Origin of the sequence: Amycolatopsis sp. NPDC051071, assembly GCF_040682875.1 — a bacterium.
Lineage (GTDB): Bacteria > Actinomycetota > Actinomycetes > Mycobacteriales > Pseudonocardiaceae > Amycolatopsis.
Genome location: NZ_JBFBBY010000070.1, coordinates 1 through 40,401, shown reverse-complemented (window position 1 = coordinate 40,401; position 40,401 = coordinate 1). Strand labels below are relative to the sequence as shown.

Genomic DNA, 40,401 nt, shown 5'->3' with positions numbered 1-40,401 from the left:
GCGCCGCCACCTTCGATGAACGTGGCGTAGGCGTCGCCGAACGTGGGATCCGGGGTGCCGTCGGTCGCGGCGAACGCGCAAATTTTGTCCTATGGGGACCCCTTATGACACTCTCTGGACCGCGAAGGCCGTCTACTTGCTGATGGCCTTCTCGGCACGCTTCGCGAGCTTCTCCGCACCCTTCTCCGTCTTGGACGCCGCACGACGGGTGCGCCAGCCGAGCGACGGCTTGCCCGCGGTGTCGGCGGCGGCCAGGAGCAGGCCACCGGCGAGACTGGCGTTCTTGATGAACTGGATCTGCTGCTGCTGACGTTCGGCCGGTTCCTTGATCTCCCAGAACCGGTGCGTGGCGAGCGTGGTCGGGACCAGGCTGCCGAGCAGCAGCAGCGACGCCAGTCGCGGCGCCTTGCCCGCGGCGAGCGCGACACCGGCGCCGACCTTCACGGCCGCGTCGATCCGGACGAGGGTGGCGGGGTCACGCGGCACCGCTTCCGGCACCACGCCCTCCAGCTTGTCGAAGGACTCGGTGAGGAACGGCTCCGCGGCCTTCGCGTGGCCCTGGGTGTCCCTCAGCGCGCCGATCCCGCCGGAGATGAAGATCGCGGCGAGGAGCGGACGTGCGACGCGGCGGAGAATCACGGTCGTTGCCTTTCTTGATCCGAACCCTGGGGAAAGCAAATCTATCCCCAGACTTCCCGTCCGCCAGGCCGCCGAACCGCGCTAACGGAGTATCTTGAAATATTTCTCCTGAGCTAGACAGCGCTAGATTCTGTTAGTGAGCCGGATACGCCCTCGGCAGCTTGAAACCGCGGGCCGCCGTGACCTCCCGCAGCCGGTCCGGGTAGTCGGTGATGATGCCGTCCACCCCGTCGTCGATGAGCTTGTGCATCGTGGCCGGGTCGTCGATCGTCCACGGCACGACCTTGATCCCCGCCCGATGCGCCTCGCCGACCAGCGCCTTCGTCGTGAACGGCCGGTAGCCCGGGTCGCCGACCTTGCCGCCCTGCGGATTGCCGTGCACCGGCGAGAGCGCGCTCGCGCCGAACGACTTCACCGCGCGGACCGGGCTGCCGCCGAAGTCGTCGATGTCGAGCCCACCCAGCCACGGCGACTTGCCCGGAAGGCCGACCTGGAGGAATTCCGGCTGGGTCAGCGCGACCGTCGGGATCCACGGCGCGACCTTGCGCAGCAGCATCAGCGAGCCCCAGTCGAAGCTCTGGACGGTGACGTTGGGTGCGAACCCGGAAAACAGGATCTCGCGCACCACCCGGTGGACGAACTGCTCGCGCGGCGCGGTCTCCCGCGGTGCGGCCGCCTCGACCTTCGTCTCGATGTTGAACTTGATTCCCCACGCGCGATGGTCGCGGGCGAGCTGGAACAACTCGGCGAGCGTCGGCATCTTGGCGCCGGGGGAGAGCGTCTGGCCCGGGAAGTTCGGCTGCCGGATCGACCCGCAGTCGAGCGTGCGGACCTGCGCGAACGTCAGATCCTTCACGTACTTCCCGACGTACGGGTACGCCGGGTCGCCCGGCGTCGCGGGTGCGGTGTCGCGGCACTTCGCCGCTGTCGTCTTACGGTCGTGAGTGATCACCTCACGGCCGTCCTTGGTGATCTGGATGTCGAGTTCGAGCGTCGTGACGCCCAGTTCCATCCCCTTGGCGAACGACGCGAGCGTGCTCTCCACGGTAAGACCGAGCCCGCCGCGGTGAGCCTGGATGTCGAAGGCGCGACGCGGATGCGCGTCGGCGACACCGGCCGTCCCCAGAGTCAGCGCGGCAGCCATGACCAGCGCGAATGTCTTCATCAGTGAACCATGCCACGGCCGGGTGAACTTCGATTGACTTTGACGCAACGTCAACCTCTACCTTCAGGGACATGCCGAACGAGACGGAGTGGTCGATCCAGGACATCGCCCGCTCGGCCGGGACCACGAGCCGCACGCTGCGCCACTACGGCGACATCGGGCTGCTCGAACCAAGCCGCGTGGGGAACAACGGATACCGCTACTACGACCAGGGCGCGCTCGTGCGGCTGCAACGGATCCTGCTGCTTCGCGAACTCGGGCTGAGCCTGCCCGCGATTGCCGAAGTACTCGAAGGGGAGCAGGACACGACAGCGGCGCTTCGCACCCACCTGAAGTGGCTGGAGCAGGAGCGACAGCGGCTCGGACGGCAAATCGAATCGGTCAGGACGACCTTGAAGAAGACAGAGAGAGGTGAACAACTGATGGCAACGGAAGTGTTCGACGGCTTCGACCATACGAAGTACGAGAAGGAGGTCACCGGACGCTGGGGCGCCGACGCCTACAAGCAGGGTGACCGCTGGTGGAAGTCGCTGAGCGCCGAGGACAAGAAGGCGCACCAGCAGGAGCAGGCCGACATCGCGGCCGCGTTCGGCGAGGCCCGCGGAAAGGGCCTGCCCGCCGACGGCGACGAAGCGCAGGCGATCACGCGAAGGCTGTACGAATGGCTTCGGCCGGCCGTGCGGAGCGTGTCGAAAGGCTATTTCGCCGGTCTCGGGCAGCTGTACGTCGACGACCCGCGCTACGGGCAGTACGACGAGAAGCACGGCGCGGGCACCGCGGAGTACATCCGTGACGCGATGGCGGTCTACGCCGAGCGCAACCTGAGTGAGTAAACCGGGGGGCGGGGCTGCAGACCCGTCCCTGACGTCGGGCACAGAACACCCGGCCGCATTTTTCGCGACACGCCTACCCCTCTATGGCGGAATATCGCGATGGCGCTAGAAACGCCGATAGCTTGTGAGAGTGGATCCCATCCGCAACCCCTTCGCGCCGGGCGCCGGTCAACGGCCGCCCGAGCTGGCAGGCCGCATGCGTGAACTCCAGGCCTTCGAGGTCGTCCTCGAACGGGTCGCACGCGGGAGACCGGAACGCAGCCTGATGCTGACCGGCCTGCGCGGCGTGGGGAAGACCGTGCTGCTGGGCGAACTGCGGTCGATGGCGATCAAGCACGGCTGGGGCGCCGGCAAGATCGAAGCCCGCCCCGACACCGAACTCCGGCGGCCGCTTTCGGCCGCATTGCACCGCGCCATCCGCGACCTCGCCGTGCGCCACCGCGCGCCGGACCGCGTGGAGCAGGTGCTCGGCGTGCTCAAGGCGTTCGCGCTGCGTGCCAACAAACCGGACGCGAAGCTCCGCGACCGCTGGCAGCCCGGCATCGACGTCCCCGCCGCACAGGGCCGCGCCGATTCGGGTGACATCGAGATCGACCTGGTCGAGTTGTTCACCGAGGTCGCGGAACTGGCCGCGGACGTCGGCACCGGCGTCGCGCTGTTGATCGACGAGATCCAGGACCTCCTGCCCGAGGACGTCTCCGCGCTGTGCGCCGCCTGCCACGAACTCTCGCAGTCCGGGGCGCCGCTGGTCGTGGTCGGCGCGGGGCTGCCGCACGTGCCCGCCGTTCTTTCGGCGTCGAAGTCGTACTCGGAACGTCTCTTCCGCTACGCGCGTATCGACAGGCTTGAGCGCGAAGACGCCGACCTCGCGGTGATGGCACCCATCGAACGCGAAGACGCGGGCATCGAACCGGAGGCACTGGACGCGTTGTTCGACGCGTCCGGCGGCTACCCGTACTTCATCCAGGCCTACGGCAAGGCAGCCTGGGACGCCGCACCGGCGGATCCGATCACCGTGAAGGACGTCCAGGTCGCCGCTCCGGAGGCCGAATCGGAGCTCGCCGTCGGCTTCTTCGGCTCCCGCTACGAACGCGCGACGCCTGCCGAACGCGAGTACCTGCTCGCGATGGCCGAGCTGACCCAGGGCCGCGACGAACCCGCCGGTACCGCCGATGTGGCCGTCTACCTGGGGCGGAAGCCTTCGTCACTGTCGCCGGCGAGGGACAGCCTGATGAAGAAGGGCCTGGTGTACTCCGCCGAACGTGGGCACATCGCGTTCACCGTCCCGCACTTCGGTCACTACCTGCTCGGCCGGGACTAGCCCTCTCTGGCGCTTTATAGCGTGATCGCTAGGTATCGGTAGAGACTGCTACCGACTGGCTTCGTGGCGCCTTCTCCCGTGAACGCTAGAGAACTCTGGCGTTACCAAGAAGTGACCGGCGACACCAAGTCTCTTCGGATTTCCGGTCCCGTTTCCGATGATTCATCGGCAGGTGTGCCAGGTCACCGGATAATCGTTGGCATCCTCGTGAAAAAAGGTGCATACTAGAGACACAGCCGCCAAGACTCAAGACCCTCAAGGGGATGACTTAAACCGATGAACAACATCGCCGCCAAGCTCCGAGCCCGTCGCGCCGAGGCTCGCACTCGCCGGGCCCTGAACCGGGCGATCGACACCGCGGCCACCGCGACCGTTCGTCAGGAACTCATCGCTATCTCGCAGGCGCACCACACGCATATGCGCTGATTCGTCAACCACCGTTGTAGGTGTCGCCCATTCGAGTGACCTACGACACATAGTACTGGGGATGTAACGCCGCGAAGAGCAGCGTCGATACCCACTACGACCCCGTGATGCTGGCGGACCCCCGACCTGGCAGCATCACGGGGTTTCCATATGTCCGGATCCGGTTAGAACCTTGACTTCGTCAACAAATCTGTTGAACTGGTCAAATGACTGAACCCGCGGCCCGAGTGGCGACCGTCCGGGCCTTCAACCGCCTGTACACCGGCGTGATCGGCATCCTCGACGAAGGACCTGCCGACGCCGAGTACTCCCTGAGCGAAGCCAGGGTCATCTTCGAACTCGCGCAGCAGGACCTGACCCAGGTCACCCACCTGCGCAAACGCCTCGACCTCGACGCCGGTTACGCGAGCAGGCTGCTCGCCAGGCTCGAAGGCCGCGGCCTCCTCACCCGCGAACGCAGCGACGAGGACGCCCGCCGCCAGGTCATCCGGCTCACCGAAACCGGGCGAAAGGCGTTCGCCGTCCTCGACGAACGGTCGGTGGACCGGATCGGCTCACTGCTCGGCCGGTTCGGCGACGACGAGCAGAAGCGGCTGCTCGGCGCGATGGACACGATCACCTCGCTGGTCGGCGAGCGCACACCGGATCGCACGCTGGTCCTGCGTCCACCCCGGCCCGGTGACTTCGGCTGGGTGGTCCACCGCCACGGCACCCTCTACTCCCGCGAGTACGGCTGGGACGAGCGATTCGAAGCCCTCGTCGCCCGCGTCGTCGCGGACTACGTCGACAAACGCGGCGAGCCCCGCCAGGCCGGATGGATCGCCGAACTCGACGGGGAGCGCGTCGGCAGCATCTTCTGCATGCCCGCCGAAGACGGGACGACCGCGAAGCTGCGAATGTTGCTCCTCGAACCGGCCGCACGCGGACACGGCGTCGGGAAACGCCTGGTCACGGAATGCGTCGAGTTCGCCAAGGCCTCCGGTTACCCGGCAATGGAACTCTGGACGGTCTCGCTGCTGGACGCGGCTCGGGCGGTCTACCAGAAGGCAGGTTTCCGGCTGGTGAGCGAGGAGACGATCCCGGGCTTCGGCTACGAACTGACCGGGCAGACCTGGCGGCTGGAGTTTCCGGCCTAGGGCGAGTCCACGGTGGACGGAGCCCGATCTCGGGAAGTCATACCCGGAGTTCACGCGGACAGGGTTATCTGGAGGAGTGAACTGGCTCGCCTACGTCGACGGCTACTGCGAACGTCTCGCCCCCGGACTCTGGGGCGAACCGCTCAACAGTCTCAGCAACCTCGGTTTCCTGGTCGCGGCCATCGCCGTCTGGCGGCAGCCGAAGGGGCGGGTGTCCGGTGCCCTCATCGGACTCGTCTTCCTCGGCAGCACGGCCTTCCACCTGCTCGCCACCCGCTGGTCCGCGGCCGCCGACAGCGGCTTCGTCCTGGTGTTCGTCCTGTACTACGCCGCCGTGTTCCCGCACGTGTTCTTCGGCGCGAGCCGCAAGATCTCGTGGCTCGGCGTGCCGGTGTTCCTCGCGTTCACCGCGATCATCGCGTCGCTCGGCGGCGGCCTGTACCTCTCGGCGTTGATCGGTCTCGTGGTCTTCGCGATCATGCTCAAGGGTGAACATCGCCGCAGGTTCGCCCTCGCCGCGGGAGTCTTCGGGGTGTCCCTCTCCTTCCGAATGGCCGACCACACCGTCTGCGGGAACTTCCCCGCCGGGACGCACTTCGTCTGGCACCTGCTGAACGGTCTCGTCCTCTATCTGACGGCGACCGCGGCGACGAAGAAGGCCGCGTCCCGGCAGGACGCGGCCCCTTCGCTCACCTGAAATCACGGAACGACCTAATGGGCGCCGATGGGGCGCAGATCCTTGTCGTGCTCGTCCGCGTGGTAGTCCTCCGGCAAGGTGTCGTCCGTGCCGTTGAACGCCTTCATCCGCCGCGCGATCACCGTGACGATCACCGCGACCAGCAGGTTCGCCACCAGCGCCACGAACCCGACGTAAATCTGCAGCTGCGAGCCGCTGAACGGGTGCCAGCCGAAGATCGACAGGTTACCCATCGACAGCGCCGAGCCGCCGAAATGCGCTTTGCCGGTCGCCGCGTTCGGGATGTTGTAGAGCATGATCAGGCCCCAGCCGATGCCGATGATCCAGCCCGCGACCAAGCCCCAGCGGTGGAACCACCGCGTGTACAGCGAGATCGCCACCGCGGGCAGCGTCTGCAGGATCAGCACGCCGCCGATGAGCTGCAGGTCGATCGAGAACTGCGGGTCGATGAACAGGATGAACGCCACCGCGCCGAACTTCACGATCAGCGAAGCGAGCTTGGCCTGCTTCGCCTCCTGGCCCGGCGTCGCGTTCTTCTTGATGTACTCCTTGTAGATGTTGCGTGTCCACAGGTTCGCCGCCGCGATCGACATGATCGCCGCGGGTACCAGTGCACCGATGCCGATCGCGGCGAACGCGATCCCGGCGAACCACGACGAGAACTGCGAGTCGAACAGCACCGGGACGACGGTGTTCGTGTCGGGTTTTCCGGTGGCGTTGTTGGTGATCGGCGAGACCGAGGCGCTGATCGCCACGTAGCCGAGCAGCGCCAGCAAGCCGAGGACCAGCGAGTACGCCGGGAGCGCGACCATGTTCCGCTTGATCACGCTGCGGCCGCGTGAAGCGAGCACGCTGGTGAGCGAATGCGGGTACAGGAACAACGCGAGTGCCGAACCGAGCGCCAGCGTGGCGTACTGCAGCTGGTTGTTGGTGGTGAGCAGGATGCCGTCCGCCTTCGACGGCGTCTTGTCGAACTTCGCCTGGGCGGAGTCGAAGATCGCCGACCAGCCGCCGAGCTTCGAGGGCAGGTAGATGATCGCCACGATGATCACGAGGTAGATCAGGATGTCCTTGACGAACGCGATCAGTGCGGGCGCGCGCAGGCCGGACTGGTAGGTGTAGACCGCCAGGATGATGAAGGCGACCAGCAGCGGCAGATGCCCGACGACGCCGGAGCCGTTGATGCCCATGGTCCGCAGCACCGCTTCGAGGCCGACGAGCTGCAGCGCGATGTACGGCATCGTGGCGATGATCCCGGTGATCGCGATCAGCAACGCCAGCGTCGGCGAACCGAACCGGCCGCGGACGAAGTCGGCGGGCGTGACGTAGCCGCGGACACGCGAGACCGACCACATGCGCAGTGCGGGCATCAGAACGATCGGGTAGACGATGATCGTGTACGGCAGCGCGAACATGCCCATCGCGCCGGCACTGAACATCAGCGCGGGCACGGCGACGAACGTGTAAGCCGTGTAGAGGTCACCGCCGAGCAGGAACCAGGTGATCCACGAGCCGAACTTGCGGCCGCCGAGGCCCCATTCGTCCAGGTGGTCGAGGGTGTTGCCGGCCTTCCAGCGCGAAGCGACGAAGCCGAGCACGGTGACCACCGCGAACAGGACCGTGAAGATGATCAGCTCTGGCCACTGGATGTTGCTCACTTGACGTCCCCCTCGTCGAGCTTGTCCACGGACAACCGGTCGGGACGGTCACTGGTCGGCTTGTCCTTGGTCATCACGAAGACGATGCCCGTGCAGAGCACCCCGACGGCGACGAAGGCGAATTGGAACCAGTAGAAGAACGGCATCCCGAACAGCCGGGGGCCGTCCGCATTGAACAAGGACGTGACCAGCACCAGCAACGGGATGACCAGCAGGAGATTCCACGGGCTGAACTGGAAGCCCCGCACCTTCCCGTCTGCCTTACCTGACGCCATCGGACCTCACCTAACGTTCCCGTACCCCGGATGGACCCGATGACCCTAGAACCTCTCCCTCGCCCGGGTCACGCGTGCCGGATATCGATTTGATCGACGCCACCGATACGACGAAGGGCGGTTGCCGTCCCGCTCCCCCACCGGCTATCAATAGCCGCAGGCGCGAACAGGAACCTTCGCGACGCAAGACCAAAGGGGCATCGGATGAAGAAACTCCGCTATGCGGTGGTGATCCCGGCTGTCGCCGGCACCATGCTGGCCGGGTTCACTCCTGCTTTCGCAGGACCGGAGGCGGCCAAACAGCAGCCTCTGAACTCCACCAGCATTCCGGCGAAGTACGCGAGTCAGAAGCTGGACTGGCACAAGTGCACCGCCAGTGAGCTGCCGACCGCGCCGCCTCCGGGGGCCGAGAACATCGAGTGCGCGACCTACCGAGCGCCGCGTAACTGGTACAAGGCGAACGAGGCCATCGATCTGACGATCGCCGTCAGCCGCCTCGCCGCCACCAGCGGCAACGCGACCGCCAGCGTGATCACCAACCCGGGTGGCCCGGGTGCTCCGGGCCGCAACTTCCCGGCCCGTCTGCGTAACCAGACGAAGCTGCGCGCGAACCAGGAGATCATCGGTCTCGACCCGCGCGGCACCGGCAAGAGCACCAACATCACCTGCGGCAACGCGATCGGCACCGGATCGGATCTGGACCCGCGTGACCGCAGCCGGGCGAACCTCAACCTGATCCTGGACGCCACCAAGTACGCGGCGGACTCCTGCCAGGTGAAGTCCGGCGAACTGGGCCCGCTGATCAACACCGCCCAGACCGTCCGCGACATCGACCTGCTGCGTGTCCTCCTCGGCCGCGACAAGATCAACTGGGTCGGCTACTCGGCGGGCACCTGGCTGGGGGCGCACTACGCGCAGCAGTTCCCCACCCGGACCGGCCGGTTCCTGCTCGACTCGTCGACCGAGTTCACCACCACCTGGCAGAACTCGTTCGACACACAGCCGCTCGGGTTCGAGCGCCGCTGGCGTCAGGACTTCCTGCCGTGGCTGGGCAAGTACGACAAGGTCTACGGCTTCGGCAAGAACGGCGAAGCCGCGCGCCAAACCTATGAGAAGGTCCGCTTCGCGCTGACGCAGAACCCGGTCGAGGTGGACGGCGTCCCGGTTTCGGCCAACGCCCTGGACTCGACCATCGCGTCGTACCTCTACTCGAAGCGTAACTTCACGGCGCTGGCCGACTACCTGGTCAACCTGAAGACGCTGACCGAGGGCACCGGCACCCAGCAGCAGAAGGCCACGGCCGCGCAAAAGGTCAAGGCGGAGACCGTGGACGCCGACGGCGTCATCGGCCCGCAGCCGCTGTTCGTCCCGTCCGACGGCGACGCCTACAACGCCAGCTTCTGGTCCATCCCCTGCAACGAGGGCCCGTGGACCGGCAACCGGCAGAGCGTCATCCGCCAGTCGCAGAAGCTGATCGACAAGGATCTGCCGCTGCTCGGCGCGGGCTGGCTGATCCAGCCGTGCATCTTCTGGAAGAACAAGCCGGTCGACCTGCCGAAGCTCGACGGCCGCGGGGTCCCGCCGGTGCTGATCGTCCAGTCGGTGCACGACCCGGCGACCCCGATCGAGGGCGCGACCCGTGCCCACCGCGCGTTCGCCAACTCGCGGATGATCACGGTGACCGGTGAAGGCGACCACGGCATCTACGCCGGCGGCAACGCGGGTGTGGACAAGCTCGTGGAGGACTACCTCGTCGACGGCAAGGTGCCGAACGACCAGAGCGTCCCCGGAATCCCACTTCCGGTGCCCGCGGGCGGCTGAAGCCCCTAGGGATTGTGGCCCCGTCGAGCTCCGGCTCGGCGGGGCCCTTTCTTTGGGCGGTCCACGGACCTGTGCACAGAGTTATCCACAGGCTGGGGGTAACTTTGCGGGCCACAAGTACATGAAGGCCCCCTTCCTTGCGCCTAGGTACCGGAAGGGGGCCTTCATGTACTTGCGACCGGTATTAGTATTGGGTCCATGGTGCGAGTGCCGTTGACGAACGAGGAACGCGAACGTGGCGAGCGGCTGGGGACGGCGCTCCGGGACGCCCGCGCGGCCGCGTCGCGAAGCATGGTCGAGGTCGCCGCGGAGGCCGGGATCTCGGTGGAGACGCTCCGGAAAATCGAGACCGGCCGGATCCCGACACCCGCCTTCTTCACGGTGACGGCCATCGCGGACGCCGTCGGGCTGCCGCTCGACACGCTGCGGGCCGTGGCGGAGAACGGCGCCGTAGAGGTCGCCGAAGCGAGTTAGGCCGCGGCTGCCTCACGCCGATCTCGCGTGCTTGAACACCGAACACGCGTGCTCAGACTTCGCACACGCGTGCCTGAACACCGCACACGCGTGCTTGAACGCCGCACACGCGTGCCTGAAGAGGGAACTCGCGTGCTTGAACTTCGCACACGCGTGCTTGAACACGGAACTCGCGTGTCAGGGGCGCAGGGTGGCGAGGGTGTGCGCCCGGTCGTTCAGGTAGAGGAAGCCGTCGATCGGGAGGTCGAAGCTGTTCAGCAGGCTTTCCAGGGTGGCGTACTCGTCGACGCCGAGCCGCAGGTTCTCGTGCACCGCGTGTGCGACGAGGACGTCGGCCAGTTCCTCCCACTCACCCGACCAGTGCAGGGTCCGGTAGAACGCCAGCACGTCCGGTGCGAGGCGGCCGGCGATCTGGTCGAGCAGCCTGTCGCCGAAGAAGCTGATGCGGCCGGCAGCGAGGTCGGCGACGGTCGGGTTGGCCGGGTCGGCCGCGGTGTCGGGGTTGCGGACCACGCCGGGGCCCGCCACCGGGTAGCCCGTCTTGACGTTTCCGTTGTCCTCGACCAGCACGATCAGATGCACGCCGTACCGTTCGCCCGCGCAGCGCCAGCGGCCGTTGTGCTGTCTGCGGCGGGGTTCGCTCGGATCGTTCGCGACGTCCTTGATGACCGCGATGATCTGCTCGCCGGTCCAGCCCGCGGGAAACTCGCTGGTCGCCCGCCGTCCCTTTCCCGGTGCGTGCCCGCCGCCCACTCGTGCTCCTTTCGTCGCATCGAGGGTAACTCGCGTTCGGAGTATTCGAATGATCCGAACGCGGGAACGGGTGAGCTCAGGCGATCACGGACAGCAGCACCGAACCGGCGACCAGCACGTCGACGCCGCGCAGTGCCTGGATCCCCGCCGCCCCGCCGCTGACGTCGTAGTTCATCGGCGGCCGGGTCGCCGTCCGCAGTGCGGCGACGACGGCGAGCGGGATCGCGAGCCACATCGGCCAGGCCGGGGTCACCCCGAGCGCCAGCGTCACCAGGCCGAGCAGCAAACCCCAGCCGAGGCCGAGTACCCCGATCACCAGGCCGTTGACCAGCCGCAACTCCCAGTCGGACGCCCCGAGCCACCGCCTGCGGCCGGGATTGCGCCACAGTTCGCCGAGCCCGCCGACGAACGGGACGATCGCCGTGTACGCACCCAGCGCGAACAGCGGACCGGCCGGGATGGCCGGAAAAGCCAGATGCGCGACGCCGACCAGGCAAGCGATCACCACGCTCGCGGCCGCGTAACGCAGGCGTCCCACCACTCCCGCCCAGGCAAGCCGCAACGCCGTCGGACGCCGCAGCGAAAGCCACGGCACCGGCTTCGACTCCGGGATCATCAGCATCGGATCCATGAAGACCGCGGCCATCGCCCGCAGGAGCCGCGCGTTCCAGCCGTCCACGAGTTCCTGGCGCCCGACGCCGGACATCGGTTCGCCGCCGAAGGCCACCGCCACCGCGACGACGAATACGGCGGCTGCCAGTACGTCGACCGCGATCGGGCCAAGTCCGGCGGCGGCCACCGACAGACCGGCCAGCGCGAGTACGACCGGACCGGCCGTTTCCCCGCGAATCGCCGTCCGCCGCGCGGTGACCGCGGCCAGGATCGCCCCGGCGGCGGTCAGCGCGGACATCGCGATCCAGACGTCCTTCGAACCGCCGCCGATCGCGGTGACCAGCGCGCCGGTGTAGCCGACCACCAGTACCAGTCCCGCCCACAGCGTCCACATCCGCTTCACGACGACGCGGCGCCTGTCGACGCTGGCGAAGTCCATCCACGTCAGCGTCGCCGGTTCGGCCCAGACGAAACCGCGGCGCAGCAGGCTTCGCCAGAACACCGCGCACAGCACGATCAACAACCCGAAGACCGCCGAGAAGTCCACAACGGACTGTCCAAAAAGGAAATGGCGCAACTTCGGCAGGTTCTCGAAAGCGGTGAACAGCGCACCGAAACCGAACAATGCCAGGAAAGTCTGGTAGTCCCCGTTGAGCAGTCCGCCGAACCTTTGCCGTCCCGGAACGTGCGTGGGGGCCTTCGTCGCTACCACAGCTCTAGGGTCGAGTCGGCCGCTTCGAGCAGCGGGGGATGGTGGGTGGCCACGACGACCGCCGCACCCGCCTTGGTCGAGCGCGCAATCAACGACGTCAGCCATTCCTTCCCGGCGACGTCGAGCGCCCGTTCCGGTTCGTCGAGCAGCAGCACGTCGTGCGGCCGCGCCGTCGCGCCGAGGAGCAGCAGGCGACGGCGCTGCCCGGCGGAGAACTTGCCCGCGGTGACCTTGGCCCGTTCGGAAAGGCCCGCGTCCACCAGCAGGGCGTCGTGATCGCCGAGATCGGCGCCGAACGAGCCCTCCAGCAATTCGAGGTGCTGCAGCGGCGACAATTCGGCGAAGAAATCGGAATCGTCGAACAAGACGGAAACCTTGCGCCGGAAGGAGAAGTCACGCTCGTCGGGTTTGCCGCCCGCGACGACGACGCGGCCACGCTGCGGCGTCTGGGTTCCGTAAAGGCACCTCAGCAGGGTCGATTTCCCGACCCCGTTCGGGCCGACGATGACCGCGCATTCACCCGCTTCGACCTCGAAATCCAGGCCGTCGAACAACCAGTGCTCTCCGGCCTGGACACCGAGTCCACGTACGTCGATCATCGGCCGCGCAACAACTCGATCACCGGCGCGAGCGACTCCATATTGTGCTCCAGTACGGTGAAATAGGTGAAACCGAACCGCTCACGATGGGCGAGCACCTGTTCGGCGATCTGCTCGTGCGTACCGATGAGGGCGGTCGGCAATGCGGCGAGTTGTTCGACGGTGAGCACACCCTTCACCCGCTCACGCAACTCTTCCAGCGCCGCTTGCCGGTCTTCGACCACGCTCACGAAATGCGGCAGAAGGTTCAATTCGGCGTCGCGGCCGTTCAGCTTTTCGCGGACGAAGTTCACCCGTTCTTCGATTCCGTCCGCGTCGGCAGGCACGAGCCCACCGCCGTCGGGAACGGCCGCCGTACCGGTGAAGCCGATGATGTCCGCGTGTTCGGCGGCGAGGGTGAGCAGGCGGTCACCGCGACCGGCGATCAGCAGCGGCGGGCCCGGTTTCTGCACGGTTTCCGGTTTGTGGTTTTCGTCGGCGTAAAGCCGTTTGAGCTCTTTGATGGTGTGTTCGAGGTGATCGACGCGTTTGCCGGCACGGGGGAACTCCATCCCCGCCGCCTCGAACTCGGACTTCACATATCCGGCGCCGAGGCCGAGTTCCAGCCTGCCTTCGGTGAACTGATCCGTGCCCGTGACGTCGCGGGCGAGCAGCACCGGGTTGTAGAAAGCGGAGTTGATGACGAAGGTGTTGAGCCGCACCCGGTTCGTCACCTCGGCGGCGAGCACGAGCGCGGGAAACGGGGGTGCCATCCCCAGATGATCGGCCGCACCGAGAACGTCGTATCCGAGGTCCTCGACTTTGCGGCATTTGTCCACCCAGGCCGCGCGACTGTCCGGAACGATCATGTTGACGCCGAATTTGAACGGCTTGAGGTGCCCTCCAGTGGTCATGCGGCCACGTTACCCAAGAGCGAAACACGAAGGCCTCATCCTCACGAATGACCGTGAGGATGAGGCCTTCGACTCATTCAGGTGATCAGCCGAGACGCTGTTTCAGCGCGTCGAGCTCGTCACGCAGCGACGACGGGACCTTGTCGCCGATCTTCGCGAACCACTCCTCGACCAGCGGCAGTTCCTGGCGCCACTCGTCGGCCGAGACGTCCAGCGCGGCCTGGATGTCGGCCAGCGGCTCCTTGAGGCCGTCGGTGTCGAGGTCCTCGGCGTTCGGCACGAAGCCGACCGGGGTCTCGTTCGCGTTGCCCTTGCCCTCGACGCGGTCGATGACCCACTTCAGGATCCGCGAGTTCTCGCCGAATCCCGGCCACAGGAAGCGGCCGTCGTCGCCACGGCGGAACCAGTTGACGTAGAAGATCTTCGGCAGCTTGTCGGCGTCGGCGTTCTTGCCGAGGTCCAGCCAGTGCTTGAAGTAGTCACCGGCGTGGTAGCCGAGGAACGGCAGCATGGCCATCGGGTCGCGGCGCACGTTGCCGACCGCGCCGGCGGCGGCCGCGGTGGTCTCCGACGACATGGTGGCGCCCATGAACACACCGTGCTGCCAGTCGCGGGCCTCGTTCACCAGCGGAACGGTGGTCTTGCGGCGGCCACCGAACAGGATCGCCGAGATCGGCACGCCCTGCGGGTCGTCCCATTCGGGCGCGAGGATCGGGCACTGCGACATCGGCGTGCAGTAACGCGAGTTCGGGTGCGCGGCCTTCTCTTCCGACTCCGGCGTCCACTCCTGCTTCTTCCAGGAGGTGGCGTGCGCGGGCTTCTCGCCCATGCCCTCCCACCAGACGTCGCCGTCGTCGGTGAGCGCGACGTTCGTGTAGACCGTGTTGCCCTTTTCGATGGTGCGCATCGCGTTGGGGTTGGTGTGCCAGTCGGTGCCCGGCGCGACGCCGAAGAAACCGAACTCGGGGTTCACCGCGTACAGGCGGCCGTCCTTGCCGAACCGCATCCACGCGATGTCGTCACCGAGGGTCTCGGCGCGCCAGCCGGGGATGGTCGGCTGCAGCATGGCGAGGTTGGTCTTGCCGCAGGCGCTCGGGAACGCCGCCGCGACGTAGTGGACCTTGTCCTCCGGCGAGATCAGCTTGAGGATCAGCATGTGCTCGGCCAGCCAGCCCTCGTCGCGGGCGATGACCGAGCCGATGCGCAGCGAGTAGCACTTCTTGCCCAGCAGCGAGTTGCCGCCGTAGCCGGAGCCGTAGCTCCAGATCTCACGGCTCTCGGGGAAATGCGAGATGTACTTGGTGGTGTTGCACGGCCAGGAGACGTCCTTCTGGCCGGGCTCCAGCGGCGCGCCGACGGAGTGCAGTGCCGGGACGAACTCGCGCTCGGCGCCGTCCGCGGTGACGAACTTCTCCAGCGCGGTCGTGCCGGCGCGGGTCATCACACGCATGGAGGCGACGACGTAGGCGAAGTCGGTGATCTCGATGCCGAGCTTGGGGTCCTCGGCTCCGAGGGGGCCCATGCAGAAGGGGATCACGTACATCGTGCGACCGCGCATGCAGCCGCGGTACAGCTCGGTCATCGTGGCCTTCATCTCGGCCGGGTCCATCCAGTTGTTGGTGGGACCCGCGTCCTCTTCGTTCTCCGAACAGATGAAGGTGCGCTCTTCTACCCTGGCGACGTCATTCGGGTCGGAGGCGGCCCAGTACGAGTTGGGCTTGGCGTCGAGCTGCACGAACGTGCCGGCGGAGACCAGTTCGGCGTTGATGCGCGCGGCCTCTTCGTCGGACCCGTCGACCCACACCACGCGGTCCGGGGTGGTCAGCTCGGCGACCTCCCGGACCCAGGACAGTACGCCGCTGTGCGTCGTCGGCGCTTTTTCCAGTCCGGGGATGGCGACTGCGGTCATCTCTACTCCTGACTTCCGACGGCAGAAGCCCACACCGGGAACGACGCTGTTCCGATGCGGGCTCCAGTGCCGGCGACCGAATGGCTTCGCGCACCGGCGGGAAGACCGGTGTGCGGGTTTTGGGATTCTCCGAGAGTAGCCGGATGACCGGCAGGTAACCGAGAGCTGACCTGTCGGTTCTCTCACAAGAACGATAAGGGAATCGATTCAGTATCACCGGAATGGGCCATAGGCAAAAATTCTTTCGGTGATCGACGGCACACGAGCCGGGCCCGCGAGCGCGAAATCGGACACGAGAAAGCCCGGTACGAGGTCTCGTACCGGGCTGTTTTGTGACCAGGATTACACAGAATGGGCTAAAAGAATGGACTAAACCACTCAGCTATTGGTTTAGTCCATTTCAGGGTTTAGTTGGGACTGATCCACTGGCCGGTGGCGGAATCGATCTTCGCCACTCCTTCGAGTGTTTCGGTACCCGCGCCACCCCACGCCGCGTCGCCTGCCGGGTCGCCGACGGCGGCCGGAGCACTCGCGAAAGCCGAGCCGATGTCCTCGTTGACCACGCCGCTGCCGGTCTCGGTCCACTGACCGGGGCCGGTGTGCTCGTAGGTCTTGGAGTTACCCGAAGCGTCCGTCTCGACCGCGATGTCGGCTTTGCCGTCACCGTCTTTGTCGGTGAACGCGATCGTGCGGCCGTCCTCGGTCTGGATGACGGCGGTGTCGGGCGTGCCGTCACCGTCGGTGTCGATCGTCGGCGCGCCGACCTCGACGTCACCGCTGGGCATGTCGGCGTGCATGGTGCCACTGGTGCCCGCGTCACTGCCGCTGTCATCGCTGCCGCCCGCTTCGACCCAGGCTCCGGAGGCCTCGTCGTAGACGGCCTCCTGGACGACCTTGCCGTTCTCGTCGAGCACCGCGTACTGGTCGGCTTCGCCGTCACCGTCGGTGTCGACGAACGCCTGGCCGGTGCCGTCGTCGTGCTGGATGACGGCGGCGTCGTTCACGCCGTCCTTGTCGAGGTCGTAGTTGAGCTCGGCCTGGTACTCCTCGCCGTCAACGTGGACCGTGACCGCGTCCGCGGACGCGCCCGCCTCGGTGTCTGTGCCGCCGCTCTCGTCGACCCACATGGGAAACCCCCTTGAAAACCTGCTGGTGTCGAAGCCTATGACTCACCGTAGGCCCGTTCGGTTCCGGTCCACAACAGGACCACCCGCTGAGCCGTCCGGAGCAGGGCAAGTAGTCCTCTAATTGCGGTGGTTGAACGCGCAACTACCGCAACTAGAGGACTAATTGCGGAGGTCAGGCGTCTCGCAGTGACCGAATGCGGCCGAGGAGCGTCTCGGCGCGGTCGCGGCCGTCGGAGACGTCCTTCAGGCGCTTCGCGACGGACGAGATCTTCTTGGCCCGCTCCTGCGCGCCCATCTTGATCGTCTTGTCGACTTCCTTCAGCTCCGCCTCGATCGCGTCGATGCGGCGGCCGAGTGCCTCGTCGAGCGCCATCGAAAGCTGCTGTTCGGCCTCGATCAGCTGCTCCGCGACGAGCTGGTCCAGTGTGGACCGCGCGTCGGCGATCGCCTCGACCAGCCACTGCTTCATATGCTGCTTGTCGGACGCGTGCTTACGCGTGCGCGCCAACCACCAGCCGGCGCCGAGGCCGATGATGATCGTGGCGGGCAGGATCACCGGGTTCAGGATCGCGACACCCGCCAACGGCAGCGCGGCGACCTTTCCGGCACCGAGACCGCCGGAAACACCCATGAAGATGAGCAGTTTGTCCTCGGCCGTCGGCGGTTTCTTGTCCGGCGGGCGCAGCACGACCGGCGGACCGCCCGCCCTTGCGAACTGGCTGCGGATGATGTCGAGTTCTTCGGCGGAGAAAAGCTCCGAAAGCGCGACGTTGGTGACCTGGTTCAGCCGTTGCGAAAGCAGCATCGAGACACGCTGCGACGACGTCTGCAGCGCGATGTCCACCTGTTGCGGCAGCGCGGCGAGTTCGTCGCGTTTCGCGCCGTCGATCCGCTGGCGGAAATGCGTTTGCGCGTCACGCATCTGCCTGCTGGTCTCGTGCCCGACCTCGACCCGGGTCCGCTGGATCTCGGCACGTAGCTTGAGCTGCCATCCCCGCGTCGACGAGCGCCGTTCGGTGCTCAGGTCGTCGCGGCGCTGGCGCAGTTGTTCCGCCTCGGCCTCGCCGGCGGACAACGCGCGGCTTTCCGCCTGCAGCTTCGCCTTGAGTTCGGCGAGCACGCTCGACAGCGCACGCAGGGTGTTGGCCTCGCCCAGCATCGCCGAGCGGCCGACCAGCAGCTCCTGCAACGCGCCCTGCAACGCGGCGATCCCGGCTTTTTCGCGCAGCATCATGGCCATCTGCTCGTTCGGGGCCTTGGCCGCCGTCTCGAACATGCGCGCGGACACCGGGTGGAACACCGCGTCGGCGAAGCGGGGCGCGTACTCGGCGAGCAGCTGCCGGTCGGCTTCGAGCACCTCACGCCAGCCGCGGAACTGGTCGACCTTGGTCAACGCGAACAACACGGTCTCGACGCGCTCACCCATGTTCTGCAGGAACTGCAGCTCCGGCGAGGTGAACGGCGCGGAGGCGTCCACGACGAACAGCAGCGCGGTGGCACCGGCCGCGGCTTCCTTCGCCAGCTCGCCGTGCGACGAGTCGAGCCCGCCGACACCCGGTGTGTCCACAATGGACACGCGTTCGAGCAGCGGGACCGGTCCGGAGACCTCGACGTAGCGCGGCGGGATCTGGCCAGGCGGCAGCTCGTGCGCGGCCGAGACCCAGTGGATCAGGTCGTTGAGGTTGATCGGCACCGGCGCCAGCTGGCCCGGGTAGCAGGCCTGCGCGGACCACTGCGCGGCGTGCTCGAAGACGAGATACGTCGCCGTGGCGACGTCGGCGTCCACAGGGGACAGTCCCGGCATGGAGAGGAGCGCGTTCACCAGCGAACTCTTACCGCGGTTGGTCTCGCCGACCACCACGACGGACGGCTTCTTCGGCCGCGTCTTCTGGACGCCCTCGACCCATTTCGCGGCCTGCGGGTCGGCTTCGCGGACGACGGTGAGCAGCTGCTCACGCGTGCTCTTCACGACCGCGGGCAGACTGGGTGCGGTCACTGAGCCTTCTTCGCGTAGACGATGACGATCGGTACGCGCAGGACCTGGTCGTGATCGGCGAAGCCGACGACCTCGGTCTCCGCGACTAGTCCTTCGAGTGCCGGGTCCTCGGTCGCGACCGCGCCACCCGCTTCGTGCACGGCGGGGTCGAACCGCTCGCCGTCCGGGCGCAGGGCGCGGACGCCGATCCCGGCGAGACCGTGTTCGAGCCGCTCGACCACGCCGCCGCTGCGGGCGCGATCCAACGCGTACAGGCAGAGCTGGATCAGCGCCTGCCGGTCCGCGAGCGCCTGTTCGAGGTCGGCCGGACCCGTGGTCGTGGACTCCACATCGGTATTCGACGCGGCCTCGACGGCTTCGGTTCCCTCGGACGGCGAAGTCTCGCCATCGGCTTCGGCGATGATCCGCGCGATGCTCACGGCCGAGATCTGGCCGGTCGGCACCTCGTCCGGGTTCTGTTCTTCGACCGCCTTCTTGCGAAGCCAGGCTCCCACCCGCATCGACCCCCGTTAGTGGTGTTCCGGGCCGCCCGATCAGCCCGGAGAGATTCCACCAGTGTCGGATACTTCTCCGCCAGGCGGGGGCGAAATCGGCAGAACGGGACGAAGGAATCTGGTGAGGATCGTCTTCATCACCGCGAGTTCCGCAGCCGGATCGAGATCCGGGTCAAGAATCACCCGGGACAGCGGCGCGTCGATCAACGCGACCAGCCAGCTGGCCGCCGTCCCCGGTTCGATACCGGGGTCGATGCGGCCCGCCTCCACCGCCCGCGTCACGAGACCGATCAGGGCGTCGCGCAGGGCGCGGTCGTTGCCTTGGACGAGTTCGGCCAGTTCGGTGTCGCGGGCACAGTGCGCGGCGACCTCGAGGACGAGCTTGGCCGCGAGGGGGTTCAGAACCTGTTCGGACACGTAGCCGACGACGTGGAGGATGGCCTCCCACGGATCCCCGATCTCCTCCGCCGCCGCGATCAGGGCCGCCGTCTCATCGCCGTCCTGCTCGAAAATGCCGACGAACACCGCACGCTTGTTCGGGAAGTAGTGGAACAGGCTGCCGGTGCTGATCCCCGCCGCGCGGCAGATCTCCGCCGTCGTGGTCTTCTCGAACCCCTTCTCCGCGAAGCACATCGTGGCGGCGTCGAGGATCGCGCGGCGTTTCGCCTCGTGTTTGGCGGGGTCGACTGTCCTCATTTCACCGCCGGCGGTTCGTCGTGCCAGGGGTAGCCGTGGTCACGGAAGGCCTTGGCGACGGCTTGACGATCGACGTCACCCTTCTCCCTTGCCAGTTCCCGGCCGTCCGCGGCGAGCAGGACGAGTTCCTTGCCGTCGAGGAAGACGGCCTGCAGCTTGGCCTCGTAGGCGCGGGTGCGGCCCTTGGCGGTGAGCGTGATCCGGACGGGCGTGACCTTGACGATCAGCCGCTCATGCGCCCAGACCGCGGCGAACAGCAGACCGAGGACGAGCCCGGCGCCGATCCCGCCGACCGCGCCCCAGGGCTGGGGGATGTTCGAGACCAGCTCGAACGGGCCTTTGAACGGGACCCAGCTCAGGGAGACCACCCAGCCGGAGATCGACTGGAGAAACCAGCCGATCGCGGCGCCCACCAGCGGGCAGCCCACCCAAGAAGCCGTGCGCAGCCACTGGGGCTCGTCGACGATCGTTTCCATGCCCTCCATTATTAGACCGAGCGCTCGGTTTATCAATCCGGGGCACGAGCGGGACCACGGCGGCGGGCGCGCGGTGGGGCGGGTTGTCGTGAGTGATTTGGGTCGTTCTAACGAAGGGTGTTTCAGGTACCTACGGCGGGTGAGCCGAGTAGCGGCCGGTCCTTGAAGGACTCCTTGAGGGACCCAGCGTCCCTCAACGTTCCCCTCGCCCGGCACGGACGGCAATCACGAGCCCCAGCAGCACCACCAGTCACCACGGTGGCGCGTGAAGGACCCCTTCCCTCGGCTCAGCCGAAGAAACTCGACCTTCACGCCTTCCCCCAGTACAGGAAGGCCCCCTTCCTTGCGCCTAGGTACACGAAGGGGGCCTTCACGTACCTAGGCAAGGAGACCTTCACCTGACCCACGATCAACCCCGCAGCCAAATCCAGTAGATACCCAAGACACTCTTGGCCCTAACGACCCAAATCACTCACGACAACCCAACCATGCACCCGCCACCGCGTTTCGTCCTCTGCTTGCGGTGCGGGGCGGTGCGCGGTGCGGTGCGCGGGGGGCGTCGGGGCGCGCGGGGGAGGGTCAGGACTGGGGGTCTCGGATCTGCTGCCAGATCAGGAAGTACGCCCGGTGTACGACGTGCGCGACGCGGCTCTGGGCGGGCGTCGCGCCGAAGGACGCGAAGGAGCGCCACCAGCCCGCGCGTTCCAGCGCGTGCGCGGCGAGGTCGGGGCGGGAGGCGCCCGGTTTGCCGAGCTGGGCGCCGATATCGGCGTTGCTGCCGACTCGTAGGACCTCCTCGGACAGGTCTTCCGGCATGTCGACGGCGCCGGATGCGACCAGTGTGAGTGCTTCGAGCAGCCGGAGCTGGTGTGCTTCGGGTTTGGCGAGCAGGACCTCGATCGCGTCGTGGACGCGCTGCCGTTCGGCCGGGTCGCCGGAGGCGTGGGCCAGCGCGGTGACCGACGCCAGCGCGGCGGCCGCCTTGATGCCGTCGGCGCGGGCGGCGAAGACGATGCTCAGCCGCTGGCGGACGGCTTCGAGGCCAGAGGCGTCGAGCAGCTTGCGCCGCATCGAGCCCGCGGTGATCTCCGGGTCCGCGCGGATCGCCTCGACGGCGTACCGGACGCCGAAGAGGTCCAGTTTCTCCAGCAGCCGCAGCCTGGTCCCGGCCGCGACGTCGCAATCCCAGCTGGTGAAGATGTCCGCCGAGATCAGCATCGTTTCGAGGATGTCGTCGTCCATTTCGGACAGCTTGCGCAGCGCCTCCGCGTCGCCGGAGGTGAACCCGCCGGACTCGGCCGACTCCGCGATCAGGCCGATCACCGGCAGCACGTCCGCGACCCGCGGCTTCAGCGTCGCGGCCTGCTTCTCCGAAAGGAGCGTCGCGGCCTTCCACACGTCGCCGCCCGAGCCTTCGACCGACTCGGGCGCGATGGTGTCCGCCTTGTTGAGTACCGCGATCGCGTTGACCGGACCGGCCTCGCGGCTCGCGGTCGCCGCGGTGAACGCGGCCAGCGCCTGCTGGTCGTCGGCTCGTACGCCCTGCGTGACGACGTAAAGGACAGCCTCGGCGCCCGCGACGGCGTTGCGCGAAGTGTCGTCGAGCTCGTCGGAGCCCTCGGAGTCGGCCTCTCCGCCGTCGTCGGGCTTACGGTGCTTCGCCGCGCCCAGGAGCTGCTCGGTCCGCGACACCGACGCGGCGTCGAGCGAGCCGAGCCCGGGGGTGTCGATCACGGTCATGCCCTGCAGGACCGCGTTGGTGAGGTATGCCTCGATATGCGAGACCTGCTCGATGTCGATACCCAGCTCGGCCGGGATCATCCCGTCGGCGGCGAACGGCAGCACCTGCTTGCGGCCGTCGTTGAAGACGATTTCGACGCGGTCGACGGTGCCGTACTGGAATCTGGTCACCAGCCGGGTGCACTCGCCGACGTCGGTCGGCGCGACCCGGCGCCCGATCAGGGCGTTGACCAGGGTGGACTTCCCGGATTTGATCCGGCCGGCGACGGCGACCTGCAGTGGTCCGCCCAGCCTGCGCAGCACTTCGGCGAAGCCGGCGGCGGTCCGCGCGGACACTTGCGGCTGCAGGCGATGACACAGGTTCGCCACCGACATCGACAGCGGGCCGGCGAGCCGCCCCTGTTCCGTCGCTGACGTCACGGCGCCTGCTCCCTCCCAGTCGTCAAGCTTGCCGGGTCGAATCGTGCCATGCCACTCATCCTCGGGTCTCACCGAAGGTGGTACCGGCGACCGACGCGCGACCACCCCGGGCCGACATAGTGTTACCAGGTGCGACGGTTAAGCCTCTGGATGCGTGCTCACCCCATGGCCGGGGACAGTTTCATCGCCGTCGTCCTGCTGATGACCGACCTGCTGTTCTACGTGGCGGCGGTCGAGACGCCGGAAGTCCCGATGCCGCCCTGGTACGTGGTCGTGCCACTGGACATCGCCATGGTCGTGCCGCTGATCTTCCGGCGGAAGGCGACACTGTGGTCGGCGTACCTGCTGCTGGCCATCGGCATCCCGCACGGCGCGCTCGGACTGGGCGCGGCCAGCGGGCTGGCGATCATGATCAGTATTTACTCGGTGCTCGTCTACGTCGGCCGCAAACAAGGGCTGCTGTACCTGCTGGCGGCCGTCATGACCTCGGCGGTCCAGATGTGGGTCGATCCGCCGGAGGACATCTGGGTGCTGGCGATCATCAGCATTTTCTCCGCCGCGCTGTGCTGGACGCTCGGCGAGTTCGCCGGCGCGAGGCGCGCCTACCACGAGGAGGTGGAAGCCAGGTTGCATCTACTTGAGACGGAACGGGACCAGGCGACCAAGATCGCCGTCGGCGAGGAACGCGGACGGATCGCCCGTGAGCTGCACGACGTCGTCGCGCACGCGGTGAGTGTCATGGTCGTGCAGGCCGACGGCGCGTCCTACGCGGTCGACGGGAATCCCGAGATGGCGAAACGGGCCTTGCAGACGATTTCGGAGACCGGCCGCGGTGCGCTCGCCGAACTGCGGCGGTTGCTGGACGTTCTCCGCAGCGACGGCGACGACGAACCGCGCGTGCCGCAGCCGGACGCCAGCGCGCTGACCGACCTCGCGGACCGGATCCGCCAGGCGGGCGTGCCGGTGACGCTGGCGATCGGCTCGGAGGCACTGGCCGGGCTGCCCGCCGGTGTCTCGCTCGGCGTGTACCGGATCGTGCAGGAGTCGCTGACGAACACGCTGAAGCACGCCGGGCAGGGTGCGCAGGCGGAGGTACTGGTGCGCCGGGAGGCCGACGTGATCGACGTCGTGGTTTCCGACGACGGCGCCGGGCACGCCCGGCAGCTGGTACCGGCCGCCACCAAAACGGCCCCACACGCCGCACCGGCCGGGCCGAGGAGACTCTCGGTCCCCGGTGGCAACGGATTGATCGGAATGAGGGAACGGGCCAACGTCTTCGGCGGCACGCTGGAGGTCGGCCCCGCGCCCGGTGGAGGATGGCAAGTGCACGCGAGGCTTCCGGTTAGGTTGGCGACGTGATCCGGGTAGTGGTCGTCGACGACCAGGAATTGATGCGCGTCGGGTTCCGGATGGTACTGGGCGCGCAGGCCGACATCGATGTCGTCGGTGAGGCGGGTGACGGTGCGCAGGCCATCCGTCTCGCCGAGGAACTGCGGCCGGACGTCGTACTGATGGACGTCCGGATGCCGGTGCTGGACGGGGTCGAGGCGACGAAGCGGATTGTCGAGGCCGGGACGGCGCGGGTGCTCGTCATGACGACGTTCGACCTGGACGAGTACGTCTATTCGGCGTTGCAGGGTGGCGCGAGCGGGTTCCTGTTGAAGGACACGCAGCCGGATCACCTGGTGTCGGCGCTGCGGGCGGTCGCTTCCGGCGACGCCGTGGTCTCGCCGTCGGTGACCCGGCGGCTGCTCGACCGGTTCGTCGGCCGCGGCGGGAAGCCGATGCGGGACGCGGCCGAACTCGACGTCCTCACCGAACGGGAGCGGGAGGTGCTCGTGCTGATCGCGAAGGGCCTCTCGAATCTGGAGATCGCCGAGACGCTGTTCCTGTCCGAGGCGACGGTGAAGACCCACGTCGGCCGGATCCTGTCCAAACTGGACCTGCGCGACAGGGTGCAGGCCGTCGTACTCGCCTACGAGACCGGACTGGCCCGGCCAGGAGTCTCCTGAAAACCCCTCGGGAAAGTGCTCATTCGGTGAGCACTTTGGGGTGGATGCTTGTTTCAGAGCCACCCACCGGAGGAGACGAAAATGCTGCGAGGACTCACCACCACCACGTTCTACGCCGACGACATGACCGCCGCGATCAAGTGGTACTCGGACCTCTTCGGCATCGAGCCGTACTTCGTCCGCGACGGTCCCGACGAGAAGCCCGTCTACGTCGAGTTCCGGATCGGCGACTACCAGCACGAGTTCGGGCTGGTCCACGGCGATTACCGGCCGTCGCAGGCCCAGCCCGGCCCCGGCGGTGCGATCGCGAACTGGGCCGTCGACAACGTCGAGGACACCTTCGCGAAGCTGCTCGAAAAGGGCGCGAAGGAGTACGAGCCGATCACCACACGCGGCCCCGGTTTCGTGACCGCGGCGGTGGTCGACCCGTTCGGCAACGTCCTCGGCGTCATGTTCAACCAGCACTACCTGGACGTACTGGCGGGCAAGAAGTAGCCCTCTTTCAACAACCCAGCCTTCAAAAACCCAGCTTTCAATTACTCAGCGGAACGGCGACGGATCCACTGCGGCCACCTCCGGATCCTTGCCCGCGTCCCTGACTTCGGCCATCCACTTGCCGAAGTCGGGGCGCGAGCCGTCGATGTCGGTCAGGCCGTACTCGTTCATCAGCGTCCACGATGCCAGCGTTTTGCCCGCGAACCGCGAGACCTCGGGGTCGGTCGCCAGCTTCGCCACGCCCCGCCCGAGCAGCGTCGGGGTCTCCGAGATGGCGAAGTCGACCGGCGCTGTCCCGCCCACCGCGTCCCGCCAGGTCTCCTCGGTGACCTTGAACAGTTCCAGCATCGACTCCGACCGCAGGAAACCCGGCGTCACGGTCATGCCGACGCAGTCGTACTTCTTCAGTTCGGCGCCGAGCGCCCTGCCGATCGCGCGGATGCCGCTCTTCGCCAGGAAGTACGGGATCCCGGCGCCGACGTACTCGTCGTGGTCGCCGTCGGTGACCTCGATGACAAGACCACCCTTTCGCCGTACGACCAGCGGGAGAAGCCGGTGCAGTGCGATCAGGTGCGTGTCGATCGCGTTGTGCACCAGCGTGAGCGCGTCGTCGAGGCTCGAATCCCAGTACGCGCGTTCGAAGTCCGCGAACGGGTCGCCACCCCAGACGTCGTCGACCAGCACGTCGATCCGTCCGTCCACTTCGGACTCGATCCGCGCCCGCAGTGCGTCCACATCGGACACTTTGGTGAAATCGGTACGGACGGGGATCCCCCAGCCGCCCGCCGCGTCGACGAGCTCCGCGGTGTCCTCGATCGTCTCCGAACGCTTCATCGGCGACTGGTGGTCCCGCGTCGTACGGCCGGTGACGAACACCGTCCAGCCGAGCCTGCCCAGTTCCACCGCGATCGCCCGGCCGCAGCCACGCGTCGCTCCGGCGACCACCGCCACTTTGGCTTTCGCGGAATCCGTTGCCTTCTGTCCCTCATGATCCACTTCGGACACTTCCTTTCCATGCGCTCAGCACCGCGTCCACGTCTTGTCCCACCCGGTCGACGTATCGGCCCTTCGGCCGGATCGACCAATCCAGCGAAGCCCCGTTCGCCACCCCTAGCAGCACTCGCGCCGCGCGGACGACACCCGGCGCACCCGGCAGGTCACGCGCCGCGACGCGCGTCAACCGCCGCAATTCCGTCTCCACGGCGGTGAAATGCGCACCGAGCAGCGCACGGAGTTCCGGATCCCCGATGTCCACCCCCAGCTGCCCGAGGTGATTCGCCGCGGTCTCCGCCGAACCCATGCCCTCGTAGATCACGACGACCGCCGCCCGCAGTCCCTCGACGGGATCGGGAAGCTCGCCGCAGGCACGCATCCTCCCTACGACGTACTGCGTGTTCAGCTTGCTCAACGCCTGCAACAGGCCGTTTTTGGAGCCGAACCGCTGGGCGACCGTGCCGACCGCGACCCCGGCCTCCGCCGCCACCTGGGCGAGCGTGAAACCAGGGCCGACCATGCCGATGACGGTTTCCGCCGCCTTCAGCAGTCGTTCGTCGGTGATGGTGCGAGGCCTCGCCATCTGGTTATTGAACCACGGTTCATTAACCCCGGCGATTCAGGGTCGGTCTCAGGGGTATCACCGATCGCGTACGCCGCCGGAAGACGGCAGGCTACGTCTCAGGTCGGGTACCAGGTTGGCACCTCAGGATGACGCGCTCGGCCACCCGAATGGACGACGATTGCTCTCGCAGTCGCCGAGGGGAGCAGACATGATCGAGGCAGTGGGCCTCACCAAGCGGTACGGCAAGACACTGGCGGTGAACAACCTTTCCTTCTCCGTCGCGGGAGGAGAGGTCACCGGTTTCCTCGGGCCCAACGGGGCAGGCAAGTCGACGACCATGCGGATGATCCTCGGCCTGGACAACCCGACCTCGGGTCAGGTGCGCATCGGGGGCAAGCTCTACCGCGAGCTGAAGGATCCGCTGCGGACGGTCGGCGCACTGCTGGACGCCAAATGGGTACACCCCAACCGGTCGGCGCGCGCGCATCTGCAGTGGATGGCGAAGTCCAACAAGATCCCGGCGGGCCGGGTCGACGAGGTACTCGAAATCGTCGGGCTCACCAGCGTCGCCGGGAAACGCGCCGGCGGCTTCTCCCTCGGCATGTCGCAGCGGCTGGGGATCGCGGCGGCACTGCTGGGCGACCCGGAGGTCCTCCTCTTCGACGAGCCGGTCAACGGCCTCGACCCCGAGGGCATCCTCTGGATCCGGAAGTTCATGCACCGCCTCGCGGACGAGGGCCGCACGGTATTCGTTTCTTCCCACCTGCTTTCGGAGATGGCGCTCACCGCGAGCCAGCTGCTCGTGATCGGCAAGGGGGAGCTGATCTCCCAGTCCTCCACCGAAGACTTCGTGTCGCGGGCCGCCGAGAACACGGTCAAGGTCCGATCGCCGCAACTACCCGCGCTGCGCGTCGTGCTGGCCCGGGGAAACGCGCAGGTCACCGACGACGGGAACGCCCTCGTTGTGTCCGGTTTGGACAGTGACAAGATCGGCGAGATCGCCGCGGCCAACCAGATCGTGCTGCACGAGCTCAGCCCGCAGACCGGCTCCCTGGAGCAGGCCTTCATGCAGATCACCGGCGACTCGGTCGAGTACCACACCGGTCTCGAAGCCGAAGCCGCCGAAGTGGTCGCCGCCGTCCAGTAGCCGTTCACTCTCTTGAAAACACTGCTGAGGAAAGAAAAGCCATGACTCTGCTCGCCGTGGAACGCATCAAGCTGTTCACCACACGCTCACCGTGGTGGTGTGCGCTGATCACCCTCGCTGTCGTGATCGGTTTCGCCGCCATCATCGCCGGAGCCGCACCGACGGGTGAACTCACCGACGTCAGCCTGACCCAGTTCGGCTACAAGTTCGGGATGGCCGTGATCATGGTGCTGGCCGCGCTGTCGGTCACCACCGAATACCGTTTCAGCACCATCCGCACCACCTTCCAGGCCGTGCCGAACCGCACCGCCGCGCTGCTGGCGAAGACCGGCGTCGTCGCCATCCTGTCACTCGTGATCGGTGAGGTCGCCGCGTTCGGCGCCTGGGGCCTCTCCTCGGTCATGCGGCCGGAAGACCTCTCGCTGAACACCACCGCGGAGTGGATCAACATCGCCGGTGTCGGCGTCGTGTTCGCCCTCGCCTCGGTGGTCGCGGTCGCCATCGGCATCCTGATCCGGCACAGCGCCGGCGCGATCTCGCTGCTGCTGATCTACAACCTGGCGCTGGAGGGGCTGATCCCGCTCATCCCGAAGATCGGTCAGGACATCCACAAGTGGATGCCGTTCAACGTCGCCGACAAGTTCATCACCGGCTCGCGCAGCGGGCAGCTGGACGGCCCGCCGCCGTCGGACGCGGTACTCAGCCCGGGATGGGCGCTGGCCTACTTCGCCGGTTTCGCACTGGTGATGCTGACCATCTCGCTGGTCGTCGCGAACAAGCGCGACGCGTAAAGACTTCCACAGGGGAGAAGCCGGACGTCCCGCTCGGGGGAGCGAGTCGTCCGGACGGGGAGAAAAAGGGGAACAAGGACCGGGCCGTCTGTCGGGGGCAGCCCGGTCCTTTCCCGTTGGGCCGCAGGGCATCACGTTGGGTAATGTCGTAATCCGCTGGAGGGAGGGCCGATGATCGAGGCCACCGGACTGACGAAACGCTACGGCGACAAGGTCGCCGTCGACGACCTTTCCTTCACGGCCGAAACGGGCCGCGTCACCGGATTCCTGGGGCCCAACGGGGCAGGGAAGTCCACCACGATGCGGATGGTGCTCGGCCTCGACAACCCCACGTCGGGTTCCGTGCACATCGACGGCAAGCCTTACCGCGCGTTGCGTGATCCACTTCGGACGGTCGGCGCGATGCTCGACGCCACCTGGCGGCATCCCGGCCGCCCGGCACGCGAGCATCTGCGGTGGGTCGCCGCGACCAACGGCCTTTCCGACAAACGCGTCGACGAGGTGCTCCGGCTGGTCGGTCTGGATTCGGTCGCGGGCAAACGGGCCGGGCAGTTCTCGCTGGGCATGTCGCAGCGGCTCGGGATCGCGACGGCGTTGCTCGGCGACCCGAAGGTGCTGCTGTTCGACGAGCCGGTCAACGGGCTCGACCCCGAGGGCATCGTGTGGATCCGGCAGCTGATGCACGCGCTCGCCGCCGAGGGCCGCACCGTGTTCGTGTCCAGCCACCTGCTGCCGGAGATGGCGCAGACCGCGCAGGACCTCGTGGTGATCGGCCGAGGGAAACTGATTTACCAAGGCACGATGGAAGACTTCGTCGGCCGCGCGAAGAGCCTCGGCGTGCGGGTGCGCAGCCCGCATCTGCCCGAGCTCCGGACGGCGCTGACCGAGAAGGGCGCCGAGTTCCGGGAGGAGGACGGCGCGCTCATCGTGTCCGGAGTGGACAGCGACGACATCGGCGAGCTCGCCTTCACCGCGGGCGCGACCCTGCACGAGCTGAGCCCGCTCACCGGGTCACTCGAAAACGCCTACATGCAACTCACCGCCGAAGCCGTCGAATACGGCACCGGCCAGGTCCCGGAGGTCGCCCGATGACCGCGGCGAATATGATCCGCGCGGAGCGGATCAAGCTGCTGAGCACGCGGGCGCCGTGGTGGTGCGCCGGGATCGCGGTCGTGGTCGCGGTCGCCTACACCGCGTTGTTCTTCGGTTTCGTTCCGTTGGAAGGGCAACCGGACGTCACCTCGACGCAGATCGCCAGCGCGCTCGGCCGCACCGTGGTGCTGATCCTCGCCATTCTGTCGGCGGCGACCGAGTTCAACTGGGGCACGATGAAGCTCACCTTCCAGGCGGTGCCGTCGCGTGTGCCCGCCTTGCTGGCGAAGGGCGCCGTCGTCGGGGTGTTCTCCGGGCTGATCGGGCTGCTGGTGGGCTTCGGCTCGTGGGCGATCGCTTATCTCATCAAACCGGCCGCCGACCTGGGGTTGAGCTCGGGTGCGGACTGGCGTGCGGTGGCAGGCCAGTGCATCACCTTCCTGCTGACCGGGCTGCTGGGCGTCGGGCTCGGCCTGCTGTTCCGCAGTCCCGCGTTCGCGCTCGGGTTCGCGTTGGTCTGGACGCAGTTGATCGAGGCGCTCGTCATGCTGATTCCGCGCGTGGGCGACGACATCTACCAGTGGATGCCGTTTTTCGCGGCGAATCAGTTTTCCGGACCGGATCTGACGGTTTCGATGCTGAAACTCGCACCGCCGTTGGGGCCGTGGGGCTATTTGGCTTATTTCGCTGGTATCTGCGTGATTGTCTATGCGGCCGGTCTGATGATCACCCACCGAAGGGACGCGTGAGCTTTTACCGCCACCAAAGGAGTCAAGTCCACGTTAAGAGCCTGTGGCTTCTCTCACAGGAAGCGGACATACTGTTCCTGACCGGGCGATGCTCGGTATGAGCCGCATTTTCGGCTCTCGGCCCCGGAGGTGATCCTTGACGGTGGATTCCGGTCAGGGAGTAGAACGCATGATCCCGAAAGCCCGCACGGAAAGTACCCAGCCCCGGCTCGAGCCCATGCTCGACCTCGAATGGTCACAGGCGATCGAACTGCCCCGCACGGTGGCGTCCGCGACCCGGCCATCCGATATCCGCCGCGCCTGGGTGCACCGCGCACCCGAAGATCTCGTTGTCGCGCTGTATCGCGCGTCCAGTGGAATGCACGGCGAAATCCCCGCGCCATGGTGGCTTCGCGCCGTCGTGGACGGCAGGCTCGAATCGCGGGAACTCGGTTTCCGCATCGAAGACCGCATCGCCGGCCTGCTCGGCAGGCGTCCCGGATGGGAATTCGTCCCGTGGGCCGCGGACGGCGAATCCGGCTACTGGGAGTTCATCCCATCCGAACGCGGAGCATCCGGGCATTCGATCCCGACCACGGTGCTGAACACCAGCCGCCACGACGGCTGGATCGACCTTCTGCCCGCGCATTCCAGCACGACGCCGACGCCGATCGCGGTCGCCGGATTCGCCGGTCTGCGGTCCCGGCTGGGGGAGTTCGAAGCGGTCCGCTGACACTTTGGCGGGGGACGTCTCAGCTCCGCCGACACCCACCGTTTAATGGGCGGGTGGAGAACGAGGACCAGCCACGGATGCGCAGCGTGGTCAGTTATGTCAAACGCGGCGGCCGGATGACCGTCGGGCAGCAGCGAGCGTGGGAAGAACTCTGGCCGTCACTCGGCCGCACGGTCGGCGAACTGCCGGACGGCCCGGTGGACTTCGACGACTGGTTCGGCAGGCCGGCCCCGGTGCTCGTCGAAATCGGCTCGGGGATGGGTGAGACCACTTCCCAGCTCGCGGCCGCCGCGCCGGAACTCAACTACGTCGCGGTCGAGGTCTACGAACCGGGGCTCGGCCAGCTGATGCTGCGCGCGGAGAAGCTCGGCGTGGAGAACCTGCGGCTGCTGCACGGTGACGCCGTCGTGCTGCTGACCGAGCACGTCTCGCCGGGCACCCTGTCCGGGATCCGGCTGTTCTTCCCGGACCCGTGGCCGAAGAAGCGGCACCACAAACGGCGGATCGTGCAGCCCGCGTTCGTCGCGCTGGTGGCCTCGCGGCTCGCGCCGGGCGGGACCTTCCACCTGGCGACCGACTGGGAGAACTACGCGGAGCAGATGATGGAGGTCTGCTCGGCCGAGCCGCTCCTGCGCAATCGTCACGACGGCGAGCCCGGCGGCTGGGCACCGCGGCCGGAGTGGCGCCCGGTCACCAAGTTCGAGAACCGCGCCGACGTCGAAGGCCGCGTGTCGCACGACCTGATCTTCGAGCGGGTCCAGCACGCCTGAACTCGCGTGCTTGAGCGCGTAACTCGCGTGCTTGAGGGCGTAACTCGCGTGCTTGAGGGCGTAACTCGCGTGCTTGAGGGCGTAACACGCCTGAAAGGGCCGGTCAGGACGTCCCCCGTCCTGACCGGCCCTTTCTTTACACCCCGAACCTTGGGACGCCCCCTGCGCATCCCCGGCGCCCGTTCATCCCTCCCCCGACAGAGGGACGACCGGGCACCCGGCTCGTGAGTGGTACCTCCGACTCCACCCACGAGACCTGCCCGCCCAGGCGTCATGACGCCATTCGGGCGAACCTTTTACTCGTCGGCCAGTGGCTCCGACTGGATCCGCTTGAGTGCCGGGGTCGAGACGGATGCCCCGAGCAACGCCACCCCGATTCCCAGCACCACGGGCGCCAGCAGCCACGGGCTGAGCACGACCGGATCCTTCTCGACCATGCTGTAGAGCCCCATCGCCACGCCGATCCCGACCACTCCCGCGCCGAGGGTGGCCACCATCGCGGGCAGGGCCGCCTCCATCCGCAGCGCCCTCGCCAGCACCCGGACCGGTGTCCCGGCCGCGATGAGTGCCCCGAAGGTGCGACGGCGGTCCATCACCGAACCCGCGGTCGCCACGGCCGCACTGCAGCCGGCGAGCACACCGGCGGCGATCAGGCCGATCACGGTGACGCGGCGCAGGTCGGCCAGTTCCTGCTGCTGGCTGATCATGTGCAGGGAGCGGCTGCCGACCTCCTCGCCGGGAGCCGCCCCGACCAGCGCCGTCCGCACGACCTCGCCGTTCGCCGGTGTGGTCGGCACGACCACGTCCAGGTTCTTCGGTTTGACGCCCGCGGGCAGCAGGGCCGGATCGATGACGAGCGTGCTGGAGGTGTCCTTTCCGGGCTCGGCGAACGTACGCACCGGGACGTTCCCGAGCTGCTCACCGGCCTGATCCCAGTCCGACGTCACGCGGTACTTCGCCGGGTCGATCGAGTACGTGCCGTAGAGCGCGGGACCCGGCCGGCAGGAGCCGCCGATGTTCACGCGAAGCAGCTTCGTGGCGTCTTCGCAGGTCATCACGAAGGCCCGGTTCAGCGACTGGTTGTTGCCATCGGCCTGCATTTCGCCGCTGGCCAGGTAGACCTGGCCGACGGCGACGGCCTTTTCAGCCACACCCTGCTTCGCGAGCGAGGCGTTGGTCTGGTCGACCATCTGCCGCACGTGGGTCGCGTCGGCGTTGGCGTAGAGGACCTCGTCCTTGAAGGTCCGTCCGCCACCGGCCATCGACTCGAACGAGGGCAGCAGCGTCAGCGCCATCGAGCCGGTGAACACCGCGAGCACGACACCCGCTGTGGCGCGGTAGGCGCTCTTCGGGTCGTCACGGAGCCTCCGCCCGGCCAGCAGCGACGCCGGTTTGCGCCAGACACGGACGAACGTGCCACCCACCGCCGACGTGACCCACGGTCCGATGATCGCGGCCGACCCGACCAGCAGGAACAGACCGAACATCACCATCCCCAGGCTGGCGTTGTCCTGGCTGACCGCGAACAGGAAGAAGGCACCGGCCACGGGGACCGCGAGCAGACGCCACCAATGCAGCGGCTTGCGGGCGTGCGCCGAGGCCGCGAACAGCGGCGTCTTCAGCACCCGGCGGATGCCGAGCACCCCGGCGAAGACCACCAAGAGCGGGATCGCCACCGCGACCGCGATGGTCGAGCCCAGCGAAAGACTGAAGTCCGAGGCCTGCCAGGTGCCACCACCCCACGGGACGAACGTCGAGAGCCCTTGCAACGCCGGTGCGACCAGGATGCCGAGCAACGCGCCGACGACCGCGGACAACGCCGTCTCGGCGGCGACGATCTTCGTCACCTGGCCGGGAGTCGCCCCGGCGAGCCGGAGCGCGGCCATCCGCAGCTCACGCCGTGCGGCGGTGAGCCGGGCCGAAGACGCGACGAGCACCAGGCTCGGCACGAGCAGCACGATGACACCGACCCAGGCGAGCAGCTGGAGCAGCGGATCCGGCTTCGCCTGGTTGTTGGGGAAGGCGTCCGCGGCCAGCGCCGACTTCGGCATCGATTCCGGCGTGTGGCCGACGACGGCGACCAGCTGCTCGGGATACCTCAGGGATTCGGGTCCGAGCGAGTCGACGAGTTTGCCGAACCGGTCCCCGAGCTGGGCCTGCGGCGTCGACTGGATCAGCTTCCCGAGTGCGGGCGAAACGATCGCCTCACCGGGAGCGGGCAGTTTCGGGATCCCCGGCGGCAGGCTGAGCATCGGCGAGGTGCCGCTCTGTGCGACGTCGACGCGGATGATCTCGCGGTCACCGGTGAAGTCCTTGTTCGCCGCCATCAGCAGCGGCGCCGAACGCTGGGCCGTTTCGCCGGGCGGGGAGTTGTAGCTGTAGATGTCCTGCCAGATCGCCCGCTGCGAGCGGGCCTGCGTGGCACCCGGAAGGGAGGCCAGCAGGAGCACCAGACTGGTCGCGACGGCGACCCCGACCGCGGTGAGGATGGCCGACGTGCGGGTCCGGCGGTCGACCCGGAGCACCCGCATGGCCAGCTGGAAGCTGTTCATCAGGCAGCCAGCCTCGTCGCGATCAGGCCGTCACGGATGGAGACCGTCCGCGGCATGGCTTCGGCGAGTTCACGGTCGTGCGTCACCACGATCACCGCGGCGCCGCTGTCCGCCGCCGCCACGAGCAGCGCGTCCATCGTGGCGCGGCCGGTGCGGGTGTCGAGCGCACCGGTCGGCTCGTCGGCGAAGATCACCTTCGGCTGGTGCGTCAGCGCCCGTGCGATCGCGACACGCTGCGCCTCGCCGCCGGAAAGCTCACCGGGGCGGCGCTTCTCCTTGCCTTCGAGGCCGAGCTTCGTCAGCCATTCGCGGCCTGCTTCGATGGATTCCTTACGCCCTTTGCCACTCAGCAGCGACGGCAGTGCGACGTTCTCCTCGGCGCTCAGTTCGGCGACGAGCATCCCCGACTGGAACACGAAGCCGAACTCGGTACGCCGCAGTTCGCTGCGCTTACGCTCGTTGAGCTGGTCGACCCGCTGACCGGCAAGGAAGATCTGCCCCGAGTCGGCGCGAAGGATCCCCGCGAGCACGTGCAGCAGGGAGGTCTTGCCTGAACCGGACGGCCCGACGATGGCGACCGCGTCACCCGCCTGGATGTCGATGTCGATCCCGGCCAGCGCGTACTGCGTGCCGTACCGCTTCACCAGCCCGCGGCCCGAAAGCACCGGCTGCCCTGTCCACTGTGGATCTACCACCGTGAGTCTCCCTTGTCGCTCGTGTTGCGCTTCGGGGAAGAGCTTCGCGGTGAACCACCCGTGTCCACTTCGGGCAGACGGCCAGTGCTGCCGCCGGGCGCATCGGCCGATCGGCCGAGGAGGGTCGGGCCGGTCGGCCAAGGTGCGGACGGCGGCGGATCCTCTACCGTCACGGTGTGACAGCAGGTCCACCACAGAACACCTTCTACACACGCGTGAGCACCCTCGTGCGGCGACTCGGCATGCCCGCGGTCGTGTTGCTGGCCGCGCTCGTCTTCGACCTGTTGTTCATCACTGACGCCGCGTTCGACCAGGCCGGCCGGAAAGGCATCGACCTCCTGCTGTTCCCCGGCATCTTCGCGATGGTGTTCTGCGCGCTCTGGGCGCAGAAACGCGCCGCTGTCGCCGCCGTCGCCGCCTCGACCGTGCTGGTGTCTTACACGCTGGTCATCCGGTACTTCGACGTCCCGGCCTACTCGAGCGTGCTCGCCCACCTGTCCATCACCGAGGTGGTGGCAGGCGTGGAGATCCTGTTCTACGCGGCGCGGCGGACCAGGGCAGGCGTCGCGTTCGCCTTGTGCACCGGGCTGGTGGTCGCCACGCTGGCCGCCGTATCCGGCCGGTACTACTACGGCTCCACGTCGAACGGCACCATGGCGCAGGCGATGCTGTTCGGCGGAGTCCTGCTCGTCGGCACACTGGCCTTCGCGATCCCCGGCCGTGACAGCGATGCGAATCCACACCGTTACGAGCGGCTGCAGAAAATCAACAAGCTGGTGATGGGCCAGTGGCCGCTCATCGGCCTGCTCGCGTTGACGCTGATCCTGGAGTTCGCCTCCACCTACGCGAGCGCGGCACGTGGCTTTCCCGTGCTGGTCTGCTCGATTGTCGCCGCGGCGATCGCGGTCACCGCTCCCCGCCGCCCGGGTGACGCGATGATCGGACTCGCCGCCGTCATACTGCTTTCGGCGATGGTGACGCCGTTCCTCCGGCTCAAATACGAGTACGCGATGCCGGGCGGGGTACCCGGCACCCAAGTGGTCGCGGGGATGGGCGCGGTCGTCACGCTGGTCCGTTCGGCCGGGCTCAGCCGGTCGGTGCCGCGGATCGCCGGGCTGGCCGGGGTGGTGGCGATCGCCTCGGTGGTCAACGCCGAACGGCCGGGCCCGAAACTGATGACCGACCCGGACATGATCGCGACGCTCTCCTTCGCCGCGCTCCTTCTGCTCGGTATCTCGGTGGCCGTCGGCCTGGCACTTCGTTCGCGTGATTCCGAACGGACCCAGGTAATCCAGTCTGCGATCAGCGACGCGCAGACGTCCGAACGGATGGCGCTCGCGCGGGAACTGCACGACGTCGTCGCACACCATGTGACCGGGATCGTCGTGCAGGCGCAGGCGGCGAAACTGATGGGTGAGAAGAACCCGCAGGTCGCGGTCGAGGCGATGGGCCGGATCGAGGACGCCGGGGTGGAGGCGCTGGCGGCGATGCGGCGGCTCGTGCGGAGCATGCGCGGGGACGCCCCGGCCGGGAGCAGCGAGTTCAGCGAGCAGGCCACCACCGATCTCGCCGCCGACCTGCGGACGCTGATCGACCGGTCGAACCACGGCGTGAAGACGTCGATGAAGCTCGAACTGCCGTCGAACGTGCCGCACGAGGTCGGGCGGTCGGCGTTGCGGCTGGTGCAGGAGTCGCTGACAAACGTCGGCAAGCACGCTTCCGGCGCGAAGGAGACGCTGGTCATCGCCGAAGTGGTCGGCGCGGAACTGCACATCCAGGTGACCGACGACGGGCGCGAACAGGAGCGCCGTCCGGCCGGCGGGTCGGGCGGCTACGGTCTGATCGGGATGCGTGAACGCGTCGCCCTGCTGCACGGCCGGCTCTCCGCCGGACGCGCGCCGGGTGGCGGCTGGCGCGTCGAAGCGTGGCTACCACTTGAAGGAGAAGAGTGATCCGGGTACTGATCGCCGACGACCAGGACATGGTGCGGATCGGCTTCCGGATGATCCTGGACAGCCATGACGACATCGAGGTGGTCGCCGACGTGGCGGACGGTGTCTCGGCGGTCGCGAAGGCGCGGGAGCTGCGGCCGGACGTCTGCCTGCTGGACATCCGCATGCCAGGGATCGACGGGCTGGAGGTCACCAAACAGCTGGCGGGCCCGGACGTCGCCGATCCACTGAAGGTGGTCGTGGTCACGACGTTCGATCTGGACGAGTACGTGCACACCGCCCTGCGGAACGGCGCGAGCGGCTTCCTGCTGAAGGACGCCGGGCCCGCGCTGCTGATCGAAGCGGTGCGCGCGGCCGCGCGCGGTGATGCGCTGGTCTCGCCGCAGATCACCGTCCGGCTGTTGAAGCATTTCGACGGCGGGACCGTGAAACGCGACGCCCATCCGCCTTCCGAGCCGTTGACCGCGCGTGAGCTGGACGTGGTCAAGGCGGCCGCGAAGGGGCTGACGAACACCGAGATCGGCACCGAGCTGTTCCTTTCGCTGTCGACGGTGAAGACGCATCTGGCGTCGGTGCAGGGCAAGGTCGGTGCGCGGAACCGGGTGGAGATCGCGGCCTGGGCGTGGCGCAGCGGCGTGGTGGACTGAAAGTAAGCTCCTTTCATGCAACGCCGTTTCCACGCTCCTGTCGTTCTCCCCGCCGACCCCGCTTGCTCGTTGCTGCGTAACGCCGTGGTCGACGTGGACGAGGCAGGGCGTATCTCCCATGTCGGGCCCGCCGCCGAGGCGCCCGAAACGTCCGCTCCCGTGACCCGGTTGAGCGGCATCCTCCTGCCCGGTCTGATCAACGCGCACGCGCACAGCCCGATGACGCTGCTGCGTGGGATGGGTGGCGACCTGCCGCTGCTGCGCTGGCTGCACGAGATCATCTGGCCGACCGAGGCGAAGCTGAAACCCGCCGACATCCGGACCGGCATGCTGCTGGGCTCGGTCGAGATGCTGCGGCACGGCGTCACGACCAGCGCGGAGATGTACTTCGAAGGCGAGCAGCTCGCCGACGCGGTACTCACCACCGGCGGCCGGATGGTGCTGGGCCCGCCGATCATGGAACTGCCGGGAATGGACTGGCGCGCGATGCTCAAGGGCATCGAACGCTGGATCGACACCGACGGCCTCCGGTTCGGCCCCGGCGAGCGGATCGAGGTCGGCTACGGACCGCACTCGGCGTACACGCTGAACGCCGACGCACTGCGCGCGACCGCCGAATCGGCGGCCGAACGCGGCGCGCTCGTGCAGATCCACGTGGCCGAGGCAGCACTCGAAGACGTCAAACAACGCGAAGAGCACGGCTCGGTACCCGCGCTGCTGGAGAAGGTCGGAATGCTGCGGGGCCGCACACTGGCCGCGCACGCCATCCATCTCTCCGACGAGGACATCGCCCTCTTCGCCGCCCGTGGCGTCGGCATGGCGCACTGCCCTGGCTCGAACGCGAAGCTCGCTTCGGGCATCGCACGAGTGACGGACCTTCGCAAAGCCGGGGTCGCCGTCGGCCTTGGCACGGACGGCCCGGCGTCGAACGACGACATCGACCTGTGGGAAGAACTACAGCTCTCGGCGATGTTCGCGCGACTCGCGACCGGCGACTCGACTGTGCTGACCGCCGCCGACGCGTTCCTGCTCGGCACCCGCGGCGGCGCCGACGCACTGGGCCGCACCGACATCGGCGCACTCGAAACCGGCCGATGGGCAGACCTGGTGCACGTCGACCTCGACGACCCCGCCTTCGCCGCCGGCATCGACGTCCCCGACGAACAACTACTCTCGAACCTGGTGTGGGCCGCCGGCTCGCGCCGCGTCCGCGACGTATGGGTCGCGGGCGAACAGGTCGTCGGCGACGGCGAATCCCTGCGCGTGGACCGAGCCAAAATCCAGACCGAAGTCGCCGAAACCTCGGCCCGGCTGCGCTCTTAAGGTCACCTACCCAGCCCCCCACCCGTCCTGCGAAAGTGGCTTTCGCGACGTGGTGGCGAAGTCGTGTGTCCTGAAGGCCTCCTTTGAGACGGTGAACGTCTCAAAGGGGGCCTTCAAGGCATGTGCCGGGCTTGGGAGGCGCGGGCCAAGGCACCGCGGCCGAGCAGGACGTGTTGCGAAAGCGGGCGAAACTAGACCAGGCCGCGCGGCCGAAGGGTCACTTCGGTCGGGTGGGCGTCGCCGGTGGCCGAGACGGCGCCGAGCACGGCCGACGCGACGGATTCGGGGCGCAGGAAGCGTTCCGGCTCGTAGGCGCGGCCCTCGTCGGCGATGATCGCCTGCTGCATCTCGGTATCCGTGCGGCCGGGGTAGATCGACGTCACGCGCAGGGTCGGTTCCTCTTCCCGCAGCGCGTCGGCGAAGGCGCGGACCGCGAACTTGCTCGCGGCGTACGGAGCCCAGCCAGGACGCGCGCTCTGCCCGGCGCCGGAGTTGATCACGACGACATGGCCCTTCGCGGTACGCAGCGCGGGCAGCAGTTGCCGGGTCAGCGTGACGACGGCGAGCACGTTGACCTCGAAGTTCGCCCGCCAGTCGGCGTCGGTCGTCGTCTCGATCGTGCCGAGGCGCGCGACCCCGGCCGAGTGCACCAGCACGTCCAGTTCGCCGAATTCGGCGGTCGCCGCTTCGAGTGCTTCGGCGTCGGTCAGGTCGATCGGCCACGGCCGCGCGTCGGGCAGCGTGACGGCGAGTTCGCCAAGTGTGGCGGCGTCGCGGCCGCCGAGCAGCAGGCGGTGGGTGGGGGCGAGCGCGCGGGCGACCGCGGCGCCGATGCCGCGGGTGGCACCGGTGACGAGAGCCAGTGGAAGATCAGCCATGGCCGCCACGCTAGGGCGTGTCTGGCAAATCTGTTCGATGGGGTTCGTGATCCAGGTGGTTCCTGGTGGTGTGGGCCCTTCGGCCTCGTACTGGACGTACTCGGTCGAAGGGCCCGCGCCGCCAGGAACCACCTGGGCGCGAAGACCACGAACGAG

General features: G+C 67.6%; 39 protein-coding genes. 19 read left to right on the top strand and 20 right to left on the bottom strand.

Going from position 1 to position 40,401, the window contains the following annotated elements; translation table 11 throughout:
* Positions 1 to 132: 132 nt before the first annotated feature.
* Together AB0M65_RS22545 and AB0M65_RS22540 are read right to left on the bottom strand one after the other, a co-directional pair.
* Positions 133 to 639: a DoxX family membrane protein gene (locus AB0M65_RS22545; RefSeq protein WP_364030597.1), complete on the bottom strand. Its 507-nt coding sequence runs from the start codon at positions 637 to 639 to the stop codon at positions 133 to 135.
* A 133-nt stretch (positions 640 to 772) separates the two neighbouring features.
* On the bottom strand, positions 773 to 1,804 hold the full coding sequence (locus AB0M65_RS22540) for a glycerophosphodiester phosphodiesterase family protein (RefSeq protein WP_364030594.1): 1,032 nt from the start codon (positions 1,802 to 1,804) through the stop codon (positions 773 to 775).
* A gap of 71 nt (positions 1,805 to 1,875) precedes the next feature.
* On the opposite strand from AB0M65_RS22540, the gene AB0M65_RS22535 reads away from it, so the two are divergent.
* The 5 genes from AB0M65_RS22535 to AB0M65_RS22515 all read left to right on the top strand — a co-directional run bounded on the left by AB0M65_RS22535 (position 1,876) and on the right by AB0M65_RS22515 (position 6,217).
* The gene (locus tag AB0M65_RS22535; protein ID WP_364030591.1) at positions 1,876 to 2,637 is read left to right on the top strand and encodes a MerR family transcriptional regulator; all 762 of its coding nucleotides are present in this window, start codon (positions 1,876 to 1,878) and stop codon (positions 2,635 to 2,637) included.
* Positions 2,638 to 2,767: 130 nt separating this feature from the next.
* On the top strand, positions 2,768 to 3,958 hold the full coding sequence (locus tag AB0M65_RS22530; protein WP_364030588.1) for an ATP-binding protein: 1,191 nt from the start codon (positions 2,768 to 2,770) through the stop codon (positions 3,956 to 3,958).
* A 276-nt stretch (positions 3,959 to 4,234) separates the two neighbouring features.
* The gene (locus AB0M65_RS22525) at positions 4,235 to 4,384 is read left to right on the top strand and encodes a hypothetical protein (RefSeq protein ID WP_005155873.1); all 150 of its coding nucleotides are present in this window, start codon (positions 4,235 to 4,237) and stop codon (positions 4,382 to 4,384) included.
* A 206-nt stretch (positions 4,385 to 4,590) separates the two neighbouring features.
* The gene (locus AB0M65_RS22520) at positions 4,591 to 5,520 is read left to right on the top strand and encodes a helix-turn-helix domain-containing GNAT family N-acetyltransferase (RefSeq protein ID WP_364030586.1); all 930 of its coding nucleotides are present in this window, start codon (positions 4,591 to 4,593) and stop codon (positions 5,518 to 5,520) included.
* A 76-nt stretch (positions 5,521 to 5,596) separates the two neighbouring features.
* On the top strand, positions 5,597 to 6,217 hold the full coding sequence (locus AB0M65_RS22515; protein WP_364030584.1) for a hypothetical protein: 621 nt from the start codon (positions 5,597 to 5,599) through the stop codon (positions 6,215 to 6,217).
* A 14-nt stretch (positions 6,218 to 6,231) separates the two neighbouring features.
* Here the strand turns inward: AB0M65_RS22515 and mctP are convergent, their stop codons facing one another.
* Both mctP and AB0M65_RS22505 read right to left on the bottom strand, forming a co-directional pair.
* Positions 6,232 to 7,875 carry a monocarboxylate uptake permease MctP gene (gene mctP, locus AB0M65_RS22510; protein WP_364030581.1) on the bottom strand — a complete coding sequence of 548 codons (1,644 nt, stop codon included), beginning with the start codon at positions 7,873 to 7,875 and terminating at the stop codon, positions 6,232 to 6,234.
* Positions 7,872 to 8,150: a DUF3311 domain-containing protein gene (locus AB0M65_RS22505; RefSeq protein ID WP_364030578.1), complete on the bottom strand. Its 279-nt coding sequence runs from the start codon at positions 8,148 to 8,150 to the stop codon at positions 7,872 to 7,874. The genes mctP and AB0M65_RS22505 overlap by 4 nt, the downstream gene beginning before the upstream one ends.
* Positions 8,151 to 8,354: 204 nt before the next feature.
* Here AB0M65_RS22505 and AB0M65_RS22500 point away from each other — a divergent pair, with 204 nt between their 5' ends.
* Both AB0M65_RS22500 and AB0M65_RS22495 read left to right on the top strand, forming a co-directional pair.
* Complete coding sequence (locus AB0M65_RS22500; protein WP_364030575.1) at positions 8,355 to 9,971, top strand: alpha/beta hydrolase; 1,617 nt, start codon at positions 8,355 to 8,357, stop codon at positions 9,969 to 9,971.
* 198 nt (positions 9,972 to 10,169) lie between these two features.
* Entirely contained in the window at positions 10,170 to 10,445 is a 276-nt protein-coding gene (locus AB0M65_RS22495; RefSeq protein ID WP_364030572.1) for a helix-turn-helix transcriptional regulator, read from the top strand.
* 177 nt (positions 10,446 to 10,622) lie between these two features.
* Here the strand turns inward: AB0M65_RS22495 and AB0M65_RS22490 are convergent, their stop codons facing one another.
* The 11 genes from AB0M65_RS22490 to AB0M65_RS22440 all read right to left on the bottom strand — a co-directional run bounded on the left by AB0M65_RS22490 (position 10,623) and on the right by AB0M65_RS22440 (position 22,827).
* Entirely contained in the window at positions 10,623 to 11,198 is a 576-nt protein-coding gene (locus AB0M65_RS22490) for an EndoU domain-containing protein (protein WP_364030569.1), read from the bottom strand.
* Between the two features lie 76 nt (positions 11,199 to 11,274).
* A complete protein-coding gene (locus AB0M65_RS22485; RefSeq protein ID WP_364030566.1) occupies positions 11,275 to 12,522 on the bottom strand; it encodes a DUF6297 family protein in 1,248 nt (415 codons plus the stop codon).
* Positions 12,516 to 13,121 carry an ABC transporter ATP-binding protein gene (locus AB0M65_RS22480; RefSeq protein WP_364030563.1) on the bottom strand — a complete coding sequence of 202 codons (606 nt, stop codon included), beginning with the start codon at positions 13,119 to 13,121 and terminating at the stop codon, positions 12,516 to 12,518. Before AB0M65_RS22480 ends, AB0M65_RS22485 begins: the two co-directional genes overlap by 7 nt.
* Complete coding sequence (locus AB0M65_RS22475) at positions 13,118 to 14,014, bottom strand: LLM class F420-dependent oxidoreductase (RefSeq protein ID WP_364030560.1); 897 nt, start codon at positions 14,012 to 14,014, stop codon at positions 13,118 to 13,120. Before AB0M65_RS22475 ends, AB0M65_RS22480 begins: the two co-directional genes overlap by 4 nt.
* 85 nt (positions 14,015 to 14,099) lie before the next feature.
* Positions 14,100 to 15,923 carry a phosphoenolpyruvate carboxykinase (GTP) gene (locus AB0M65_RS22470; protein WP_364030557.1) on the bottom strand — a complete coding sequence of 608 codons (1,824 nt, stop codon included), beginning with the start codon at positions 15,921 to 15,923 and terminating at the stop codon, positions 14,100 to 14,102.
* Between the two features lie 407 nt (positions 15,924 to 16,330).
* Complete coding sequence (locus tag AB0M65_RS22465; RefSeq protein ID WP_364030554.1) at positions 16,331 to 17,050, bottom strand: DUF6802 family protein; 720 nt, start codon at positions 17,048 to 17,050, stop codon at positions 16,331 to 16,333.
* Between the two features lie 172 nt (positions 17,051 to 17,222).
* Positions 17,223 to 19,046 (bottom strand): dynamin family protein, encoded by a 1,824-nt coding sequence (locus tag AB0M65_RS22460; protein WP_364030551.1) that lies wholly within the window; start codon positions 19,044 to 19,046, stop codon positions 17,223 to 17,225.
* Positions 19,043 to 19,546 (bottom strand): nucleotide exchange factor GrpE, encoded by a 504-nt coding sequence (gene grpE / locus AB0M65_RS22455; protein WP_364030548.1) that lies wholly within the window; start codon positions 19,544 to 19,546, stop codon positions 19,043 to 19,045. The genes AB0M65_RS22460 and grpE overlap by 4 nt, the downstream gene beginning before the upstream one ends.
* A 33-nt stretch (positions 19,547 to 19,579) precedes the next feature.
* A complete protein-coding gene (locus tag AB0M65_RS22450; protein ID WP_364030545.1) occupies positions 19,580 to 20,236 on the bottom strand; it encodes a TetR/AcrR family transcriptional regulator in 657 nt (218 codons plus the stop codon).
* Positions 20,233 to 20,712, bottom strand: coding sequence for a hypothetical protein (locus tag AB0M65_RS22445; RefSeq protein ID WP_364030542.1), 480 nt, complete (start codon positions 20,710 to 20,712; stop codon positions 20,233 to 20,235). The genes AB0M65_RS22450 and AB0M65_RS22445 overlap by 4 nt, the downstream gene beginning before the upstream one ends.
* A 579-nt stretch (positions 20,713 to 21,291) precedes the next feature.
* On the bottom strand, positions 21,292 to 22,827 hold the full coding sequence (locus AB0M65_RS22440) for a dynamin family protein (RefSeq protein WP_364030606.1): 1,536 nt from the start codon (positions 22,825 to 22,827) through the stop codon (positions 21,292 to 21,294).
* Between the two features lie 210 nt (positions 22,828 to 23,037).
* Here AB0M65_RS22440 and AB0M65_RS22435 point away from each other — a divergent pair, with 210 nt between their 5' ends.
* From AB0M65_RS22435 to AB0M65_RS22425, 3 genes are all read left to right on the top strand, one after another.
* Complete coding sequence (locus tag AB0M65_RS22435) at positions 23,038 to 24,231, top strand: histidine kinase (protein WP_364030603.1); 1,194 nt, start codon at positions 23,038 to 23,040, stop codon at positions 24,229 to 24,231.
* Complete coding sequence (locus tag AB0M65_RS22430) at positions 24,228 to 24,884, top strand: response regulator transcription factor (RefSeq protein ID WP_364030539.1); 657 nt, start codon at positions 24,228 to 24,230, stop codon at positions 24,882 to 24,884. Before AB0M65_RS22435 ends, AB0M65_RS22430 begins: the two co-directional genes overlap by 4 nt.
* 81 nt (positions 24,885 to 24,965) lie before the next feature.
* Positions 24,966 to 25,379, top strand: a complete 414-nt coding sequence (locus AB0M65_RS22425; protein WP_364030536.1) for a VOC family protein — start codon at positions 24,966 to 24,968, stop codon at positions 25,377 to 25,379.
* A 45-nt stretch (positions 25,380 to 25,424) separates the two neighbouring features.
* On the opposite strand, the gene AB0M65_RS22420 is transcribed toward AB0M65_RS22425, so the two are convergent.
* Entirely contained in the window at positions 25,425 to 26,384 is a 960-nt protein-coding gene (locus AB0M65_RS22420; protein ID WP_364030533.1) for an SDR family NAD(P)-dependent oxidoreductase, read from the bottom strand.
* Positions 26,365 to 26,955 carry a TetR/AcrR family transcriptional regulator gene (locus tag AB0M65_RS22415; RefSeq protein ID WP_364030530.1) on the bottom strand — a complete coding sequence of 197 codons (591 nt, stop codon included), beginning with the start codon at positions 26,953 to 26,955 and terminating at the stop codon, positions 26,365 to 26,367. Before AB0M65_RS22415 ends, AB0M65_RS22420 begins: the two co-directional genes overlap by 20 nt.
* A 190-nt stretch (positions 26,956 to 27,145) precedes the next feature.
* Between AB0M65_RS22415 and AB0M65_RS22410 the strand changes: the two genes are divergently transcribed.
* The 6 genes from AB0M65_RS22410 (at position 27,146) to trmB (ending at position 32,198) form a co-directional block, all read left to right on the top strand.
* Complete coding sequence (locus tag AB0M65_RS22410; protein ID WP_364030527.1) at positions 27,146 to 28,084, top strand: ATP-binding cassette domain-containing protein; 939 nt, start codon at positions 27,146 to 27,148, stop codon at positions 28,082 to 28,084.
* Between the two features lie 41 nt (positions 28,085 to 28,125).
* Complete coding sequence (locus AB0M65_RS22405; RefSeq protein ID WP_364030524.1) at positions 28,126 to 28,875, top strand: ABC transporter permease; 750 nt, start codon at positions 28,126 to 28,128, stop codon at positions 28,873 to 28,875.
* 171 nt (positions 28,876 to 29,046) lie between these two features.
* Entirely contained in the window at positions 29,047 to 29,967 is a 921-nt protein-coding gene (locus AB0M65_RS22400; RefSeq protein ID WP_364030521.1) for an ATP-binding cassette domain-containing protein, read from the top strand.
* Positions 29,964 to 30,716, top strand: a complete 753-nt coding sequence (locus AB0M65_RS22395) for a hypothetical protein (RefSeq protein WP_364030518.1) — start codon at positions 29,964 to 29,966, stop codon at positions 30,714 to 30,716. The genes AB0M65_RS22400 and AB0M65_RS22395 overlap by 4 nt, the downstream gene beginning before the upstream one ends.
* Positions 30,717 to 30,885: 169 nt before the next feature.
* Complete coding sequence (locus AB0M65_RS22390) at positions 30,886 to 31,428, top strand: hypothetical protein (protein ID WP_364030515.1); 543 nt, start codon at positions 30,886 to 30,888, stop codon at positions 31,426 to 31,428.
* A 77-nt stretch (positions 31,429 to 31,505) separates the two neighbouring features.
* Entirely contained in the window at positions 31,506 to 32,198 is a 693-nt protein-coding gene (gene trmB, locus AB0M65_RS22385; protein ID WP_364030600.1) for a tRNA (guanosine(46)-N7)-methyltransferase TrmB, read from the top strand.
* Positions 32,199 to 32,494: 296 nt separating this feature from the next.
* On the opposite strand, the gene AB0M65_RS22380 is transcribed toward trmB, so the two are convergent.
* Together AB0M65_RS22380 and AB0M65_RS22375 are read right to left on the bottom strand one after the other, a co-directional pair.
* Positions 32,495 to 34,750, bottom strand: coding sequence for an ABC transporter permease (locus tag AB0M65_RS22380; protein ID WP_364030512.1), 2,256 nt, complete (start codon positions 34,748 to 34,750; stop codon positions 32,495 to 32,497).
* The gene (locus tag AB0M65_RS22375) at positions 34,750 to 35,445 is read right to left on the bottom strand and encodes an ABC transporter ATP-binding protein (protein ID WP_364030509.1); all 696 of its coding nucleotides are present in this window, start codon (positions 35,443 to 35,445) and stop codon (positions 34,750 to 34,752) included. Before AB0M65_RS22375 ends, AB0M65_RS22380 begins: the two co-directional genes overlap by 1 nt.
* A 176-nt stretch (positions 35,446 to 35,621) precedes the next feature.
* Between AB0M65_RS22375 and AB0M65_RS22370 the strand changes: the two genes are divergently transcribed.
* The 3 genes from AB0M65_RS22370 to AB0M65_RS22360 are packed head-to-tail and all read left to right on the top strand — an operon-like array spanning position 35,622 to position 39,367.
* The gene (locus tag AB0M65_RS22370) at positions 35,622 to 37,397 is read left to right on the top strand and encodes a histidine kinase (RefSeq protein ID WP_364030506.1); all 1,776 of its coding nucleotides are present in this window, start codon (positions 35,622 to 35,624) and stop codon (positions 37,395 to 37,397) included.
* Positions 37,394 to 38,044, top strand: coding sequence for a response regulator transcription factor (locus AB0M65_RS22365; protein ID WP_364030503.1), 651 nt, complete (start codon positions 37,394 to 37,396; stop codon positions 38,042 to 38,044). The genes AB0M65_RS22370 and AB0M65_RS22365 overlap by 4 nt, the downstream gene beginning before the upstream one ends.
* A 15-nt stretch (positions 38,045 to 38,059) precedes the next feature.
* Positions 38,060 to 39,367, top strand: coding sequence for an amidohydrolase (locus AB0M65_RS22360; protein ID WP_364030500.1), 1,308 nt, complete (start codon positions 38,060 to 38,062; stop codon positions 39,365 to 39,367).
* Between the two features lie 191 nt (positions 39,368 to 39,558).
* On the opposite strand, the gene AB0M65_RS22355 is transcribed toward AB0M65_RS22360, so the two are convergent.
* Positions 39,559 to 40,245 carry an SDR family oxidoreductase gene (locus AB0M65_RS22355; RefSeq protein WP_364030497.1) on the bottom strand — a complete coding sequence of 229 codons (687 nt, stop codon included), beginning with the start codon at positions 40,243 to 40,245 and terminating at the stop codon, positions 39,559 to 39,561.
* Positions 40,246 to 40,401 lie beyond the last annotated feature (156 nt).

What these genes read in the sequence shown, in the direction of transcription:
- AB0M65_RS22540 (WP_364030594.1), bottom strand. Translation starts at nt 1,804, where the DNA reads ATGAAGACATTCGCGCTGGTCATGGCTGCCGCGCTGACTCTGGGGACG.
- AB0M65_RS22535 (WP_364030591.1), top strand. Translation starts at nt 1,876, where the DNA reads ATGCCGAACGAGACGGAGTGGTCGATCCAGGACATCGCCCGCTCGGCC.
- AB0M65_RS22525 (WP_005155873.1), top strand. Translation starts at nt 4,235, where the DNA reads ATGAACAACATCGCCGCCAAGCTCCGAGCCCGTCGCGCCGAGGCTCGC.
- AB0M65_RS22520 (WP_364030586.1), top strand. Translation starts at nt 4,591, where the DNA reads ATGACTGAACCCGCGGCCCGAGTGGCGACCGTCCGGGCCTTCAACCGC.
- AB0M65_RS22505 (WP_364030578.1), bottom strand. Translation starts at nt 8,150, where the DNA reads ATGGCGTCAGGTAAGGCAGACGGGAAGGTGCGGGGCTTCCAGTTCAGC.
- AB0M65_RS22500 (WP_364030575.1), top strand. Translation starts at nt 8,355, where the DNA reads ATGAAGAAACTCCGCTATGCGGTGGTGATCCCGGCTGTCGCCGGCACC.
- AB0M65_RS22495 (WP_364030572.1), top strand. Translation starts at nt 10,170, where the DNA reads ATGGTGCGAGTGCCGTTGACGAACGAGGAACGCGAACGTGGCGAGCGG.
- AB0M65_RS22480 (WP_364030563.1), bottom strand. Translation starts at nt 13,121, where the DNA reads ATGATCGACGTACGTGGACTCGGTGTCCAGGCCGGAGAGCACTGGTTG.
- AB0M65_RS22475 (WP_364030560.1), bottom strand. Translation starts at nt 14,014, where the DNA reads ATGACCACTGGAGGGCACCTCAAGCCGTTCAAATTCGGCGTCAACATG.
- AB0M65_RS22470 (WP_364030557.1), bottom strand. Translation starts at nt 15,923, where the DNA reads ATGACCGCAGTCGCCATCCCCGGACTGGAAAAAGCGCCGACGACGCAC.
- AB0M65_RS22465 (WP_364030554.1), bottom strand. Translation starts at nt 17,050, where the DNA reads ATGTGGGTCGACGAGAGCGGCGGCACAGACACCGAGGCGGGCGCGTCC.
- grpE (WP_364030548.1), bottom strand. Translation starts at nt 19,546, where the DNA reads ATGCGGGTGGGAGCCTGGCTTCGCAAGAAGGCGGTCGAAGAACAGAAC.
- AB0M65_RS22450 (WP_364030545.1), bottom strand. Translation starts at nt 20,236, where the DNA reads ATGAGGACAGTCGACCCCGCCAAACACGAGGCGAAACGCCGCGCGATC.
- AB0M65_RS22445 (WP_364030542.1), bottom strand. Translation starts at nt 20,712, where the DNA reads ATGGAAACGATCGTCGACGAGCCCCAGTGGCTGCGCACGGCTTCTTGG.
- AB0M65_RS22440 (WP_364030606.1), bottom strand. Translation starts at nt 22,827, where the DNA reads ATGTCGGTGGCGAACCTGTGTCATCGCCTGCAGCCGCAAGTGTCCGCG.
- AB0M65_RS22435 (WP_364030603.1), top strand. Translation starts at nt 23,038, where the DNA reads ATGGCCGGGGACAGTTTCATCGCCGTCGTCCTGCTGATGACCGACCTG.
- AB0M65_RS22425 (WP_364030536.1), top strand. Translation starts at nt 24,966, where the DNA reads ATGCTGCGAGGACTCACCACCACCACGTTCTACGCCGACGACATGACC.
- AB0M65_RS22415 (WP_364030530.1), bottom strand. Translation starts at nt 26,955, where the DNA reads ATGGCGAGGCCTCGCACCATCACCGACGAACGACTGCTGAAGGCGGCG.
- AB0M65_RS22410 (WP_364030527.1), top strand. Translation starts at nt 27,146, where the DNA reads ATGATCGAGGCAGTGGGCCTCACCAAGCGGTACGGCAAGACACTGGCG.
- AB0M65_RS22405 (WP_364030524.1), top strand. Translation starts at nt 28,126, where the DNA reads ATGACTCTGCTCGCCGTGGAACGCATCAAGCTGTTCACCACACGCTCA.
- AB0M65_RS22400 (WP_364030521.1), top strand. Translation starts at nt 29,047, where the DNA reads ATGATCGAGGCCACCGGACTGACGAAACGCTACGGCGACAAGGTCGCC.
- AB0M65_RS22395 (WP_364030518.1), top strand. Translation starts at nt 29,964, where the DNA reads ATGACCGCGGCGAATATGATCCGCGCGGAGCGGATCAAGCTGCTGAGC.
- AB0M65_RS22390 (WP_364030515.1), top strand. Translation starts at nt 30,886, where the DNA reads ATGATCCCGAAAGCCCGCACGGAAAGTACCCAGCCCCGGCTCGAGCCC.
- trmB (WP_364030600.1), top strand. Translation starts at nt 31,506, where the DNA reads ATGCGCAGCGTGGTCAGTTATGTCAAACGCGGCGGCCGGATGACCGTC.
- AB0M65_RS22380 (WP_364030512.1), bottom strand. Translation starts at nt 34,750, where the DNA reads ATGAACAGCTTCCAGCTGGCCATGCGGGTGCTCCGGGTCGACCGCCGG.
- AB0M65_RS22360 (WP_364030500.1), top strand. Translation starts at nt 38,060, where the DNA reads ATGCAACGCCGTTTCCACGCTCCTGTCGTTCTCCCCGCCGACCCCGCT.
- AB0M65_RS22355 (WP_364030497.1), bottom strand. Translation starts at nt 40,245, where the DNA reads ATGGCTGATCTTCCACTGGCTCTCGTCACCGGTGCCACCCGCGGCATC.